The following is a 55,931-nucleotide window of genomic DNA, read 5'->3' as shown; positions in this document are numbered from 1 at the left end:
GCCGAGCCAGGCCCTGCGCGCCGGCCGGCGCAATTCCTCCATGTGGAAGGCGATCGAGGCTGTGCGCAATGGCGACGCCGATTGCGCGATCTCGTCGGGCAATACCGGCGCGCTCATGGCGATGTCCAAGATCTGCCTGCGGACCATGGCGCAGATCGACCGTCCCGCGCTCGCGGCGCTGTGGCCGACGCTGCGCGGCCGCTCGATCGTACTCGACGTCGGCGCGACCATCGGCGCGGACGCGCAGCATTACGTCGATCTCGCCATCATGGGCGCGGCCATGGCGCGCAGCCTGTTCGAGCTTGAACGCCCGACCGTCGGCCTGCTCAATGTCGGCGTCGAGGAGGTCAAGGGCATCGAGGAGGTCAAGGCGGCTTCTCGCTTGCTCCAGGCGATCGACTCGCCTCTGCTCGATTATCGCGGCTTCGTCGAAGGCGACGATATCGGGCGGGGCGCGGTGGACGTGGTGGTGACCGAGGGCTTCAGCGGCAACATTGCGCTCAAGACGGCCGAGGGCACGGTCAAGCAGATCCGCTCCTATCTCAAGCAATCGCTGAACCGGAGCTGGCTCACCCGGCTCGGCGCGCTGCTGGCGCGCGGCGCTTTTGAAGATCTCAAGGCCCGGCTGTCGCCGCGCGAAACCACCGGCGCCGTCTTCCTCGGCCTCGACGGCGTGGTTATCAAGGGACATGGCGGGCTCGACGCCGACGGCTTCTCAGGCGCCATCGAGCTGGGCAGCAACATGGTCCGCCACGGCCTGCTCGACAAGATCCGCGACATGATGGTGCTCGCCAACGAACATGCGGCGGCGCTCGAAGGCGCCCCGCCGATCCTTCAGGATGAAGATCGGCTCGAAGCTCCAAAGCCCGATCCGGCTTGATAATAACCACCGAAAACGCCAGGCGACGGGACAAGTGACGGGACACGTGACGGGACAAACGCAAGAAAACAAGCGCCTGCGCTCGGTAGTTAAAGGCGTGGGCTCCGCTTTGCCGCGCCGTTGCGTGACGAATCGCGAGCTGGAGAAGGAGGTCGAGACCTCCGACGAATGGATCGTCCAGCGCACCGGAATCACGCAGCGCTATATCGCGGGCGAGGGGGAAACCACCTCGACCCTCGGCGCGGCGGCGGCGCGCGCGGCTCTGGCCAAGGCGAACCTGGCGCCCGAGGATATCGACCTCATCATTTGCGCCACTTCGACGCCGGACTATACCTTTCCTTCCGTCGCGACCATGATCCAGGCCGAGCTTGGCGTCACCGGCGGCGTCGCCTTCGATCTGCAGGCGGTTTGCGCCGGCTTCGTCTTCGCGGTGGCGACCGCGGACAAGTTCCTGACCTCCGGCTCGCACAAGCGCGCGCTCGTGATCGGCGCCGAGACCTTTTCGCGCATCATGGACTGGAGCGACCGCACCACCTGCGTGCTGTTCGGCGACGGCGCCGGCGCCCTGGTGCTCGAGGCGCAGGAGGGAACGGGCGCCAACGCCGACCGCGGCGTCCTGACCAGCCATTTGCGGTCGGACGGCCGCCATCGCGCGAAGCTCTATGTCGACGGCGGACCCTCGACGACCGGAACGGCCGGCCATCTCCGCATGGAGGGCAAGGAAGTCTTCCGCTTCGCGGTGGGCCACGTGACCGACGTGATGACCGATTCTTTTGCGGCTACCGGGCTGACGGCGGACGATCTCGACTGGTTCGTGCCGCATCAGGCCAATCAGCGCATCATCGACGCCTCGGCGCAGAAGCTGCATATCGCGCCGCACAAGGTGGTCAAAACCGTGCAATCGCATGGCAACACCTCGGCGGCCTCGATTCCGCTGGCGCTCGCGGTCGCTTGCGAGGACGGACGAATCAAGCCCGGCGACCTCGTAATGATCGAGGCGATCGGCGGCGGCTTCGCCTGGGGGGCGGCCCTGATCCGCTGGTGAGGCTTTGCCCCTGCCTGATCTAGATCAAAAATAGGGTCGCTGGCGGCGTCTGCGCCCCGATCTCGGCGGCAAAGGCTTTGTTTTTACTCGGAATCCTCCATTTTTAGCGTATAGTGCCAGTTTGGGAGCCGGGCTTGAACCTGGCCCTGTGGGAATTTGCGAAGACGAATTCTTTTTGGGAGACCCATTCCATGACCACGGACACCTTGATCCCGAAAACGAACGAACCCGCAGTCGCGGCCGCGCATAGCGAGAGCGCGGAACATCGGCGGACGCTGACCCGCTCCGATCTCGCGGAGGCCGTCTTCCGGCGCATCGGATTGTCGCGGCTCGAATCGGCGCAGCTGGTTGAAACGGTGATCGACGAGATCAGCGACGCCATTCTGCGCGGCGAGAACGTGAAGCTGTCGAGCTTCGGCACATTCCTCCAGCGCTCCAAGCGGGAACGCATTGGCCGCAACCCGAAGACTGGCGTCGAAGCGACGATTTCCCCGCGCAAGGTGCTGGTCTTCAAGGCGTCGCACATCATGCGCGAGCGCATCAACAACGGCTGAATAGCGCCGGGCGATCATTTTTCTGGACAAGTCCCCGGTTTGGCCGAAAATCTCCATTGCGCCGTCGCGGGGATTCGCGGCGCGACGGAATGTCCCGCCGGAGCGCTTGATGGACAAGACCCAGGACGCATTTCGCACGATTGGAGAAGTCGCCGAGGCGCTGGATCTTCCCCAGCATGTCCTGCGATTCTGGGAAACAAAGTTCAGCCAGATCCGCCCGGTGAAGCGCGTCGGCGGACGGCGCTATTACCGCCCTGAGGACATCCAGCTTGTCGGCGCGATTCGCGTGCTGCTCTATAGCGAGGGCTATACGATTCGCGGCGTGCAGCGCATCCTGAAGGAACAGGGCGCGCGCGCGGTGGTCGCGGCGTCGCGCGCCAAGGGGGCGGCGCCGGCGGACGCCGAACGAGCGCTCGCCAAATTCGATCCGACGCAGGCGGGCCCGGGCGCCGAGTTCCTGACCGAACTGGACATGGATCGCGCCTCAGAGCCGGACGAATCGGTCCGCGCATCGGGCGATGGATCTCCAGGCGCCACGCGCCTTTCCGCCCAGGATCGTCATCGGATGGAAGCCATTCTGGCGGAACTCGCCGAAGGCGCGCGAATTCTCGAAGAAGCCCGGGGACGCTGACCCGGTTTTGCGACGTTTTTTTCGCTGCGGCGTTGCCAGCCTGACAAGCCTTGTCTATAAGGCGGGCAGTCGGAGTGTAGCGCAGTCCGGTTAGCGCACTAGTCTGGGGGACTAGGGGTCGTGGGTTCGAATCCCGCCACTCCGACCATTTAATCAAGGGCTTAGAGCCTTGCTGCTTCCGGTAGACCTAATTTCGGAAGCATATCGGAAGCGAGGGCGCCCGAATCGCCTTCGCCGCTCCGCCAGCACCCTGCCGACCTGACACGCTTCCACCTTAAAACCCGAGCAACGTCTCACCCACGCCCGATCAAGTGCGGCAGGGCGTCACAGTGCAATGGTCGCGGGCTTGCCTCGGTTGCGCTCCCCGCACCTTGGACAGCGCCGACGCCGACGCCAAGGGCTTTCGCTCTGGCCTGCCAGACGGTGCGCGCGTGCGATGGTGTGAGTGTGGTTCGGTTGGTGAGGCGCGCAGCGCAGACCCTTCACGGTTCCAGTTGCCGTGGTGCGATGGCATGGCAAGGGCGACTGAGCTGCTGCCGGTTTCGTGGACATCGAGATAAGGTGTTCGACGAAGCCGAGAGCAGATCAGGTCCTCGACTGGTTCGACGAGCGGTTTGCATTGGCCGATGGCCTTGCGAAGTTGATTGCGTCGACCGCATTGCCCGCGCTGAAAAGTTGCGAGCGGACGCCCACGCGGCCTTCCGCTTGCCGCCGGAAGTGACCCAGCAAGGCGCCCTCGGAAGGCGCCGCAGCGGAGCGCATCGTTGCGCAGGCGACCGATGTGGAGCTATACGTGACGGATGTCCCGCGATTTTCGCCTTGATCGCGCTCCCATTGACGTTCTCAACTATGAGATCGCTCAGGAGAAGGCTTTTGCGCTCGGGCGGATGGGACGAGCGCTGGAAGAGGCGCTCGCCAAGCTGCGAGAGTTCGACGCCGCTCACCCGCGCTCGGGCGCGCCGGCGTCAAAACAGGCGCGGCGCATCCTGGTGACGGAGGCCGGCCAAGCCCTCTGGATGTTCGTGGTGCAACGAGAGGCGTGTGGCCTGCGCGACAGCCGTGCAATCATGTGCGACTATGACGTGCCGGGCGAGGTGCAGCAGTGCATGGGAGCGGTCCCCGCCCCATCGATGCGGGACACAACATGACGTACTGAGTTTCACGACCCTTCGAGGTTCGAGTTGGCTCAAAAGCCAGGCAAGCTCCGACGTTTGCTATTTGTGATAGAACTTGGCTTTAGCGCGCCCGCGTCTGACAGCGCCCGCGCGATGACCTGGGCGAGCGTTTGGGCATCCGCTTTCAACGGGCGATTGAGGCGCGGCGTGGCCTCACGCGGCTGAGCTTTGCGCAAACAGGCGATCGATCTTTGCCGCCATGATGAAGTCGTTCTCATGCAGGCCCTTGATCTTCTTGGTCTGGAGAAACACAGTCGCGTAGCCCCAGCCAAAGTGGATGTCCGGATGATGGCCTTCGGCTTCGGCGAGTGCGCCGATGGCGTCAACGAAAGCAAGCGCTGTCCGGAAATTGGTGAAATGAAAGCTGCGTTCGATCCGGCGCGCGTCCTGGTCCAGCCGCCAGTCACGCGCCTCCGCGTGGAAATGTTCGGCTTCCTCCCGCGTCAGCGGCGGCGCGCCTCCGCGGCAGGGCGTGCATGATTTTTCTTGAAGGGATTCGTTCATCTGCCCTGTTCCCCGAATGATCGGGCGGGTCGTGTGCGCCGCCGCTCGCATTTCGGAAACGCTCGGACGCGGCGTCGCGTTCCAGAAATCAGCTGGAAGAACGGAGAAACCGGATCTGCGCCCTTATCGAAGGTCGGATAAGGCTGTTAACCCTCTGGTTATTCTTTTCGTCTGAACTATATCCTTTGCTGGCTCACGGCGACCTGGGGAGGGAACCATGGAGTTATGGCGTAAGATTTTGCGCGCGGTCCTGTATGACGACGGCGCGCCAGGCCTTTATTCCGGGCTGCTGCCGAATGCGTCGGGCGAGAATTTTTCCGGCCGGCGCGTTGAATACGGCGCCGATGCGGGGAAAACAAATGCGGCTGCGTCACGATCGGGCAAAGTCCGTTCGTAATGGCCGGGCGGTGACTTCGCCGCGCGCATGAAAAATGCGCCGCCCGGAGGGCGGCGCATACACGGTCAGCCGACCAAAAATCAGCCGAGGATATGTTTTTCGATCTCCCAGACGGGGATCTTGGTGAAATCCTTGTCGATCTCGGCGATCACCTTGCTCTTGACGTCAGCGTGGAGAGTGCGCCGCAAGTCGGCGAGCGTCCTGGCGGGCGCTGCGATCACCAGAACCCGGGTTCCGCGTTCGCGCACGAGAACTTCGAGCGCTTCGGCGGCGCGCTGGGCGAAACGATGCTCTTCAATTTCATGCCAGTCGGTCATTTCGACAGAACTGCGCGCGCCCAATCCAGCGCTTGTATAAGCGCGACCGGGGCGGTCGCTGCCTTGCTCGTGCGTCGGCGGATTTTCCTCTCCGTTCAACACGCGCTCCGTGACCAGATTGGCGAATTTCTCATCCCCCTCATTGCGCAGGAATAGCGCCTTGCGACCGTCGCCGACGAAGACGAATGCGTCATGTGGAAGGGCGATTTTGCTCACGATACTGCTCCCGACTTTCGGGTGGACCGCCGCTTTTGGCGCGGCTTGCCGGAGGCGGGGCGGTTGTTGCACCCCGGGGCCAGCGCTCGGGCCGGCGCCTTTGGTTTCCTCCGCCATGTTTGAACATAGGCGACGCCGGGCCTCGCCGCCATGATGCGCGTCAATTTAAATGCGGTTTCGCGGGGTTTCAGGCGGCGGCGGGCCGGCGCGCGGGCGCGGCAAGGCGGGTGGCGATGAAAATGCCGGCAAGCGCCAGGAAATAGACAAGCGCCTGCGCGCCCGAGGGCTGATCCACATAGCCGAACAGAACATGGGCGATGCGGCCGGCGATGGAATCGTCGGGCAGGATCGCCGACGTGTCCCATAGCGTGCCAGAGAGAGCGGTGACGAGGCCCGCCTGCTGGAGGAACACCACGCATTGCGACGCCATGCCGGCGGCGAGGAAGGTGATGAGCGCGGTGGTCACGGTGAAAAGATAGCGGGCCGGTATTGCGACGAGGCCATAGAACATCAACAGGGACAGCGCGCCGCCGAGCGCGAGCCCGATCAGGCCGCCGAGCAGCAACTGGCCGAATCCGGCCGTTCCCGAAGCCGCGATCCCGTAGAGAAACAGCACGACCTCCGAGCCTTCGCGCAGGACCGCGACGGCGACGACCACGGCCAAAGCCGTCATGCTCTGCGAGCCTTCCGCGACCGCGACGCCGACACTGCGCAGGTTGGCGGCCATTTCGCGGCCGTGGCTCGCCATCCAGATGTTGTGCCAAGCGAGCATGACGACCGCGAGGGCGAGGATGCCGGCGTTGAACAATTCCTGCCCCGCGCCCGAAAAGGCGTCGGCGAGCGCGCCGGCGAAAACCGCGACCATCGCGGCGCCGAGCAGGCCAGCGGCCAATCCGCCGCCGACATAGGCGCCGCGGCCCGGCACGCCGCGCGTGACCGCAAGCACGATGCCGACGATCAGGCCGGCCTCGATGACTTCACGAAAGACAATGATCAGCGCGCCCAGCATTTCCTGATTCCTATTCGACGACGAGTTCGCCTTCGGTCGTGGCCTGATGGAAATCGTCGAAGAAGCGATAGCGGCCGGCGTTGAGCGGACGGATCTGCATCGAGACTTCGCCGCCGGGCGCGATGATCTTTTCGACGCGCAAGCTCTTGCTCTCGAATTCGGCGGCGGTCGAGTCCAGGTTTTTCACAACGATGGTGAAGGCCTGGTTGGCCGGGGCGCGCGCTTCGGCAGGCGAGAACTTATGGTCCTTGATCGTCAGGCGCACGCTTGCCTGCTGCGCCAGTGCGGGCGCGGCGAACAGCAGCGCGAGGGCGATAAGGGCGGAATTGCGTGCAGCTTTCATTTTCTTCTCCCAGTGATAGGCGGGCCAAAGGGTCAGAATTCGAAGCCGACCTTCAAATTCGCGTATTGGCGTTCGAAATTGGTCAGGTCGAGACTTCCGGTCTCGCCCTGCGCGCGGCCCGCGACCTGGAACGACCAGGCGGCGGCGAGGAATATCTTCGGACTGAACTGGATGTGCAAGGTCGGTCCCAGATACAAGGCGCCGCCACTGTAAGTATTGAAGCCGAAGCCGTCATAGGCGCGGTAATATTCCACTTCGCCGCCGAGCGTGGCCTGGGGCGTCACACGATAGGCCATGGCGGCGGTGGCTCCGAAGCCAGAGGACCGGCTCCAGCTCGGATCGCCGGGCGCGCGCTCGACCTCCGGGGCGTAGATCAGGTTCGCCGCTGCATAAAGCATATTCGGAATCAGCTCGGTATCGGCGGCGAGGCGCGTCTCCATGGCGAAACTATTGGCGTGGACGCCATTGGGTCCGACGCTGCGGCCCCATTCCGGCTGAACCGAGAGCGACAGGCCAATGGGATTGCCGGGGCCGCGCCCGATGATCAGCCATTTGGGCTTCCACGAGAGACCGGCGAAATCCGCCCGGTTGAAATCGTCCAGGCCCGCTACGCCATTGATCTGCTGCGACAGGCCGTGGATCGACAATTCATAGCCCCAATATTGCGAGGGGACGTGTTCGAATTCCAGTTCCTGCTCGATCGCGCGATAGCTCCCGCCTCTCTTGCCGAAGGCGCCGGTGGTTTCCGACTCGAATTCCTTCTCGCCTTCCGCGCCGATATCCGTGCCCTGGGTAAAGCCGAACAGATATTTTGTCTCAAGCTCGTAATAGCGGCCAGAGAAAGCTTCCTGCGCGTGCGCGGCGCCGACCAGCGCGCAGAACGCCGCCGAACAAAAGGCGATGCGGGACAGGGACTTGATCATGAAAGCGTTCCGGCGCTGCTTGTGAATGAGCTTGCCCATCCTTTCTTGCTGCGTCGCAAAAAAGACGCAAACGAAATATTGCTCATTAGAATAATTCAAAACTGGGATATGCCGCGCCAGCTCAATTCGAGGGGCAGCCCTTCAGCCTGTCGATCAGCCAGCGCCCCGCCGGTCCGGGCGGCGCCGAGGCGCGATAGACCGCCGACATGGGCACGATCCGTCCGGTGATCGGGCTTTCCGGCGTCGCGAGCCGCGTCAGCCGCCCTTCTGCCAGGTCGCGCTCCACGGCGTGCAGCGGCATCGAGCCCCAGCCGAGGCCGCCGAGCAGGAAGGAATGTTTGGCATAGAGATCAGCCAGCCGCCAGGTCGTCGGCGACATCACGCCATATTCCAGCCCAGCGGAACGGTTGGAGCGTTCGGTCAGCACGAGCTGCACATGTCTGGCCAGTTCGCTTTGTGGGATGACGCCCTCGTAAGCTGCGAGCGGGTGGTCGGGCGCAGCGACCATGACGATGTCGACGCCGTTGAGCGGTTCGCTGCTTAAGCCCTCGGGAAGGGGCGCGGGGCCGCCGACGACGGCGAGGCTGGCGCGGCCATCCAGCACCGGCTCCGTGGCGCCGCCCAACACCTCGACATAGAGGCGCAGCGGCGTGGCGGGGAACTCCTGGCGAAAATGTTTCGCCGCCTCGGTGATCGCATGGAACGGAAAATAGACGTCGATGACGGCGCAGAGCTCCGGCTCGAGCCCCTGCGACAGGCCTTTGGCGCGGAAATTCAGGAAGTCGACCGCGCCGCCGATGACGCGGGCGTCCTTCAGCAGCAGGCGCCCCGCCGCCGTGAGGGTCGGCGAGCGGCTGGCGCGGTCGAACAGGGCGACGCCAAGCTGTTCTTCCATCCGGCGGACAAGGTCGCTCACCGCCGATTGCGCGCGCCCGAGCTTGCGCGCGGCGGCGGAGAAGCTGCCTTCTTCGGCGGCGGCGATGAAGGTGCGGATCTGATCGAGCGAAAGGCGGTCGTGCATGACGCATTCTATCTGAAAATCAGATGGAATATATCGTAAACCAACGGCTAGACGGGGAGGGGAGCCCGGCGGCAATCTAGGCGCAAGTCAGGCGGATTTTTCCGCCAATGTCGCTTGGCTCCATGAACTGCTTCCACGAAAAGGAAAACTCCCATGAATCGCATTCTCGCCGCCGGCGCTATCGGCGCTCTTCTGCTCGCCGGGGCCGGCTCCGCCGTTCTTGCCGAGGCTGCTGGCAAGGACGTCAAGGCCGGCGTTTACAAGGTCGAGCCCTATCACACCCAGATCAATTTCACGGTTTCGCATTTCGGCCTGTCGAATTTCTCCGGCGTCCTGTCCGGCGCCTCCGGATCGCTGAAGCTTGACCCCGCCAAGCCGGAAAACTCGAAACTTGAAGTTTCCGTCGACGCCGCCACCATTCTGACCACGGTGCAGAAGCTTACCGACGAGCTGAAGGACCCGGAATGGCTGGACGCCGCGAAATATCCCAAGGCGACGTTTGTTTCGACCAAGGTGACGCCGACCGGCGCCAATGAGGCGACCATCGCCGGCGAACTGACCCTTCATGGCGTGACCAAGCCCTTGACGCTCAAGGCGCATTTCGTCGGCGCCGGTGTCAATCCGATCGACAAGGCCTATACGGTCGGCTTTGAGGGAACAGGCGTGATCAAGCGCACGGACTTTGGCGTCTCGAAATATGCGCCGATGATCGGCGACGAGGTCCATGTGACCATCAACGCCGCTTTCGAACTTCAACAGTAATATGAGCAAGCCGCCGATCCAGCGCTATGACGTGGTCGCCGTCGTCCTGCATTGGACGATGGCGCTCGGAATCATCGTCTTGATCGGCGTCGGACTGGCGATGAAACACGCGGATCTGCCCAAGATGCGCGTGTTTCAGCTCTTTCAGCTGCATAAATCCATTGGCGTCGTCATTCTGCTTCTGGCCGTCGTGCGGCTGGCGTGGCGGTTGACGCATCGTGCGCCGCCGCTGCCGGAGACGATGCCGGCGCTGGAGCGGACGGCCGCCCATGCCGGGCATGTCCTGCTCTATCTCTTCATGTTCGCGCTGCCGCTGAGCGGTTGGGCCTTCGTTTCTGCCTCGCCGCTGAACATTCCGACCGTGCTGTTCGGGCTTCTGTCCTGGCCGCATATTCCCTTCCTGGCCGAACTGACCGACAAGGCGCCTGTTGCAGCAGCGTTCAAGCTTGCACATGATTACGGCGCCTTCGCCCTTATCGCCGTTCTCGCGATCCATATCGGCGCGGCCTTGCGCCATGCATTCAAGGGCGATGCGCCTCTGTCCCGCATGTCGCTGTCTGGCGGCCGCAAGGAGAACGCCAAATGAAATTCGCCGCCGCTTTCGCCGCACTCGTTCTGGCGACGTCCGCCTCCCATGCGGCGGACTGGAAACTCGCGCCCGGAGAAAGGGCTCTGACCTTCTCCGGGACGCAGACCGGAGACAAATTCGTGGGCAAGTTCAGCCGCTTCGACGCCCAGGTCTCGCTCGACCCGGACAGGCTCGACGACGCCAAGATCGTCGTGACGGTAGATATCGCCAGCGCCGCCACCGGAGACAAGCAGCGCGACACGGCGATGCCGTCGAAGGAATGGTTCGACGCGGCGCGCTTTCCGCAGGCGCGGTTCGAGTCCCGCAAGGTGAGCCGCGCGGCCAATGGCTATGAAGCGCTGGGCGACTTGACCTTGCGCGGCGTGACAAAGGAGATTCGCCTGCCTTTCACGCTGGCGATCGACGGGCGCAAGGCCCAGGCGAAAGGCCATGTCGATCTGAAACGCGACGTCTTCGGCGTGGGGCAGGGGGAATGGGCGACCGGGGAATGGGTCGCCCTCGAGGTCGGCGTCGATTTTGACCTGAAAGGGGAACGGGCGGAGTAAATCCGCCCGGCCCTTACGACGACAATTCGCCGATGTGCTTCTGAGCGTAAAGCTGCACGCCAACCTGGCTGATCAGTTCGAGCTGGGTTTCGAGGAAGTCGATATGCTCTTCCTCGTCATGGGCCAACTGCTCGAAAAGATTCTGCGTCACGCGGTCGTTGACGGATAGGCAATGGGCGGCCGCTTCGAGGTAAAGCGCGCGGGCTTCGAGCTCGGCGGCGAGATCGGCTTCGATGATCTCCTTGATATTCTCCCCGATCCGCAGGCCGTTCAGCTCCTGCATGTTGGGGAAGCCTTCAAGGAACAGGATGCGCGCCGTGACCTTGTCGGCATGCTCCATCTCTTCGATGGATTCCTTGCGCCACTTCTTGGCGAGTTCCTTGTAGCCCCAATTGTCGAGGATGCGAAAATGCAGCCAATATTGGTTGATGGCGGTGAGTTCGCTGCGCAGGGCTTTGTTGAGATATTCAATCACCTTTGCGTCGCCGCGCATGTTCTTTTCCTTTCGGCGTCAGGGAAGATCCCGATTGCCTATTTATAGCAGAGCGGTCGCCGAGCCATGCTCAAATTAATGTCATGCCTGGAAAATATCACCGGGAAAAAATCCCGCCCTCGGTCATTCCGCCGCCACGGCGAATTGCTGGACGTTCGACTGGGCCCGGAGACGTTTCTCGACCTTGGCGTCCGCCTCGCGGTCGCAAATGGCCTGGATGTTCTTGACGCAGCGGCCGCATTTCGGCAGGCAGCCCTTGCCGCGGAACACTTCGCGCGCCCGTTCGGCGGAGGCGCCGCAAGGCTTCACGCTGGCCTTAACATCCCGATCCGAGATCTGATTGCAGGAACAGAGGATCATTTCACGCCCGTCGCTGACTTCGACAAACCCAGTAAGCAATGGGATCGAGGATTAAGGAAGCATTTTGGCGTTTGTTAGATGGATTCTAAACTGCTGCGCGCCTGGGAATAAAAAGAGCCGGCCCGGAGGGGAAAATTTCCGGGCCGGCCAGAGGTTCAGTGAAAAATCGCCAGCGCCTTGGCGAAGGTCTGCTGCACGCCCCAGGCGAGTGGAACGCCGACGGCCAGCCAGGCCAGCACGGTGCGCCAGTCGAAAGCTCCTCCGCCGATGCCATAGGCGCCAACCGGACCAGACGGAATGGCGTGTGCGGATTCGAGCTTCTCGACTTCCTTTTCCGGCATCAGCCATTTGGGATCGACCGGCCGCACCATGGCGTTGCAGATCAGGCCGAGAACCAGAAAGCCCGCCAGCACATACATGGTCACGTCATAGAGCCGGTCCGCCGGAACGCCCGCGGCCTTGTTGAATTCGCGGATGTAATTGACAACGACCGGGCCGACGATGCCCGCCGTTGACCAGGCGGTCAGCAGGCGGCCGTGGATCGCGCCGACATATTGCGTGCCGAAAATATCCGCGAGATAGGCCGGGACGGTGGCGAAGCCCCCGCCATACATCGACAGGATCACGCAGAGCGCCCCGACGAACAGTGGTTTCGATCCTATATGGGCGAAGGTCGGCACGCTGGCGTAAAGCGCGATGCCGAGCGCGAAGAAGACGAAATAGGTCGCCTTGCGCCCGAGTTGGTCCGACATCGTGGCCCAGCCGATGCGGCCGGCGATGTTGAACAGCGACAGCAGGCCGGCGAAGCCCGCCGCGATCACCGCAATGGCCGATTTCTGACTGGCGTCCAGCGCGGCGAAGCCCAGTTCAGGCTTGCCGATGAGGGAGCCGCCAAAAATCTCCTGCAACATGGGCGAGGCCATGCCGATCACGCCAATGCCGGCCGAGACGTTCAGGCAGAGCACGGCCCAGATCAGCCAGAATTGCGGGGTTTTCAGCGCGTCATTGAGATGGACGTTGCCGGTCGAAACCATTTTCTTGCCGGTCGCGGGAGGCGCCCATCCCGCTGGCCGCCAGCCGTGCGGCGGCACGCGATAGCCGAACGCGCCCGCCATCATATAGACGAAATAGAGGCAGCCGAGCACGAGGAAGGTCTGCCAGACGCCCACCGATTGCGGGGTCTTGAAATAGTTCATCAGCATGGCCGCGAGCGGCGAGCCGATCATCGCGCCGCCGCCGAAGCCCATGATGGCCATGCCGGTCGCCATGCCGCGGCGGTCGGGGAACCATTTGATCAGGGTCGAGACGGGCGAGATATAGCCAAGGCCGAGGCCGACGCCGCCGATGATGCCCGGTCCGAGCCAGAGCAGCCAGAGCTGGTGCAGATAGACGCCCAGCGCGCCGATGAACAAGCCGCCGGCCCAGCACAGGGCCGCGACGACGCCGGCCTTGCGCGGGCCTGCCCGCTCCAGCCAGCCGCCCCAGATCGCGGCCGAGGAGCCGAGCAGGACGAAAAACAAGGTGAACATCCAGCCGAGGTCGGCAACCTTCCAGTCGCAACTCGTGGTGAACAGGGCCGTCATCAGGCCGGAATCGGCGGGACAGGCGACGGCCTTGCTGATGCCGATGGACTGGCTCAGCGGCAGCCAGAACACAGAGAAGCCGTAGGCCATGCCGATGCAGAGATGGATCGCCAAGGCCGCCGGCGGCACCAGCCAGCGGTTGAATCCGGGCTTGGCGATGGTGGCTTCACGGTCGAACAAGCCCGGCGCGGAGGGCGCGTCGAGCCTCAATGTATTTGTCATAGAGTCCTCCCCAGGACATTGTTTTATCTTTGATTTTTACTTGATCTTTTTTCTCTTGATTCCGCCGCGCGCGGCTTGCAGCAGCGGCGTCAAAGTCTGCCCTGGCGCGTCGGCGGCGGCGAGGAAATCCTCACGCATTTTCGGCGTCCAGAAATGGTTGATGTGGCTGGCGATCGACTCGACCGCCCTCTCTTGAGGATAGGCGTGGAAATAATCGGCGATTTCCTGCGCCATGTGGATCAGCTTGGCGCCGTTGTCCTCGTGGGCGAAAATATGCGTATCCTGATTCATGACGCGGCGGCCTCCGATCCTGCGCCGCCCTGTGCTTCAAGCGCGCCGGAAAAAATCATCATGCTGTCGGCGCGGGCGATGGCCGCGAGCGTCAGGCCCAAAGCCTGCGCCCGTTCGATCGCCAGCGAGGTCGGCGCCGAGATGGCGACGAGCGTGGACGCGCCGAAAATTGCGGCTTTCTCGACCATTTCGAACGAGGCGCGGCTGGTGACGAGAATGAAGCCCTCGCGCGGCGACACTCCTTCGCGGATCAAGGCGCCGATCAGCTTGTCGAGCGCGTTATGGCGCCCGACGTCCTCGCGCACGGCCCTTATCGCGCCGTCGCGCGAGCAGAAGGCGGCGGCGTGGACAGCGTGGGTTGCGGCGTTGAGCCGCTGGTTCCTGTCGAGATTGGCCAACGCGGAGAAGATCGCGCGCGCCGGGACGGGCGGGGACGGACTGAGCTTCTCGGCCTGGGGCAATTGCTCCACTGTTTCCACGCCGCACAAGCCGCACGACGTTCGCCCGATGATCGCGCGGCGGCGCGCAAGATGATCGCGGAAGCGCCCTGGGGCAAGCTCGATCTCGACCGAGAGGCCCTTGGCTTGCGGTCCGATCTTCACCGCGCGGATCTCGCCCGCCGCGCGGATAATTCCCTCGGTCAGGCTGAAGCCGTAGGCGAAATCCTCCGCATCGCCGGGGCTCGCCATCATCACCGCATAGGGCGCGTCGCCATAGACGAAGCTCACGGGGATTTCCTTGGCGATGGCCCGCTGCGTCGGGATCGCGAGGCCGCTCGTCGCGTCGATACGGAGCGCCGGCGTCAGATGCGACGCAGGCGGACGGTCATTCTGCGGCATCCGGGGTCGCCTCCAGGACTCTCCGCAGGCTCACATCCTCTTCGGCGTTGCGCTCCTGCCAGGTGGAGAGCGAATTGACGCGCCGCGCCTCGACCGCCGTGACCTTGTATTCCGGGCAATTGGTCGCCCAGTCGGAATTGTCGGTGGTCACGACATTGGCCCCGGAGCCCGGATGGTGGAAGGTGGTGTAGACCACGCCCGGCTGCATGCGGTCCGAGATCTTCGCCCGCAGCGCCGTGTCGCCGGAGCGACTAACGACGGACACCAGGTCGCCATCCACGATCCCGCGCTGTTCGGCGTCGAACGGGTGGATTTCCAGTACGTCCTCCTTGTGCCAAAAGCCGTTCTCGGTCCGGCGCGTCTGCGCCCCGACGTTATATTGCGACAGGATGCGCCCGGTGGTGAGGATGAGCGGGAAACGCGGTCCGCTGCGCTCGCGGGTCGGAACATATTCGGTCAGCATGAAATGGCCCTTGCCGCCGACGAAGCGGTCGACATGCATCAACGGCGTGCCATAAGGCGCCGCCTCGTTGCACGGCCATTGCACCGAGCCCATCTCGTCGAGCTTCGCATAGCTGACGCCGGCGAAGGTGGGGGTCAGCGCGGCGATCTCGTCCATGATCTCGGACGGATGGGAATAATCCATCTCATAGCCCATCGCGTGAGCAAGCTCGATGAAGACCCGCCATTCATCCTTGCCGCACAGGGGCGCCATGACCTTGCGGACGCGATTGATGCGCCGCTCGGCATTGGTGAAGGTGCCGTCCTTTTCCAGGAAGGAGCAGCCCGGCAGGAAGACATGGGCGTATTTGGCGGTCTCGTTCAGGAACAGGTCCTGAACGATCACGCATTCCATCGCCAGAAGGCCCGAGGTGATGTGCTGGGTGTTGGGGTCCGACTGGGCGATGTCCTCGCCCTGAACGAACAGGCCCTTGTAATTGCCAGCGACCGCCTCGTCGATCATGTTGGGGATTCGCAGTCCCGGCTCGTCGTCGATCTCCACGCCCCAAAGGGCCTGGAACGTCTCGCGGGTCGCATCGTCCGAAACATGGCGATAGCCCGGCAGTTCGTGCGGGAAGGAGCCCATGTCGCAGGAGCCCTGCACATTGTTCTGGCCGCGCAGCGGGTTCACGCCGGCGCCGACATGGCCGATATTGCCGGTGGCCATGGCCAGATTGGCCAGCGCCATGACGGTGGTCGAGCCCTGGCTGTGTTCGGTGACGCCCAGGCCGTAATAGATCGCGGCGTTCTTCACGCTGGCGTAAAGCCGCGCGGCGGCGCGCACGTCCTTGGCCGGGACGCCGGTATATTGCTCCATCTCCTCGGGCGAGTTTTGCGCCAGCGCGATGAAACGCGCCCAGGTTTCGAATTCGTCGAGATCGCAGCGCTCGCGCACAAAGGCTTCGTTCACGAGGCCTTCGGTGACGATTACATGGGCCAGCGAATTCACCAGCGCGACATTGGTCCCCGGCTTGAGCTGGAGATGGAAATCAGCCTGCACATGCGGCGTGCGGACGAGGTCGATCGAGCGCGGGTCCGCGACGATAAGCTTCGCCCCGGCGCGCAGGCGCTTCTTCATGCGCGAGCCGAACACCGGATGGCCGTCGGTCGGATTGGCGCCGATGACGAGCATGACGTCGGCGTAATCGACGGATGCGAAATCCTGCGTGCCGGCCGAGGTGCCGAGCGTCATTTTGAGGCCGTAGCCGGTCGGCGAATGGCAGACGCGGGCGCAGGTGTCGACATTGTTGTTGCCGAAGGCGGCGCGAACCAGCTTCTGCAGCACGAACACTTCTTCATTGGTGCAGCGCGAGGAGGTGATGGCTCCGATCGAATCCCGGCCATATTGCGCCTGAAGGCGCTTCAGCTCGCTGGCGGTATGGGAAATCGCCTCTTCCCAGCTCACTTCGCGCCACGGGTCGGTGATCCGGGCGCGGATCATCGGCTTCAGCATGCGGTCCTTGTGCGTGGCGTAGCCATAGGCGAAGCGGCCCTTCACGCAGGAATGGCCTTCATTGGCCTGACCGGCCTTGTAGGGAACCATGCGGACCAGCTCGTCGCCGCGCATTTCCGCCTTGAAGGAACAGCCGACGCCGCAATAGGCGCAGGTTGTGACCAGCGAATGTTCCGGTTGGCCGCGCTCGATGACGCTCTTCTCGATCAGGGTCGCTGTCGGGCAGGCCTGCACGCAGGCGCCGCAGGAGACGCATTCCGACTCGATGAAATTGGTCGGTCCGGGCTTTACACGCGAGTCAAAGCCGCGGCCCTCGATGGTCAGGGCGAAGGTGCCTTGCACTTCCTCGCAGGCGCGCACGCAGCGGCTGCAAACGATGCATTTCGACGGGTCATAGGAGAAATAGGGATTGGACTCGTCCTTGACGTCGTCGAGATGGTTCTCGCCCTTGTAGCCGTAGCGCACCTCGCGCAGGCCGACTTCGCCGGCGGCGTCCTGCAACTCGCAATTGCCATTGGCCGAGCAGGTCAGGCAGTCGAGCGGATGGTCGGAGATGTAAAGCTCCATCACGCCGCGCCGCAGCTTGGCGAGGCGCTCGTTCTGGGTATGCACGACCATGCCGTTTTCAGCCGGCGTCGTGCAGGAGGCGGGCGTTCCGCGCCGCCCCTCGATCTCGACGAGGCAAAGGCGGCAGGAGCCGAACGGCTCCAGATTGTCGCTGGCGCAGAGTTTGGGGATCTTGACGCCGCGCGACATGGCGGCCGCCATGACCGAGGTTCCTTCCGGAACGCTCACCTGCTCGCCGTCGATGGTGAGGGTGACGGTCCGCTCAGCGATGCGGATCGGCGTGCCGAAATCGATTTCCTGAATGAGGCTCATAAGGCGCTCCTATTCGGCTGCGGTCTTGCGCTCGGCCGGGATGAAATCCTCGGGAAAGCGGTCGATGGCCGACAAAACGGGCATGGGGGTGAGGCCGCCGTGGGCGCAGAGCGAGCCGGCGGTCATGACGTCGCAGAGGTCGCGCACGATGGCGATATTGGCCTCGACATTGGTCCCGGCGATGATCTTGTCGACGGTTTCCTCGCCGCGGGTCGCCCCGATGCGGCAGGGCGTGCATTTGCCGCAGCTTTCCTTGGCGCAGAAATGGAAGGCGAAACGCGCCATTTTGGCCATGTCGACGGTGTCGTCGAACACCACGATCCCACCATGGCCGAGCATGGCGCGGTTCGCGGCCAGGGTCTCGTAGTCCATCGGCATGTCGAGTTCTTTTTCGGCGAGATAGGCGCCGAGCGGACCTCCCACCTGAACGGCGCGGATCGGGCGCCCGCTGGCTGTTCCGCCGCCGAAGCCCTCGATGATCTCGCGAAGCGAAATGCCGAAGGCCAGCTCGATCAATCCGCCGTGCAAGACATTGCCGCCGAGCTGGACGGGCAGGGTGCCGCGCGAGCGGCCCATGCCGAAATCGGCATAGCTTTTTGCGCCTTCCGCCAGAATATAGGGGACGGCGGCGAGGGTCAGCACATTGTTGATGAGAGTCGGCTTGCCGAACAGGCCGGACAGCGCCGGCAGCGGCGGCTTGGCGCGAACAAGGCCGCGCTTGCCTTCGAGGCTCTCAAGCAGCGACGTCTCTTCGCCGCAGATATAGGCGCCGGCGCCGATCCGCAGTTCGAGATCGAAGTTCCTGCCCTTGCCGAAGGCGTCGCGCCCGATCCAGCCGGCTTTTTCCGCGCTGCGGATCGCGCTTTCCATGGCGGTCGCCGCGTGCGGATATTCCGAGCGGAGATAGATGAAGCCCTTCGCCGCGCCGACGGCGTATGCCGCGATCGCCATGCCCTCGATGAGCATGAAGGGGTCGCCTTCGAAAATCATGCGGTCGGCGAAAGTGCCGCTGTCGCCCTCGTCGGCGTTGCAGACGACATATTTGCGGTCGGCGGCTGCGTCGTGGACGGTCTTCCATTTGATGCCGGCGGGGAAGCCGGCGCCGCCGCGCCCGCGCAGGCCGGAGAGGCGGACCTGCTCGACCACGTCGGCGGGCGCCATGGTCAGCGCGGCCTTGAGGCCCTTGAGGCCGCCATGGGCGCAATAATCTGAGAGAGAAAGCGGATCGATGACGCCAATGCGCTCAAAGGTGAGGCGCTGCTGGCGCTTCATCCAGTCGAGCTGGTCCGTCGGGCCGAGGCGCAACGCATGGTCGCCGCCCTGGAGCGCGCCGGATTCGAGCAGGGAGGCGACGTCGCGCGCCGAGACCGGGCCATAGGCGATGCGGCCTTGGGCGGTCTCGACTTCAACCAGCGGCTCCAGCCACAACATGCCGCGCGACCCGTTGCGGATGATTTCGACCGTTTGCCCGCGCGCCGCGGCCTCGCGCCGAAAGGCTTCGGCCACGGCTTCCGCGCCCACCGAAAGGGCGGCGGCGTCGCGGGGAATATAGACCCGAATGCTCATTGCCGGGCTCCCGCCTTGCGCGAGGCGGCGGCGAAAAGCTCGCGCAGACTTTGCGGATCGAGCTTCCCGAAGAGTTCGCCGTCAAAAAGGGCGTTGGGGCCGAGCGCGCAATTGCCGAGGCAAAAGGCGGTCTCGACTCGCACGCCATTGTGATAGCCGCCGTCGATTTGCACGCCCTCGGACTTTTCGAGATGGGCGGCCAGTTCCTCGGCGCCGCGCGCCTGGCAGGCTTCGGCGCGGCAGAGCTTGATCGTGCGGCCGAGCGGCGGCTGGCGCTTGAAGTCGTGATAGAAGGAAATCGTGCCGAAAACCTCGGCGCGCGAGACATTCAGCGTATTGGCGACGATCGCGACCGCGCGCGAATCGACATAGCCGAATTTTTCCTGCAACGCGTGCAGGATAGGCAGCATCGCGCCTTCGAGCCCGGATCGTTCGTTGATCAGCTCATTGGCCAGATTTTCGTCCCAGGCGACCGGAACAGTCATGCGCATCCTCCAGATCCTGCTTTTTATAAGTGCAGGTAGGGATAATTTGTGCGTTACGCCCCTGATGGGCGCAAATTATTTTTTCTGAAGAATTGATAGATAAAATCTATCTGGCCAAAGGCCATGCCAAGGCGTTTCGCGGTGCAAAACATTCCGTGCGGCGATGGCGCATAGCGCCAATTCTTTGAGATGGGGAGGTTATTCGCGCAAACAAGAGGCCCGGTCAGCCGTTTTGCGCGGCCTCGGCGTCCGGCGCTGCGCGAGGGCCGAAGAGGTTCCGGCGCCTGGCCTCCAACCAAAGACTGAAACGGTCGAGATAGAGATAGACGACCGGCGTCGTGTAGAGCGTAAGGATCTGGCTGACGATCAGGCCGCCGATAATTGAAACGCCGAGCGGACGGCGCATTTCGCCGCCTTCGCCAAAGGAAATCGCCAGCGGCAGGGCGCCGAGCAAGGCCGCGAATGTGGTCATCAGAATCGGCCGCAGGCGCAGCAGGCAGGCCTCGTAGATCGCGTCATAGGAACTGGCATTGTGGTCCCTTTTCGCGGTGATGGCGAAATCGACCATCATGATCGCGTTCTTCTTCACCAGACCAATGAGCAGAATTACGCCGATTGCCGCGATGATGTCGAACTGGATTCCGAACAGCCACAGGCTGAGCAGGGCGCCGACGCCAGCCGAAGGCAGAGTCGAGAGAATGGTGATCGGATGGATCGTGCTCTCGTAGAGGATGCCCAGCACGATATAGATCGCCAGAATGGCCGCCGCGAACAGCAGGGGGAGGGTGTTGAACGAGCCGACGAAGACGAGGGCTGAGCCGGACGCCGCGCCATGCACGGTGATCGGCATGTGGATTTCCGCTTCGGCGGCGTGGATCTCGGCAATGCCGTCGCTGAGCGAATCCTTCGGGTCAAGGTTGAAGGAAATAGTGGTGGTGACGAATGGACCTTCGTGATTGACCGCCAGCGGCGCGTTGCCGCGCTCGTAGTGGCTGATCGCGGAGAGCGGAATCATCGTCTCCTTGGTCGTGCTCACGGCGGCGCCGGCGGAGGCCGAGCTTTTGCCGGAGGCCGCCAGCGCATTGATAGCAGCGTTGCGGGCGGAATCGAGGCTGGCCGCGCCAGCCTGCGCCGTCGCGCTGGCGCCGGCTTCCGTTTTCTTTGTCACCGCGCCGCCGGGCAGGCTGGTGGAGGCGACCGCGTTGGCCGCGCCGCCGGCGGTGGAGATGTAGATGTCATCGAGCATGGAGGGACGCTGCGTGTAGCGCGGGTCGATCTCCATGATGACGTGGTATTGGTTGATGGCTGAAAATATGGTTGAGACCTGGCGCTGGCCGAAGGCGTCATAGAGCGTGTTGTCGATCATCGCCGCCGTCAGCCCCAGGCGCGAGGCGGCGTCGCGGTCGATGACAAGATCGGTTTCGAGCGCGTTGATCTTCTGGTCCGAGGTCACGTCCTTCAGCTTTCCGCGGCGGATCAGCGCGTCGGTCAGCTTTTCCGACCATTCGTAAAGCTCGGAAGTTTTGTCGGCGTAGACCGTGTATTGATATTGCGATGACGATTGGCGCCCGCCCGGTTTGAAGTCCTGAAACGCCTGAAAGAAAAGCCGTCCGCCCGGCACATGGCTAAGCTTGCCCCGCAAACGGCCGATTACGTCCTCAATGCCGATTTTGCGCTCGGAGAGCGGTTTCAGCGCAGCGAAAACCCGCGCGGAATTGGTGCCGCCGCTCGGTCCTCCGCCGGAGCCGGTGAAGCCGACGACATTGTCCACCGCCGGGTCGGCTTTCACGATTGCGATCATTTCCGCGAGCTTGTCCTTGATGCTCTCGAAGGAAATGCTCTGATCCGCCTCCAGCACGCCCATCATACGGCCGGTGTCCTGTTGCGGAAACAGGCCCTTGGGGATGCCGCTGTAAAGCCGGGGGAATGCTCCGAAAAGAATGAAATTCAGGCCGATGGTCGCGATCAGCGCGAGCATGACCAGGCGCGGATGACGCAAGGCCGTGGTGAGGCTGCGGCCATAAGCGGCCTGAACGCGGTTGAAAGCGCCTTCGAGCAGATGCTGGCGCTTCACGCCATGGCTGCGGCGCATGAACAAGGCGCAGAGCATCGGCGTCGTGGTCAGCGAAATGACCAGCGAGATGATGATCGCGATCGACAGGGTCATCGAGAATTCGCGGAAAAAACGTCCGATGATGCCGCCCATGAACAGGATTGGCGTGAAGACCGCGAGCAGCGAAAGAGTAATGGACAAGACGGTGAAGCCGACTTCCCTGGCGCCGAGGATTGCGGCGTCGACCGCGTCCATGCCCGATTCGATATGGCGTTCGATATTTTCGACCACGACAATGGCGTCGTCGACGACGAAACCGGTGGCGATGGTCAGCGCCATGAGCGACAGCATGTTGAGGCTGTAGCCGAGCAGATACATTGCGCCGAAGGTTCCGACGATTGAGACGAGCACGGCGATGCTCGGCGCAAGCGTGGCGCGGGCGTTGCCGAGAAAGAGGAAAACCACCAAAGTCACCAGCGCCACAGCGATGAGCAAGGTGATTTCGGTGTCGTGAAGCGAGGCCCGGATTGTCGTCGAACGGTCGATGACCGTTTGCAGGGCGATGTCGCCTTGCAGGGCGGCCTGGAGATAGGGCAGCTCCGCCTTCACCGCATCGACAGTCTCGATGATATTGGCGCCGGGCTCGGCGGTCAGGATCGCCAGCACTGACGGAACGCCATTGGCGAAGCCGGCGTTGCGCAAATCCTCGACCGAATCCACCACGGTCGCGACGTCGGACAGGCGCACCGCCGCGCCATTGCGATAGGCGATGACCAGCGGTTTGTAATCCTCGGCGTGCGAGGCCTGGTCATTGGTGTAAATCTGGTAATGGCGCTCGTCCTGCTCGATCGCGCCCTTGGGCGCATTGGCGTTGGCGGAGGCGAGCGCGGCGCGCACGTCTTCGAGGCCAATGCCATATTTGAACAGGGCCTGCGGGTTCAGCTCGACGCGCACGGCAGGCAGGGTCGAGCCGCCGACGATGACCTGTCCGATTCCCGGAAGCTGTGAAATGCGCTGCTGGAGCACGTTGCTGGCGGCGTCGTAAAGTTGGCCGCGCGTGAGCGTCTTGGAAGTCAGGCTGAGGATCAGGATCGGCGCGTCGGACGGGTTGACCTTGCGGTAGGTCGGGTTCTGGCGCAAGGCGGTCGGCAGATCGGCGCGGGCGGCGTTGATCGCCGCCTGAACATCGCGCGACGCGCCGTCGATGTCGCGGCTGAGGCCGAACTGCATGACGATCTGCGTCTGGCCGAGGCTCGATTTCGAGGTCATTTCCGTGACGTCGGCGATCTGGCCGAGATGCCGTTCGAGCGGCTGCGCCACGCTGTTGGCCACGGTCTCGGGGCTCGCGCCGGGCAAACTGGCGCTGACCGTGACATAGGGCACCTGCACCTGTGGCAGCGGCGAGACCGGCAGCATGAAAAAGGCGAGGGCGCCCGACAGAGCGATGGCCGCGGTCAGCAGGATGGTCGCGACCGGCCGTCGGATGAAGGGCGCGGAAATATTCATTCGGCCGGCTCCCCGTCCGCCGCCGGCTTGAGCGGCGCGTTGGCGCGGCGCCCGCCCAGACGCACCGCCAGCCGGTCGAAATAGAGATAGATGACCGGAGTGGTGAAGAGCGTCAGGACCTGGCTGACGACGAGGCCGCCGACGATGGCGAAGCCGAGCGGCCGGCGCAGCTCCGAGCCGACGCCGGTTCCCAGCATCAGCGGCAGGGCGCCGAGAATGGCGGCCATGGTGGTCATCAGGATCGGCCGGAAGCGCAGCAGGCAGGCCTGACGGATCGACTCGACCGGGCCGAGACCCTCGACGCGCTCGGCCTCCAGCGCGAAGTCGATCATCATGATCGCGTTCTTCTTGACGATGCCGATCAGCAGGATGATGCCGATAATGGCGATGACGTCCAGCTCATAGCCGAACACCAGCAGCGTCAGCAGCGCGCCGACGCTGGCCGAGGGCAGGGTGGAGAGAATGGTGACCGGATGGACGAAGCTCTCATAGAGCACGCCCAGCACGATATACATCGTCACCACCGCCGCCGCGATCAGGAGCAGCTGATTGGTCAGCGAGGACTGGAACGCCGCCGCCGCGCCCTGCCAGGCGACGACGAAGGATGCGGGCAAGCCGATCTCCGCCCGGGCGCGGTCTATCGCCGCCACCGCCTCGCCCAGCGAGACTCCCTTGGCGATATTGAAGGAAATGGTGGTCGCCGGGAACTGGCCGAAATGCGTCACGACCAGAGGTCCGGCGCGCTTTTTCACATGGACGATGGCCGAGAGCGGGACCTGGCCGCCGCTGGTCGAGGCGTTGGACGGCAGATAGATCGAATCCAGGCCTTTCAACGAGCCCTGCACCGAGGGCGAGCCCTCCAGGATCACGCGATATTGGTTCGACTGGGTGTAGATGGTCGAAATGATGCGCTGGCCGAACAGATCGTAGAGGACATTGTCCACCGTCGCCGGCGTAATGCCGAAACGCGCGGCGGTTTCGCGGTCGATGGTGATGTCCAGCGCGGCGCCCTGCTGCTGCAAGTCGCTGCCGACGTCGGTCAGTTCCGGCAGCTGGCGCAGGCGTTCGGTCAGTTTGGGCGCCCATTCCGCGAACAGGCCCGGATTGGCGTTCTCCAGCACGAATTTATACTGCGCGCGGGTGACGCTGGCGTCGATCGTCAGATCCTGCGCGGGCTGCATATAGAGCTTGACGCTCTCGACCTCGCCCGACTCGCGGCTCAGGCGGCGGATGACCTCGGCGACATTATCCGTGCGCTGGTCCTGCGCCTTCAGATTGATCAGGAATCGGCCGGAATTGAGCGTGAGATTGGAGCCGTCCACGCCGACGAAGGAAGTGATGGAGGCGACGTCCTTGTCCTTGAGCAGGACCTCGGCAAGGGCGCCCTGCAGCCGGACCATTTCCTTGAACGACACGTCCTGCGGCCCTTCGGACATGGCCTGGATCACGCCCGTGTCCTGCGACGGGAAGAAGCCCTTGGGGATCGCCATGTAAAGCATGGCCGTGAGCGCCAGCGTGCCGATGGCGACCAGCAGGGTCAGGAACTGGTGGCGCAGCACGACATCGAGCGCGCGGGCGTAACCTGCGATGATACGGTCGAATACCCGCTCGGCGGCGAGATCGAAACGCCCGCGCTCATTGTCCGGACGGTGGCGGATCAGCCGCGCGCACATCATCGGCACCAGGGTCAGCGAGACGAAGGCGGAAATGACGATGGTGACGGCCAGCGTGACCGCAAATTCATGGAACAGCCGCCCCACCACCTCGCCCATGAACAGCAGCGGAATCAACACCGCGATCAGCGAGACAGTCAGCGAAATAATGGTGAAGCCAATCTCGCGCGAGCCCCTGAGCGCGGCGTCGAAAGGCTTCATGCCGTTCTCGACGTGGCGCGCGATGTTCTCGATCATCACAATGGCGTCGTCCACGACGAAGCCGGTCGAGATGGTCAACGCCATCAGCGAGAGATTGTCGAGGCTGTAGCCCAGCAGATACATCACGCCGAAGGCGCCAATCAGCGACAGCGGCGCCGACAGGCTGGGGATGAGCGTCGCGGGCAGCGTGCGCAGGAACAGGAAGATCACCAGCACGACCAGCACGATGGCAAGCACCAGCTCGAACTGCACGTCCGCAACCGACGCCCGGATCGTCACGGTGCGGTCGGTCAGCACCTCGACGTCCACCGCCGCAGGCAGGTCGGCCAGCAGTTTCGGCAGCAGCTTGCGCACCGAATCCACCGTCGCGATGACATTGGCGCCCGGCTGGCGCTGCACGTTGAGAATGATCGCCGGCGTGCGGTTGGCCCAGGCCGCGAGCTTGCTGTTCTCCGGGCCGCCAATGACCGTGGCGACGTCGCTGAGCCGGACTGGCGCGCCATTGCGAAAGGCCAGGATCACCTTGGCGAAGCCCTCGGCATTGGTGACCTGGTCGTTGGCGGCGATGGTCGAGCTTTGCGTCGGGCCGTCGAAACTGCCCTTGGGAATATTGACGTTGGCGTTGCCGAGAATGGTCCGCACGTCGTCGATGTTCATGCCATAGGCCGCCAGCGCCGTCGGATTGAGCTGGACGCGGATCGCGGGCCGCTGCCCGCCCGCCACGCTGACGAGGCCGACGCCGGGCTGCTGCGAAATCTTCTGCGCCAGCCGGGTCTCGCTGAGATCCTCCAGCTCGGTCAGCGGCATGGTCCTGGAGGTCACCGCGAGGGTCAGGATCGGCGCGTCGGCGGGATTGACCTTGAAATAGATCGGCGGCGCGGGAAGATCGGCGGGCAGCAGGTTGTTGGCGGCGTTGATCGCGGCCTGCACCTCCTGCTCGGCGACGTCGAGCGAAAGGGAAAGTCCGAATTGCAAAGTGATGATCGAGGCGCCGGCTGAACTCGCCGAGGTCATCTCGTTGAGGCCCGGCATCTGGCCGAACTGCCGCTCCAGCGGCGCCGTGACGGAGGAGGTCATCACCTCTGGGCTGGCGCCGGGATAGAAGGTCTGGACCTGGATGGTCGGGTAATCCACCGACGGCAGGGTCGCCAGCGGCAGCAGGCGATAGGCCATTAGGCCGGACAGCAGGATGGCGATCATCAGCAGCGTCGTCGCGACGGGCCGCCGGATGAAGGGCTCGGAAATATTCATCGGCGCGCGCCTCCCGGATGGGGAGGCGCTCCCGACTCAGGGACGCTGGCCATTGGCGTCCTTTCCTCCGTCCGCGACGACGCGGACTTCGGCGCCCTCGCGAAGGCGGTCGGCGCCGTCAATCACGACCTGGTCGCCCGGGGCGAGGCCCGAGAGGATCTGGATCTGATCGCCGTCGGTCTGCCCGAGCTTCAGCACGCGCACTGTGGCCTTGCCGTCCACGACGACATAGGCGTAATCGCCCGGGGCGCCATGCTGCACGGCGGCGACCGGAGCGGCGAGGGCGTCCTTCAACACTGACACCATCAAGTGGATATTGACGAACTGATTGGGGAAGAGCGCCTCGTCCTCATTGGTGAAATTGGCGCGCAACTTCACCATGCCCGTGGTGGTGTCGACCTGGTTGTCGAGCACGCTGACCTCGCCGGTCGCGAGCTTTTTGACATTGGCGCGGTCGTAGGCGACGGCTTCGAGTTTCGCGCCCTCGCGGATCTTCGGCAGGATCTTGTCCAGCGCGTCTTCCGGCACCGAGAATAGCACCGAGATCGGCTGCATCTGGGTGATGACCGCAATGCCGGTGGTCGACCCGGCCTGGACATAATTGCCAGCGTCCACCAGCCGCAGTCCGATGCGCCCGTCCACCGGGGAGACGATGCGGGCATAGGTCAGATTGAGGCTCTGGGCGTCGATCTGGGCCTGATCGGAGCGCACCGTGCCCTCATATTGCTGGACGACATATTTCTGGTTCTGCGCCGTCTGCGCCGCGATCGAATTCTGCTTCATCAGGGTCTGGTAGCGCGCGTCGTCCGCCTTGGCCTGGGCGAGCAGGCCCTGATCATGCGCGAGCTGGCCTTCATATTGGGCTTTCAGCGCCTCATAGGGGCGGGGGTCGATCTGGGCGAGGAAGTCGCCCTTTTTGACATGCTGGCCTTCCTTGAAGCCGACGTCCTGCAAATAGCCCGAGATCTGGCTCACCACCGTCACCGTCGCCAGCGGCGTCACGGTGCCGAGCGCGTTGAGGGTTACGCGGAGATCGCGGGGCGAGACGGTGGCGACGCCGACCGGCGCCTTGCCCCCGGCTTCGCCGCGTTTGCCGCCCTTGGAAGTCGCGCTTGCAGCCTGATCCGCGGCCGTCGTCGCCTGATCCGGCTGCCGATAATGTCTCCAGCCCCAGAACGCCAGAGCGGCGATCAGGATCAGGACAAGCCAGCGCCCCCAGGGCCGCGGCGCGCCGGGACCGTTGGCGGCCTTTTCGCGGGCCGGGGTTCCGGTCGATCGGGCGCCGCCGTTGTCGGCCTGACGCTGCGTGAGGGTCATTTCGCTCTCTTCCATCGAGTCGATGCTTTCCGGAACTTACGGCTTGCGGGTCTTCGCGGATCGCGGCCCCGGCCGGCTAGTCGCCTTCCGTCGATTTAGGCGACGGAAGGGCGGATTTTAAGGCGTCGGCGGAATTGGCGCCGAACGCGCCACCGCCTCGATCAGCGGCGGCGCCGTCTCGGCGGCCAGACTCGCGGCGTCATAGCCGCCGCCCAGCGCCTCGATCAGCGTGACATTGGCCACGAACATCGCCTGCCGCGTCGCCAGCACCGCTTCCTCGTCGGCGAGCAGCGTGGCCTCGGCGACGACGACCGTGGTGAAGGCGACGGTGCCGGCGCTATATTGGTTGAGATAGACCTTCACCGCCTCGGCGGCCTCGTCGCGCGCCTTTTCCTGCACCTTGAGCTGTTTGGCGTGAACGCGCAGAGCGACCAGCTGGTCCTCGACCTGCTGGAAGGCGGACAGCACGGTCTGGCGGTAATTGGCGACGGACTGGCGATGGCTCGCCTTGGCGGAATCCACCTGGGCGAGGCGCTGGCCGCCGTCGAATAGGGGATCGGCGGCGGCGGCTCCAATTGACCAGATCTGGTAAGCCGCGAGGAAGGGGAAGGCGTTGGGTCCCGAGAAGCCGCCGGCGGCGGAGAGCGTTATGCTCGGGTAATAGGCGGCGACCGCGACGCCGATCAAGGCGTTCTGCTCCGCGACCACGCGCTCGGCCGCGGCGACGTCCGGCCGGCGCTCCAGCAGGGATGAGGGCAATCCGACCGGGACAGCGGGCGGAGACTGGGGCAGGGAGCCCCGGCGAATGCCGAGATCCGCGGGCGGCCGGCCGATCAGGACCGCGATGGCGTGTTCATATTGCTGGCGCGGAATCTCGGTCGCGATGGACTGCGCCTGCGTGTTCAGCACCTGCGTCTGGGCGGTGATGAGATCCGCCTTGGAGACGGTGCCGCTGTTGTACTGGTTCTGCGTGATCTTCTCGGTTTCCTGATAGACCTTGACCGTGCGGTCGAGCAGGTCCTTCAGCGAATCCTCATAGCGCAGGTTGAAAAAGGCGATGGCGAGCTGCGCCTGGGCGGAAAGCGTGGCGTTGGAGAGCAGGGCGGAATCCGCCTGCGCGCCCGCGACATTGCTTTCGATCTGGCGGCGGATCTTGCCCCAGACGTCAATGGTCCAGCTCGCAGTCCCCTGCGGGTAAAAGACTGTTTTGGCGAAGGCCCGGCTGACCGCCGACGACACGGCGGAGCCGGTGCTTACGCCAGCATTGGCGCCCGCGCCGGAGCGGGTGACGGGATAGGTGGCGGCGACGCCCGGCAGCAGGCTCGCCTGCGACGCGCGGATCAGGGCCTGCGCCTGCTCGTAGGCGGCGAGCGCGGCCGCGACGTTCTGGTTGTTGACCTCGACCTGCGGCAGCAGGCGGTTCAGCTCGGGGTCGCGATAGACCGACCACCAGGCGCCGCGGTCCACGCCGTCACGCGGGCGCGCCTGGCGCCAGCCCTTCAGCTCTTTGAAATTGACGGGCGTTGTCACCTCGGGCGGCGCATAGTTCGGCCCGACTGTACAGGCGGCCAGAAGGAGCGAAACGCCGCCGGCGGCGGAAAGCTTGCGAAATGAAGATCGAGCCATCAGCGCAGCCTCGACAGCGGCGCCGAGGCCTTCGCCGTTAGCCGCCTGAAAACGCGCCGCCAATTGGCCCGCATGAGAACTCCATTCCTTTGCCCGCGCGCCGATTGGCCCTTGAAGCGATTCCCGACGTCTTGTGTGGGTTTCGGCGCATGAACCATTCATTAATGATTCGCGCCACCTTGCGTAAGGCCCCCGACGTCCCGGCCGGCAATATTGTCGATCTGTGGCGGAATTGCGCAGGCGAAGCCAGAGGCCTCGCGTCTTGACGGCGGGGCGGGCCTTGGCTAGAGCGGCGCACGTCAAGGTTTAGACTCGATCCTTTTGGCGCCAGCGTCGGGGAAATCATTGTTTTGCGGGCAGATCGGGCCTGAAGGCCCATATGGGCTCCCCAGTCGGCGACTCCCGGCTTTTGCGCCCCCGCAAACGAGCGCTGGCGAAATTGCGCCGGCCCCCCCGTAGCGGGGGGCGCATGAGGATCGAATCTGGATGCTGGCGCTCAATCCGGCTCGCGCTTCGGGCGCGAGCGATCATCAAGCTTCGGCGACGCGCGCGGGTCTGACCGCGCACGGCTCCGGGGCCTTTGTCGTCGAATATGCAAGGTTTTGACTCGATGGGTCCCAAAGAGCCCAGTTTTCGCTACTGGATCGAATATCTCGGCTTTCGGCTGCTTGGGGTGATCTTCACGATCATGCCGGTCGAATGGGCGTCGAACATCGCGGGCGCGCTGATGGCGAAGCTTGGCCCGCATTCCAAGAAGCGCCATCCCCGGCTGATGCGCAATCTGGCCGCCGCCTTTCCCGAGATGAGCCAGGAAGAGCGCGACAAGCTGGCCTTGCAGGTCTGGTATAATATCGGCTGCGTCGTCGGCGAGTTTTTCCATATCGACGAGATTGTCCGCGACCGCGTGGAGGTCGCCAATCCGGAACTGCTCGAGGCGGTGGCGAAAAGCGGCAAGGGCGCCGTGCTCTGCGGGGCGCATCAGGCCAATTGGGAAGGGGCGAGCGCCGTCGTCAACAAGTTCGGCCTCAGCCCGATGGCCGTCTATCGGCCGATGAGCAATCCCTTCGTGGACGCCGACATGCTGCGCCGCCGCGGCAAATATTACGCGGCCGGGCTGATGGCCAAGCACGCCATCGAAACGCCGGTCGCGCTGATCCGCCACGCCCGGGCCGGCGGGGTGGTCGGCGTTCTGGTCGACCAGCAGGCCTTCATGGGGCTGCCGACGCCGTTCTTCGGCCGTCCGGCGCAGACCACGCCCTTCCCGGCCATGCTGGCGCGGCAGTGCAATATTCCGCTGCTGCTCATCCATGGCTATCGCATGCCGGGCGTGCGCTTCAAGATGTTCATCACCCCGATCGACGTGCCGCGCACCGAAGACCGCAACGCCGATATCTATGCCGCGACGGCGGCGATGCAGGCGGAGCTGGAAAAATCCATTCGCCAGAATCCTGATCAATGGATGTGGACCCACGACCGCTGGAGGTAATGGGGGATTTTTTGTCAGGGCCTTTTGGCGAAGGCGTGCCAGAGGCGCACCTGGGCGCGGTAAAAGGGCCGTCCGATTTCGCGGGCGAGCTTGTGGGCGAGCGGCTTGCTCCTGGCCTGAATGGTCGAGCCGCCCAGCGCGGCCGACGCGTCGCGAACGCCCGAAGGCGTCAGGGCGAGCAGTTCGACCCCGGTGACCCATGACATTTGCAGGAAAGTGTCGATCGGCCGGTCGAAAGGCTCGGTGACGGCGAGCAGTTTGCGCGCGGCCTCGGCGGTCACGAATTGCGCGATGGCGCGTAAAGGCGGATTTTCCGGGCGGATCAAGGCGAGGCCCTCGCCTTGCGCCAGAACCTCGCCGCGAATGCGGGTCTTGTCCGACGGCGCGAGGGCGTAGGTCCAGAGTTTTTGCGTCTCGCGGGCGAGGGCGCAGGTCCGCGCGAAAGCCGCCGCGTCGATTTCGGCGTCATCCTCGAAAACGAGAGCGTAATCCAGCCCCTCGGCCAATATCCGCCGCCACGCCGCGCGATGGCTCAGGAAAACGCCAATTTCCGCGCGGTTCAGGCCGAAGGGATAGCGCGGGCGCCGCGCATGGCGGACATAGGCGCGTTCCAGTTCTCCGGCCGTGAGGCGGGCGCCGTCGGTCGCGTCCAGGATCTCGCTCGGGCAGGGCAGCGCGGCGCGCAGGCGTTCGACCTGCGGGCGCCGCTGGGTCGACCGTGCGAGATGGATGATGAATGCCTTCAATTCGGACATGGTTTCGCCGCGGCCGGTCCCCTCGCGCTTTTAGCTGTCCGCGCGCCGCCTGTCAGCGGCGCCCTTTTGACAAAAGGCGGGAAAAGGTCTTTTTCGACGCAAATTCTTTCAGGACCGCCACCCGTGACGAAACTGCCGATTTCCGCCACCGTCATCTGCAAGAACGAGGAGGCCTGCATTCCCGCCTGTCTCGCCAGCCTCGATTCCTGCGCCGAGATTATCGTGGTCGATTCCGGCTCGACGGATTCCACGCTGGCGATCATCCGCGATTTCATCGCGCGGGGCTGGCCGATCCGGCTGATCGAGCGCGACTGGCCCGGCTACGCCAGGCAGAAGCAGTTCGCGCTGGAGCAGGCGACACAGGATTGGGTGCTGAGCATCGACGCCGACGAATGGCTGGACGATGATCTGCGCCGCGACCTGCCGCGCCTGTTGCAGTCGCCGCCGGAGGTCGCGGGCTGGCGGCTGCAGCGCGCCCTGACCCTGTTCGGCCGCACGGCGCCGGCGCCGCGCGCCACAAGGCCGGAACGCATCCTGCGGCTGGCGCGGCGCGAAAAAGTTCGTTTCGACGAGGCCTTGCTGGTCCATGAGGGGCTGCTGGCCGAGGGCGAGGTGCGCGACGCCCGAACGGGCTTGCTGCGGCATGAACGCGCCCTGCGTTTCGACGCCCAGCTTGCCAAGGAAATCACCTACGCCCGGCTCAAGGCCCAGCAGCGCATCGCCAACGGCAAGAAGCCAAGCCTTCTGAAACTGGTAGTCAATCCGCCGCTTTATTTCCTTCGGGTCTATGTCTCGCGGCGGATGTTCCTTTGTGGAATCCCCGGCTTCATCCACGCCTGGACCGGCGCGATCTATTCGTTGATCTGCGAGGCGCTGCATTACCAGATGTGGTTCGAGAAGAACCGCCAAGGTTAGGGCGATCGGCCCTAATCCAGCCGGTTCATCCGCTCTCCCTTGACGAAAGAAGCCAGCACGGCGCCGAGTTGGTCCGCGAGGGTCTGCTGGGATTCGAGGCTGGCCCAGGCGACATGGGGCGTCACCAGCACATTGGGCCGGCGCGCCAGCCGCATGATGGCGCTGTCGGCGGGCGGAGGCTCGGGGCGCGTCACGTCGATTCCCGCGCCGGCGACGAGCCCGGCGTCAAGCGCGCGCTCCAGCGCCTCTTCGTCCACCAGCCCGCCGCGCGCCGTATTGATGAGCAGAGGCTTGCGGCGCAGCGCGGAAAACTCGGCCCATCCGATCATGTTTTCCGTCGTGGCGTTCAGCGGACAATGCAGCGAGATGACGTTGGACGTCGCCAGAACCTCGTCGAAATCCAGCGTCCCGGGCCGCGCCTTCTCGCCCTTGCGGCCGGCAAAGACCGTCTCCATGCCGAAGGCGGCGGCGAGCGCAGCGACTTTTTGCCCGAGAGCGCCGGAGCCGAACAGGCCCAGTCTCTTGCCGTGAAGGTCGTGGATCTTGTGGGTATGGAAGGCAAACTGGCCGGAAGCCTGCCACTGGCCCGCGCGCACGTCCGCGACATAGGGCAGGATCTGGCGCTGCAAGGCGAGGATCAGCGCAAACGTGTGCTCCGGCACGGAATCCACGGAGTAGGCGCGGATATTGGTCACAGCGATTCCCCGCGCCCGGGCGGCGTCGACGTCAATATTGTCATAGCCTGTCGCGGCGGCGGCGATCAGCCGCAATCCGGGCAGGGCGGCGATCTGCTCCGCGCCGATGCGGACCTTGTTGGTGACGACGATGTCCGCCTCCGCCGCGCGCGCGACAATCTGATCCGGCGCAGTGGCGGAATGATTGGTCCATTGATGCGGAAAGTCGGGCCGCGGCAGCTGGACTCCCTCAGCCAGAGTCGCCGCGTCGAGAAAAACGATCTTGTGCATGGAAGCTCCCTTCCTGGCGGCGGAGCCTAGCATCGCCGTTCCAACGATGGCAAAGCCGGTCGATTGCTTCGGCGCAAGGCTTCGTGCGAAATTTGCGCGCGACGCGACAGGGGGGACGCAAGGCCGATGAGCGAGAGAATGATCATTGTCGGCGCCGGCCAGGCTGGCCTGCAAGTCGCGGAAAGCCTGCGCGCCGAAGGTTTTGGCGGCGAGGTCGTCCTGCTCGGCCATGAGAAGGTTCCGCCCTATCAGCGTCCGCCCTTGTCCAAGGCCTGGCTCGCCGGTGAAACGGCGGACGACCGCCTCACCTTTCGCGGCCCCGAATTCCTCGCCTCCAAGGGCGTCGACCTGCGTCTCGGCGTCGATGTCGCGGCGATCGAGCCGGCGGAGCGGCGAATTACGCTTTCTGATGGTTCGGCGCTCCCGTGGAGCGGGCTGGCGCTGGCGACGGGCGCCCGCGCGCGCCGCCCCGACCTGCCGGGCGCCCATCTTCCCGGCGTCTGCGTGTTGCGCGATCTCGACGACGCGCGCGAAATTTCCCGCCGCCTCGATTCCGCGAAGAACGTCGTGGTGATCGGAGGCGGGTTCATCGGGCTGGAGGTTGCGGCGGCGGCGCGCAAGCGCGGCTGCGACGTGACCTTGATCGAGGCGATGGACCGGCTGATGGCCCGCGCCGTGACCCCGAAAATCTCCGCCTTTTTCGCCGATCTGCATCGCACGCATGGCGTGGAGCTGCTGTTTGGCGAGCAGGTCGCGGCGATCGTGGGGCAGGGTGGCGCGGTCGCGGGCGTCACGACAGCCTCGGGGCGGATCTTCCCCGCCGATCTCGTGGTGCTGGGCGTCGGCGCCATCCCCAATGACGAACTGGCGGCGGCGGCGGGAGTTGAGACCTCGCGCGGGGTCGTCGTGGACTCCTGCGGCCGAACGTCGCATGAAAACATCGTCGCAGCAGGCGATTGCACGGTGTTGCGGCGCCCCGACGGCCGGATGCTGCGGTTCGAGAGCGTGCAATATGCGGTGGAAAGCGCCAAGGCTGCCGCCGCCGCGCTGATGGGCCGGGACAAGCCCTTCGCCGCCGCGCCCTGGTTCTGGTCGGATCAATATGACGTCAAGCTGCAGATGGCGGGTCTAAGCGAGGGGTTTGACCTCTGCGTCGAAAGGCCGTCTGGCGCGAACGCCTTTTCCCTGTTCTATTATGGCTCAGGCAGGCTGATTGCGGTCGATTCGGTCAATCGCCCCGGCGAACATCTTCTGGCGCGCAGGCTGCTCGACGCCGGGCTCTCGCCTGATCCGGCCCTTGTCGCCGATCCCGCGTCCGACCTTCGGCTAGTGCTTCGCTGAAGCCGTCAAATCCTCGCAATTTTGTCGCAATTGCGCAACAGCGTTGCATTATTGCCACGCGTATCGCCTTCCTGTAGTTTCCCCTTCCGATTCCCAGCACCTCGCGGTCGATGACACAAGACAAGCAAAACCGACCCGACTCCCGCAAATCGCGCCGCCGCGAGCGCAGCTTTCTGTCGCGCATCGGTCCCTTCGTGGTGGCGATCGCGATTCTCTGCGCCATCGGCAGCTTCCTGATTTTCGCGGGCCTGACTCCGCTCACGCCGACGGACCAGAACGTCCAGTATCTCTTCATCGTGGACGCCGCGATCGCCGCGCTGCTCGCGGCTCTTGTGGCTTTCGAGGCGTTCGGGCTGGTCCGCGCCTGGCGCTCCAAGACAGCCGCCGCCGGGCTGCATATTCGCATTGTGGCCCTGTTCGCGGTCATCGCCGCCGTGCCGGCGATCAGCATGGCCATCGTCGGCTCGGTCACGCTCGATAAATTGTTCAACCCGGCCTTCATGCGCGATGTGCGCGGCTTCATCGGCGGCGCGACCGAGGCGGCAAATCTGTTCCGCGAAAATCAGTGCCTCTGGCTGCTGCAGGAATCGCAGCTCACGGCCTCCGATCTCGATCGCGGCAAGCCGATGTTCGATTCCGATCCGAAGCTGTTCAAGGAATTCTTCACGTCGCGCGCGCATTTCCTCGGCTTTTCCGCCGCCGCCATGATCAAGCGCGACGGGGCGATCCTGGCGCAGGTCGAAACCGGGTCGATGATCCGCGACCCGGTCGTCAAGCCGCAGGACGTCGATTTTGCGGATTCGCTGAAGAACGAGCCGCTTTGCCTCATCCTCAATGAGGGCCGGACCTTCGTCGCCTTGCGCCCGATGCCGTCCTTCGGCGACGTGTTCCTCTACACCAGCCGCCCGGTCGATCCCTTCACGCTGGAGTTCCCCAAGCAGGCGGCGGCCCTGAACCATTTGTTCGACTCGTTCGAGCAACACCGCCATCAGTTCCAGATCACGCTCGCGGTCATGTTCGGCCTTCTGGCCACGATCATGCTGCTCTCGGCGGTCTGGATCGGCCTCGCCTTCACCAATGGCCTCGTCGCGCCGATCCGCCGCCTCATTGCGGCGACAGACCAGGTTTCGGCGGGCAATTTCTATGTCCAGGTCCCGGTGCGGCAGGCGGAGGGCGATCTCGCGCATCTCGGCTCGACCTTCAACAAGATGACCTCGGAGCTGCGCCAGCAGCAGAACCGTCTGATGGCCGCCAATCAGGTGATGGACGAACGCCGCGTCTTTACCGAAGCCGTGCTGTTCGGCGTGCCGGCGGCGGTGATCGGCATCGGCGCGCGCGGCGACGTCACCGTGCTCAACCCTTCCGCGCGGCTGCTGGTTGGCGCCGAGAGCGAAGAGGCGGCGGACAAGGCGATCGGCCGGCCCCTGGCCGAGGTGTTGCCGGAGCTAAGCGCCATGCTGCAGGAGGCGCGCGGCGGTTATTCGCGCATGTCGCAGCGCCAGATCGTGCTCAGCCGGGGCGGCCGCGAACGCACCTATAACGTCCGCATCACGCCCGGACCGCTCAATCGCGGCGAGCGCACCTTCGTCGCCACGCTCGACGACATGACCGATCTCGTCACCGCGCAGCGCACGGCGGCCTGGGCCGACGTCGCCCGCCGCATCGCGCATGAGATCAAGAATCCGCTCACGCCGATCCAGCTTTCGGCGGAGCGCCTCAAGCGCAAATATGGCCGGGTCATCACCGTCGACAAGGATGTGTTCGACCAGTGCACGGACACGATCATCCGCCAGGTCGACGATATCAAGCGCATGGTGGACGAGTTCTCATCCTTCTCGCGCATGCCCAAGGCGCAGCTCACGCGGGACGAGCTCACCGCCTGCGTCGAGCAGGTGCTGTTCCTGATGCGGGTCGGACATCCCGAGATCGCGATTACCGGCTCCTGCCCGCCCGAGCCGGTCGTGGCGCGCTTCGACCGCCGACTTCTGGCGCAGGCTTTGACCAATATCGTCAAAAACGCGACGGAAGGCATAGCCGCGACGGACATGGAAGGGCGCGCGCCGAAGATCGACGTGAGCCTGCGCATCGAGGACGGCGACGTGATCATCGACGTCGAGGACAATGGCAAAGGCTTTCCGCGCGAAAATCGCGCCCGCTTGCTGGAGCCCTACATGACGACGCGCTCCGAGGGCACGGGTCTCGGCCTGCCCATCGTGGCGAAAATTCTAGAAGACCACGGCGGCGGCATCGAGCTTCTCGACGCCGCCTCCGGCCAGGGCGCGCTGGTGCGCCTGCATTTCCCGCTCGTCGCGCCGGTCACGGCGGGCGAGGGCGCTGACCGCGCCGACAAAGCTTGAGCGAAGGTTGATCATGGCGCACGACATTCTCATCGTCGACGACGAAGCCGACATTCGCGAACTGGTCTCCGGCATTCTGGAGGACGAAGGTTTTGCGACCCGAACCGCGCGCAATTCCGACGAGGCGCTGGCCGCGATCGAGGCGCGCCGCCCGCATTTGATTTTTCTCGATATCTGGATGCAGGGATCGAAGCTCGACGGCCTCCAGCTGCTCGAATCCATCAAGCGCCACCACGAGAGCCTTCCCGTGGTGATGATTTCCGGCCACGGCACCATCGAAACGGCGGTGACGGCGATCCGCCAGGGCGCCTATGACTTCATCGAGAAGCCGTTCAAGGCGGATCGTCTGGTGCTGGTGGCGGAGCGGGCGCTCGAAACGTCGCGCCTGCGCCGCGAGGTTTCTGAACTTAAGGCGCGTTCGGCGGGCTCCAACACGCTTGTCGGCCATTCGCAGGCGCTCCAGCAGTTGAAGCAGCTGATCGAGCGCGTGGCGCCGGCCAATTCGCGCATTCTCATCACCGGGGCGCCGGGCGTCGGCAAGGAACTGGCGGCGCGCGCCATTCACGAAGCCTCCGCCCGCGCCGGCGGCCCATTCATCGTCATCAACGCCGCCGCCATCGCCGCCGAGACCATGGAAATGGAATTGTTCGGCGTCGAGGCGCGCGACGGGCGCCCGCGCAAGACCGGCGCGCTCGAAGAGGCCCATGGCGGCACGCTCTATATCGATGAAGTCGCCGACATGCCACGCGACACGCAGGCGAAGATTCTCCGCGTGCTGGTGGACCAGAATTTTACGCGCGTCGAAGGCACCACGCGGGTTCATGTCGACGTGCGGGTGATCTCGTCCTCGGCGCGCGACCTGCCGCGCTGCATCGCGGAGGGGACCTTCCGCGAGGACCTGTTCCATCGTCTTTCCGTGGTGCCGGTGCGGGTGCCTTCGCTCGCCGAGCGGCGCGAGGACATCCCTGAGCTGATCTCGTTTTTCATGGACCAGCTCGCCGCCAATTCCGGCCTGCCGCGGCGGAAGATCGGCGACGACGCCATGGCGGTGCTGCAATCGCATGACTGGCCGGGCAATATCCGTCAGCTGCGCAATAATATCGAGCGCCTGATGATCCTGACTGGCGGCGACCCCGAAGCCGAGATCACCGCCGAAATGCTGCCGCGCGAGATCGGCGCGCTGGTGCCCTCGACTCCGACCGGCTCCGGCGGCGAAAAGCTGATGAGCCTGCCGCTCCGCGACGCGCGCGAGGTGTTCGAGCGCGAATATCTGGTGGCCCAGATCAACCGCTTCGGCGGCAATATCTCGCGTACGGCGGAATTCATCGGCATGGAGCGCTCGGCGCTGCACCGCAAGCTCAAGTCCCTCGCGATCGATTGAGCCCGTCGTGACGCGGCGCGAACTGTTCCTCGGCTTCTTCAAGCTCGGCGCGCTGGCGTTCGGCGGCACGGGGCCGATTTCGCGGGCGATCATTGTCGACGATCGGCGCTGGCTCGACGATGCCGAATTCGCCTCCCTGCTCGGCCTGTGCCAGGCCCTTCCGGGCGCCAATACCTGCAACCTCGCGGTCATGCTTGGCGACCGATTTTGCGGGGCGGCCGGCGCGGCGGCCGCGCTGGCGGGGCTGCTCGCGGCGCCTCTGGCGTTTCTCGTCGCCGTCGCCAGCCTTTTCACGACCTTTTCCACGCTTCCCGACGTGCGCGCGGCGCTTTACGGCGCGACCGCCGCCGCGGCCGGCCTCGCCATCGGCACGGCCTTGAAAATGACAGCCAGGATCCCGTTCGAACCATTGGTGGTCCTGCTCGCCGTCGCCGCTTTCGTCGGCTCCGCACTGTTGCGCCTGCCTCTGCCGCTGATTCTCGCTGTTCTGGTCCCGACGAGCTTCGTCTTCGCGCGGGCGCGGCGATGAAGGACGATCTCCTCCTGCAGATTTTCCTGCGTTTCGCAGGCATTTCCCTGCTGGCGGTCGGCGGCGCCACGGCGGCGTTGCCCGAGGCGCAGCGCCAGATGGTCGGCGAATTGCACTGGTTGACGGGCGCGGAATTCGCGGAGACCTTCGCCATCGCGCAGACCTCGCCCGGGCCGAATGTCATCGTCTTCAGCCTGTTCGGCTGGCGGTTGGCGGGGCTCGCCGGGCTTCTGGCCGCGACGCTCGGCATTATGGGGCCGTCCTCGCTGCTGGCCTTCGCCGCCGCGCGGACCATGCGCCGGGCGGGCGAAGCGCCCTGGCTGGCGCGGCTGAAAAAGGCGCTGATTCCGCTCGCCATCGGCCTGATGGCGGCAAATGGCTATGTTCTGGCGCGCGGGGCCGATTCCGGCCTCATCGCGACGTTCATCACCTTGGCCGCAGCGGCTTTCGTCGCGCTGTCGCCGCGCAGCCCGCTTTGGGCCATGGCCGCCGCCGCTGCGCTGGCGGTCGTCGCCAGCAGATTAGGGCTGTTATGAAACCGCCGTTTCGCGCGGGCCACTGGACCGAGCGGGGCGGCCAGGAGCGAATGCGACCAATAGCCCGTTGGAAGACGGGCGTCCGTTGGCGCCCTGCGGCTCGTGCGAGGAGCGCCGTCCGAAGGACGGAAATAAAGAGGAAAAAAAATGAGCCGCATCGCCTACGTCAACGGCCGTTATATCCGCCACGCCGACGCCGGCGTCTCGATCGACGACCGCGCCTTTCTCTTCGCCGACGGGATTTACGAGGTGATCGAGGTCTTCGGCGGCGAATTGATCGACGAGACGGGGCATCTGGCGCGGCTGGAGCGCTCGGCGCGGGAGTTGCGGCTCAATCTTCCGGCGGGCGAGGGCGCGCTCAGACTGATCCTGCGCGAGCTCGTCGCGCGCAATCGCGTCACGGACGGCCATGTCTATCTGCAGGTGACGCGCGGCGCGGCGCGCCGCGACCATGTCTTCCCCAGGGCGGGGACGCCCGCGACGCTGGTCGCTTTCGCCCATCGCGGCGACCGGGCGGCGGCGGAGGCCAAGGCGCAAGCCGGGATCAAGGTCATTTCGATGCCGGACATTCGCTGGAAGCGGCCGGATATCAAGACCACGAGCCTGCTGCCAAATGTTCTCGCCAAGCAACAGGCCCGGGAAGCCGGCGCCTATGAAGCCTGGCTGATCGATTCGAAGGGCTATGTCACCGAAGGCGCGTCCAGCAACGCCTGGATCGTCGACGAGGAGGGGGCTCTCGTCACCCATCCCGCCGATTCGGCGATTCTGAGTGGAATAACAAGGGCCCGCCTGCTGCAAATCGCCGCCGCGAAGGGTTTGCGCGTGATTGAGCGGGCCTTCACGCTGGATGAGGCTTTCGCCGCGCGGGAAGCCTTCATCAGCGGCGCGACGACGCTGGTCATGCCCGTTGTCGCCCTGGATGGACGGAAGATCGGCTCGGGCGCGCCGGGATCTGTCGCATTGGGCCTGCGCGCGGTTTTTCATGATTTTGCTCCCGCCAGCCCTTGAGGCCCTTGCGCATTTCCAAACGGGGCCGTTCAAAAGAACTTCTTGCTTAGTTCCTGCGCTTGAGACTCTAATAGGCGAAAGTGCGCCCAACGCGCCTGTTTTGGCATGAGCTCAGGATTGGAGCCTCGCCAGCGTCTTGGGGCCGACGCAAGGAAAAAAAGAGAATAGGAATAAACATGGCGGTCGAACGCACACCCAATCTTCAGGATACTTTCCTCAACTACGTGCGAAAGAACAAAATCCCACTCACGATTTTTCTCGTCAATGGCGTCAAGCTGCAAGGCGTCGTGAGCTGGTTCGATAATTTTTGTGTGCTTTTGCGCCGCGATGGCCACTCGCAATTGGTGTACAAGCACGCCATATCCACCATCATGCCCGGCCATCCGATCCAGATGTTCGATCCGACGGAAGAGGGCGCGGAAAAATAACATTCCAAGATGGTGGTGAGACGAGCTTGAACGAAAAAACGGCGTCCCTCGAAGGCGCGTCCCCATTGGGGCGGAAAACAAAGACCCGCGTCCTGGTGATAGGCCCCTATCTGACCGACCGCGCCGCATCCCATGCGGCAGGCGAGACGTCGATGCGCTCGCGTGAGGCCCGGATGGCCGAGGCTGTCGGGCTCGCCCTTGCCATTGACGTCGAGATCGTGGGGCAGGAGGTCGTTCCGCTCTCGCAGATCCGTCCGGCGACGTTCCTCGGCAAGGGCAAGGTCGAGGAGCTGGCCGAGAAAGTCAAGGAGCTCGAAGCCGAACTGGTGGCGGTCGATTGCGCCTTGTCGCCGGTGCAGCAGCGCAATCTCGAAAAGGCCTTCGGCGCCAAGGTGATCGACCGCACCGGCCTGATCCTGGAAATCTTCGGCGAGCGCGCCCGCACCGCCGAGGGCGCGCTTCAGGTCGAACTCGCCCATCTGACCTATCAGAAATCGCGGCTCGTGCGGTCCTGGACCCATCTTGAGCGCCAGCGCGGCGGCTTCGGCTTCCTCGGCGGCCCCGGCGAAACCCAGATCGAAACGGACCGCCGCCTGATCCAGGAGCGGATGACCCGGATCGAGCGCGATCTCGAAACTGTCAAGAAAACGCGCGGCCTGCATCGCAAGAGCCGGCGCGACGTGCCTTTCCCCATCGTGGCTCTGGTCGGCTACACCAATGCCGGGAAATCGACACTGTTCAATCGGCTGACGAATGCGGAAGTCTTCGCCAAGGACCTGCTGTTCGCCACGCTGGACCCGACCTTGCGCGGCATGAAGCTGCCGCATGGCGGCAGGGTCATCCTCTCCGACACGGTGGGTTTCATCTCCGACCTGCCGCACATGCTGGTTTCGGCCTTCCGCGCCACGCTGGAAGAGGTGCAGGAGGCCGACATCATCCTGCACGTGCGCGATATCGCCCATGAGGACGCGGAAGCGCAGAGCGCGGATGTCGAGAAAATTCTGGCCGAGCTGGAGATCGATGTTCACGACCGCGACCGTCTGATCGAGGTCTGGAACAAGACCGACCTGCTGCCGCCTGAAGAACGCGAGCGGGTCAGGAACAAGGCGGCGTTGCGCCCGGAAGACGAGAGGCCCTGCGCGGTCTCATCGACGACCGGCGAGGGCTTGGACATTCTGCTGGAAGCCATCGAGACGCGGCTGGCGCGCGGGCGCCCGGTGCTGAGCCTGCGGCTCGAAGCAGGCGACGGCGAAGGCCAAGCCTGGCTTTATTCCCACACCGAAGTCTTGTCGCGCGAGAACGACGACGAAGGCCACGCCTTTTTCGCTGTCCGCGTCGCGCCAGAACAGCAGGACAGGGTGCTTCGGCGCTTTCCGGGGATGGCCGCCAGCGTGCAATAGATTCAGGCCGAGGCGGTCACGGTTCGCGGTAACTCGAGCTTGGCCACGAACACGCCGATCATCCAGCCCATCAAGCCGCCGGCGAGTACGTCGCTGAGCCAGTGATAATCAGCGCCGAGCAGGCCCACGGCCATGGCGAGGGCCGCGACGACGCAAAGCGGGCGCAGGCGCGGGGTCAGCACCCAGAGGCAGCCGGCGACGGCGCAGACCAGGGTTTCGTGTCCCGAGGGGAACGACGACCATCCCGCTCCGCCGTGGAAGGGCGAAAAGCCATAGGCGCCGTCGCGGATAAACGACGGGTTGCCGCCGGTCCAGGTTTCCGGCCAGGTTCGCCCGAAGGCCAGCTTCGCCAGCTCCTTGGCGCCCATGGCCAGGAACAGGGCGAGGGTTGTCCGCAAGGCGATCAGGCCCTTTCCGCCGAAGGGTTTTCCGCGCGCGACCATCCAGCTAGCCCAGACGAGGGAGGCCACGGCGGCAGCCTCCATCCAGTCGAGGAAATGGGTGATGGCGACGAAGGGGCCGCGCGATTCGTGGAAGTTGCCGAAGGCGAACAAGGCCAGCGGGCGGTCCAGAAAGACATAGGCCGTGACGATCGCGCCGAGCAGGGCGAAGGCGAGGACCGCGCCGGTCGGAAAAGGCTTTTGGGTCGGCATGGTCGGCTCCAAGGAAACAGCCCTGCTTAAAACGGACAGGCGACGTCTTTCTGACGTCAGCCGCCCGTCAGGGCCTCCAGCTCGGAGGAAAGCTCCAGCCATTCCTCTTCCGCCGCATCGAGCGCCCGCTGCAGCTCCGCCCGCTGCTGCGACAGCCGGGTCGCCTCGGCCGGGCTGCGCTCGAAGGCGCGCGGGTCGGCCAGCATGAGATCGACGCGGGCGATGAGGTCGCTGAATCTCGTCATCTTTTCCTCGGCCGCCTTGACCTTGCGGGCGAGCGGCGCGGCGTCCTTGCGGGCCTTGGCCGCGTCGCGCCGGGCGTCGGGCGCGGCGGCCGGGTTGGCGTCGCGCTTCTTTTCCGCGCCGTCCTTCTGGCTTTTCCGCGCGGAATCGAGCACGAATTTGCGGTAATCCGCCATGTCGCCATCAAAGTTCTGCACGCGGCCGTCCGCGACGAGCCACAGCCGGTCGGCGCAGGCTTCCAGCAGATATTGGTCGTGTGAAACGAGGATCACAGCGCCCTCGTAATCATTGATCGCTTCGATCAGGGCGGCGCGGCTGTCGATGTCGAGATGGTTGGTCGGCTCGTCGAGAATGAGCAGATGCGGGCCGGAGAAGGTCGCGAGGCCCATCAGCAGGCGCGCCTTCTCGCCGCCGGAAAGATTGGCGACCTTGGTGTCGGCCTTCACATTGGGAAAGCCGATCTGCGCCGCGCGGGCGCGGACTCTTGCCTCGGGCGCGTCGGTCATCAGCCGCTGCACGGCCAGATAAGGCGTGTCTTCGAGATTGAGGTCGTCGACCTGATGCTGGGCGAAGAAGCCGGCTTCGAGCTTCGAGGACTTGCGAAGCTGGCCCGCCAGCGGCTCCAGGCGCCCGCCGAGCAATTTGGCGAACGTGGATTTGCCGTTGCCGTTCGAGCCGAGCAACCCGATGCGGTCGTCATTGGAAAGAGTCAGGCTGAGTTTCGACAGGACGACCCGCTCGCCATAGCCGGCGGAGACATTCTCCATGGCGATGATCGGCGGCGAGAGCGGCTTTTCCGGCGAGGGGAAGACGAAAGGCAGGACTTCGTCATCCACCACCGCCGCGACGCTCTCCATCTTCTCCAGCATTTTCAGGCGGGACTGCGCCTGGCGGGCCTTGGTCGCCTTGGCGCGGAAGCGATCGACGAAGTCCTGCAGATGGGCGCGTTTCTCTTCCTGCTTTTTCAGGAACTTCGCCTGCAGCATCCGCGCCTCGGCGCGCTGGCGGGCGAAGGAATCATAATTGCCGCGATAGAGCTGCAACTTGCCGCGATCGAGATGGACGATATGGTCGCAGACGTCGTTCAGCATGTCGCGGTCATGGCTGATGACAACGATGGTCGCGGGATATTTCGCGAGATAGTCGATCAGCCAGAGCGACCCTTCGAGATCGAGATAATTGGTCGGCTCGTCGAGCAGCAGCAGGTCCGGCTTGGAGAACAGCACGGCGGCGAGAGCGACGCGCATGCGCCAGCCGCCGGAAAATTCTTTGAGGGCGCGATTTTGCGCTTCTTCATTGAAACCGAGGCCGGAGAGGATTTCCGCGGCGCGGGCGGGCGCGGCATGGGCCTCGATATCGGCGAGGCGGACATGGATTTCCGCGATTCGATGCGGGTCATGGGCCGTTTCGGCTTCTTCCAGCAAGGCGGCGCGCTCGACATCCGCCGCGAGCACGAAATCGATCAGCTTGCCGTCGCCGCCCGGCGCCTCTTGCTCGACGCGGCCGATGCGCGCGCCGCGCGGAAGGTAGATCGAGCCGCCCTCGGCGGAGATTTCGCCGCAAATCAGGCGGAAGAGGGTGGTTTTGCCGGCGCCGTTGCGGCCGACGAAGCCGACCTTGGCGCGCTCAGGCAGCGCCGCGCTGGCTGACTCGAACAGCAGGCGCGGCCCGAGCCGATAGGTGAGGTCGGTGACAGTAAGCATGCCGCCTTATAGCGCGACGCGGCGCCTCAGCAAGCGGTCTTGCCGCATTTGGCCATTGAATTGACGCGCTTCTTGAGCTGCTCGACGCCGACGGCGCCGACCACCGCCTCGTCGCCCACCACATAGGACGGGGTGCCGGTGAGGTTGAGGGAGTCGGCGACCTTCATCGTCTCTTCGATGCCGGCGTGGATCGAGGGATCCTTGAGATCCTTCTGCAGCTTGTCCATGTCGAGGCCCATGTCCTTGGCGACGGCGAGCGCCTGTTCGCGCCCGACATGGCCGCGGCTGCCCAGCAGCTTCTGATGGTATTCGAAGAATTTCTCGCCGGAGGTCTGCTTGCGCACGGCGGATGCGACTTGCGCCGCCTCGACCGAATCCGGGCCGAGCACCGGGAAATCCTTGAGCACGACGCGCAGATCGGGCTCGGACTTCATCAGGGTCACGACATCGCCGAGTGCTCTTTTGCAATAGCCGCAATTATAGTCGAAAAACTCGACCAAAGTGATCTTGCCCTTCGGATTGCCGATCACGGCGTCAAAGGAAGAATTGAACAAGGCGTCCTTGTTCTTCGTGATGGCGCGGCTGTGCAGCTCCGCTTCTTCCACCTGCTGCTTTTTCTCCAGCGCGATCGCGGCCTCGCGCAGCACTTCCGGATGATCGACGAGGTAAGAGTGGATGATCGACTCGATCTCTGTCTTCTGCGCGGCGCTGAACTCGGCGGCCGAAGCGGGCAAAGCGAAGGCGGTCAGGCTCAGGAAGGCGGCTAAAATCGCCTTGCGGCTCTGGACGAACATGGACAACTCCGACGGAAAAATCTAACCCTGCTTAGCACTAATTTGGCCCTGGGGTCGAATTGCGGCGCGCCCTTACAAGAAAATATGATGACAGACACCGCCCAGACCCTGAACCTGACCCTGACCCCCGCCAGACGCGCGGCCATCGCCCCCTTCATCGCCATGGATGTGAAGCGCGAGGCGGGCCTGATGGAGCAGGCGGGCGCGCAAATCGTCCATATGGAGGTCGGCGAGCCTTGCGCGCCGCCGCCGCGCCGGGTGCGCGAGGCGGCGATCGCCGCGCTCGGCGGCCAGCCGGTGGGCTATACCGACGCGCTGGGCCTCGCCTCGCTGCGCGCGCGCATCGCGCGTCATTATCGCGAGACCTATGGCGTCGCGCTCGATCCGCAGCGTGTGGCGGTGACGACCGGCTCGTCCGGCGGCTTCATCATGGCCTTTCTGGCGCTGTTCGACGCGGGCGCCCGCGTCGCGATCCAGAACCCCGGCTATCCGGCCTATCGCAACATCTTTGGCGCGCTGGGCATCGAGGCCGTGGACCTGCCGGTCAACGCCTCCAACGGCTTCGCTGTCACGGCGGCGGCGGTTGAACAAGCCGACAAGGCGCAAAAGCTCGACGGCCTGCTGCTGATGAGCCCGGCCAATCCGACCGGCGTGTTGCAGAGCGCCGAATCCCTTCGGGAAATCGCCGAAGCCTGTGCGCGGCGGGGGATCAAGTTCATCTCCGACGAGATTTACCACGGCCTGACCTATGACAAGCCGGCGCAGACGGCGCTGGCTTTTTCCGATCGGGCGGTGATCGTCAATTCCTTCTCCAAATATTATTGCATGACTGGCTGGCGCGTCGGCTGGCTGGTCGTGCCGCCAGAACTGGTTCGAACTGTCGAGCGGTTGCAGCAATCGCTGGCGATTTCTCCGCCCACCTTGTCGCAGATTGCCGCCGAGGCCGCCTTCGACGCCACCGACGAACTGGAGATCGTGAAGGCGGGCTACCGGCGCAATCGCGAGATCCTGCTGGACGGACTGCCGGGGTTGGGCTGGGACGAACTCGCGCCTGCCGACGGCGCTTTCTACATCTATGCCGATGTGAGCCGGTTCGCCGATGATTCCGCGCGCTTCTGCCACGATCTGCTGCATCGCGCGGGCATTGCGGCGACGCCTGGCGTCGATTTCGACCCGGTTCGCGGTCATTTGGCGCTGCGCCTGTCCTATGCCGGCGCCGAGGCGGATATGATCGAGGCGGTCAAGCGGCTGAAGGATTTTCTGGCAGGGCGGTGACATGGGCGCCAAGTCGAACGCTCGGCAGCCTGCTGTTCGGCTGCCTAGGACCGTAATCGACCCGAAGCGGGCGCAAGATGGCCATTCACGAAAGGCCGCGGCAGAGCTGGCGGCGGACCTTACCCGAGCAACCTGAATTCGTGCGCGCGATCCGATGCTCTCCTTCGCGAGGTCTACACTTGGCAGTGAGCCGATTTCGACGTGAGTCGAGGCCCGTCGATTCACGCTTGCCGCCCACGTGCGGCAAGCCAGGTTCGTGTCTCACTCAGGATCTCGTCCGATAGATCTGAATCGTCACTCATACGCGCCAGGATCAAGGCGCCAACCATCGCAGCCCAGCTGCCGATCGCAGCGCGACGCCTTTCCGCCTCGTCAGCGCCAGGGGCGACCTTGCTGAGGCGCTCGATTTGACGGTTGAGTCCCGCTGTCATCTCTGCACGGGCGCCGCCGGGATGACGGATCGTCTCCGACGCCAGCGCCGCGACCGGACAGCCGGACGCGAAATTGTCTCGGTGCTCCGGAGCAAGATATTGCGCCGCAATATTCTCTAAACCGGCGGATAGCGGCTCGGTCGCCCCCAGCATTTGGGCCAATGTCTGGGCAATCAGATCATCCTTGGACTTGAAATAGCCATAGAATCCGCCGTGCGTGAGCCCGGCCGATTTCATGACATCCGTCACTGTGACGGCCTCGTAGCCGCGCGCGCGGAACAGCCGGCCCGCGGCTTCCAGAATGGTCCGCTTGTTCTCCTGGACCTGCTCCCGGGTCACTCTCATCGCTGTCTCCTCAGATTCCCGCTTGACATTATACATGATTCATATCATGAATGCATTACATGATACTCATCATGAATAAGCGTCTTAATCGACGCGGATGTTCGCAAAGCTGGCGATTTTGCTGGCGCCACATGGTGATACAATGAACATGCAATCGGGAAAAGTCGCGATCGTCACCGGCGCCTCCTCGGGCATCGGCAAAGCCACCGCCGAGGCGCTGGGGCGGGCGGGATTCACGGTCTACGGGACAAGCCGTCGCACAGTTGAAAACAGGCCTAAGAACGTCACTATGCTGGTGGCTGACGTGACCGATGACGCCTCGGTCAAACAACTCGTCTCCGAAGTGCTCATGCGGGCCGGCCGGATCGATCTGCTGGTGAATAACGCCGGCCTCGGTCTTTTTGGCGGAGCCGAGGAGTCCTCGATGGCGCAGGCGAAGTCCCTGTTCGAGGTCAATTTCTTTGGCCTCGTGCGCATGACCAACGCCGTCTTGCCGTATATGAGGAAGAATGGCGGCGGGCATATCATCAATATCAGCTCGGTCCTTGGCTTCATTCCCGCGCCTTTTTCTGCATATTACGGTGCGACCAAGCACGCGGTGGAAGGATATTCGGAATCGCTCGACCACGAGACGCGCGCGTTTGGCGTCCGCGTAACGCTGATCGAGCCGGCGTTCACCAAGACCTCCTTCGATCAGGCTGCGCTCAAGCCGGACGCCGTGTTGAACGAATATGATGAAGCGCGGGCCGGCGTGGACAAGCTCGTTCAGCAGGCGATGACCACTGGAGACGACCCGGAAGTGGTCGCTGAGACCGTGGTCGTCGCCGCCACCGCCTCGCGGCCGGGGCGCCGCTATCCTGCAGGCAAGGCCGCGAAGCAAATCGGCGTCCTGCGTCGTTTCGTGCCGGCCGGGATGTTCGACCGGAGCCTGCGCAAGCAGTTTGGTCTGCCGGCCTGATCAACGCCGCGTCCGGGCGCGCGAACGCGTCCGGATCGAGTGAACGCGGTTGCAAAATTGAACCCTGATTCAGCAAGCCGCGCGGGAACCAAAATTGCAAACCGCTTGGCGGCCAGCGAGCGCGGCCCAGCCGGCGAACAACATCCAAGAGCCAAATCGAGCGAGCATCCGCTTTTGGGCCGTCTCCAGCCATCCGGTCTGCGACTGCGTTTCGCCCTTTTTCGATATATGCGACCGCGCCGAGCGCATAATTTGGACCACTATCGAGTCCGTTCGATCAGCGCCAAAGCGGCGAGGGGATTGTGCGCCTTGTGGCCACTGATGACATAGAGAAATACATCGCGGGGTTCGACGGGCGGCGTCGCGCCGACATAGGCCAACCCCTCGGGTGTCCCTCCCGCCGACCAGATCTTCGCGCGCTCAGCCCATTTATCGAGATCGGCGTCCGAATAGCCCCGCTCTTCGCTTTCGCGGGAGCCCATGACGCGGGCATAGATGAAGGATGTGGTCGGATCGGCGATTTGCGGGTAGTTGCTGTCGCCGGCCATCACAATACCGGCTCTGAACTTTCTCGCTAACGCGAGGAATTCAGGCGTCCGGAAGCTGTCATGGCGCGGTTCGACAACGTGGCGCAACGCGACGCCGTCGATCGATTGAGGCAAAAGCGCGAGGAACGCCTCGAAATCCGTTGGATCGAATTTCTTGGTCGCCATGAATTGCCAATTGATCGGGCCGAGCTTGTGCCTAAGCTCCATGACGCCGCTGGCGAAAAAGCGGTCGATGCTCGCGCCTGCTTCGGCCAGCGCCCGGCGATTCGTCGCGAAGCGGGGCGCCTTGAGCGAAAACACGAAATCATCCGGCGTCTCGGCGCGCCATTTCGCGAAGGTCTCGGGCTTTTGCGAGCCGTAATAAGTGGCGTTGATCTCGATTGAGGTCAGGCGGCGGCTGGCGTAGTCCAGTTCCAGCTTTTGCGGCAGCTTGTCGGGATAAAACATCCCGCGCCAGGGCTCATAGCTCCAGCCGCCGATCCCGATCCTGATCTTTCCCCCTCCGCTCATTGCGTCTCGTCTACTCCACCTTCAGCAACACATGCTTTTTCTTGCCGACGGACAGCTTGGCGACGCCTTCCTGCTCGAAATCGGTCTGGCCGAGCACATAACGCTCGTCTGTGATCGTGACGTCGTTCAGCTTCAGCCCGCCGCCCTTGATCTGCCGCCGGGCCTCGCCGGTCGAGGGCGTCAGGCCGGCCTTGACGAATGCGGCGAGCACGCCGAGCCCGGAGGCGATCTCGCCCGCCGCCACGGTCACGCTCGGCAGGCTTTGCGCCAGTACGCCTTCCTCGAAGGTTTTCCGCGCGGTTTCGGCGGCGGCTTCGGCGGCCTCGCGGCCATGCAGCAGGGCCGTGGCCTCATTGGCCAGGATCTTCTTCGCCTCGTTGATCTCGGCGCCCTGCAGCGCGGCGAGCCTTGCGACCTCTTCCAGCGGCAAGGTGGTGAACAGCTTCAGGAAGCGTGCGACGTCGGCGTCCTCGGCGTTGCGCCAAAATTGCCAGTAGTCATAGACGGGCAGCATATCGGAATTGAGCCAGACGGCGCCCGCGGCGGTCTTGCCCATCTTGGCGCCGGAGGCGGTGGTCAGCAGCGGCGAGGTGAGGGCGTAGAGCTGCGGCGTTCCCATGCGGCGGCCGAGATCGAGGCCGGTGACGATATTGCCCCACTGGTCTGAGCCGCCCATCTGCAACAGGCAGCCATGCCTGCGGTTTAATTCCACAAAATCATAGGCTTGCAGGCACATATAGTTAAATTCGATGAAGGACAGCTCATGCTCGCGCTCCAGCCGCAGCTTGACCGAATCCATCGCCATCATGCGATTGACCGAAAAATGCTTTCCGACGTCGCGCAGGAAGTCGATGTAATTGAGCTTGCAGAGCCATTCCTCGTTGTCGGTCAGCAGGGCGTCGGTCTTGCCGGGGCCGAACGCAAGGAATTTCTCGAACACCTTCTTGATCGAATCCTTATTGGCTTCGATCTGCCCGACGGTGAGCATCTTCCGGCTTTCGTCCTTGCCGGACGGGTCGCCGACCCGGGTGGTGCCGCCGCCCATGAGGGTGATCGGCTTGCCGCCGCTCTTTTGCAGCCAATGCAGCATCATGATCGGCAGCAGCGAGCCGACATGGAGCGAGGCGGCCGTGCAGTCGAAGCCGATATAGGCGATGAGATCGCCCGCGAGGGCCTTCTGGTCGAGCCCCTCAACGTCGGAGCATTGATGGACGAAGCCCCGCGCGAAAAGAGTGTTCAGAAAATCGGATTTCGGCTTGTATTCGGTCATCTTTCCCTCGGCTTTCCGCGAGGTTTAGATTTTTGCGGGGCAGGGCGCAAGACGGTTCGGCCCTGCGCCGCCCGCCTTACTCCCCAATAATCTTGACCAGCACCCGCTTCCGGCGCCCGCCGTCGAACTCGCCATAGAAGATCTGCTCCCACGGACCGAAGTCGAGCTTGCCATTGGTGATCGCGACGACCACCTCGCGTCCCATGACCTGACGCTTCATATGGGCGTCGGCGTTGTCCTCGCCGGTGCGATTGTGCCAATAGCCCGAGACGGGCTCGTGCGGCGCGAGCTTTTCCAGCCACACTTCATAATCACGATGCAGTCCGCTCTCGTCGTCATTGATGAAGACGGAGGCCGTGATGTGCATGGCGTTGACCAGAACAAGGCCCTCGCGCACGCCGCTCTCCCTCAGGACCTCGTTGACCTGCGGCGTGATGTTGAGAAAGGCGCGGCGGCCCGGCGTGTCGAACCATAGTTCCTTGCGACAGGATTTCATCGCGCGCCCTCCCGTGGCGGCCCGACGACCAGACGCGCCGGGGAGCGAAGCTTCCAGGGAATCGCCGTTGCGCGCAAGGCGCCGTCTTGCCGCCTCTCGGGGCCTGCGAATCGGACTTGCGCGGGCTTCGAGGCTCCTTCACCATCCGCCCGCCGAATGCGGAGGGAGCATCAATGAATTCGACGAAGTTGTTTTATCAGACGGCGCGGCTGGTCATGCTGGGCGCGCTGTTTTCGATTCCGGCTGCAACCGTCGCGCAGGCGCAGGGCACGCAGCAGGAGCGGTCGGACTGCATGGGCGACGCCTTCAAGTTCTGCGCCTCGGACATTCCCAATGTCGAAGCGATCGAAGCCTGCCTGAAAGGCAATCTCAACGAGCTTTCGCCGTCATGCCGCACCGAGTTCGAGCCGGCGGGCCGCTCGCGCATGAAACGCGAGCATTTCAGCTGAGGCCATCTGGCGCGGCCGCGACCAAAGCGGCGAGCTGCTCCGTGCAGATGGGCCAGCCCTGGTGGAAGCCCATCGCCTCGTGCCTTTCGCGGTCAGCGACAGACCAGTGCAGCACGCGGGCGCGATAGAGCGCGCCGCCTGCCTGCGGAAGGAAATCCAGCACCAGAGTCATGAACGGCTGGCGGGAGGGCGTCCAGCCGTCCACATAGGCGTCGGTGACGACGAGTCGCCGGCCCGGATCGATTTCCAGATAAACGCCGGTATTGGGGAATTCGGCGCCGTCCGGGCTCCGCATGACGATTCGCGACGAACCGCCGATTCGTAGGTCGCAGCTGGCGTCCGCTACCGACCACGGCTTCGGCGCGAACCATTTCGTGAGTATCCTTGGCTCGGTCCAGGCTTCGAACAGACGTTCCGGCGCACAGGAAAAGGGCCGCTCAAGCCCCAGTTCCCGATCTTCAGTCCAGGTTCTGCATAGGTTGGCGGACATGGGTGGTCCCTTTTGACTGTTCTTGCGGTATTGTGAAGCCGCGCCGCGAAACGGGTCGCTTTCCAGCGGTTTTAATGCGAATTTAACGGTCGAAACCGCCGAAAAAACGGTTGACGGGCGCGAGTCCCGCATCTATGTTCCGCCGCACTCAGACAGGCCGTAGACGGGCATGTTTTCTGGCGCCTCGCCGGAAACCCACGCAGTCTAAACGCTGTCGATCAGCTTTGCGACTTAACAGTCATCCGATTCTGAACGGGACCTTCTCGGCGGAATCGTTCATCGACACGATTGGCGTGAAGGCGTTGATCCTCTGTCTGGCAAGCGCCGGAAGCCTCCTTGGGCTGAAGGCGCTCGTTTGCTTCGCAGTAAGCCATTCGGGCTTGCGGCGAGGTGGGCGCGGGGCGGAATCGTCCTGGCTGCAAATGTTTCACTATTTCGCTTCGGAAAGGCGAAGGATGCCGACAATTTCCCAGTTGATCCGCAAACCGCGGCAACCGAAAACCTACCGCGAAAAGGCCCGCCATCTGCAGGCCTCGCCGCAGAAGCGCGGCGTTTGCACCCGCGTCTATACGACGACGCCGAAGAAGCCGAACTCCGCGCTCCGCAAGGTCGCGAAGGTTCGTCTGACCAATGGCTTCGAAGTCATCGGCTACATTCCGGGCGAAGGTCACAACCTTCAGGAGCATTCCGTGGTCATGATCCGCGGCGGCCGCGTCAAGGATTTGCCCGGCGTGCGCTATCACATCCTGCGTGGCGTTCTCGACACCCAGGGCGTCAAGGATCGCAAGCAGCGCCGTTCGAAATACGGCGCCAAGCGTCCGAAGTAAGATAGATCTCAGGAGCGAACATGTCGCGTCGTCACAGCGCCGAAAAGCGCGAAGTCATCCCGGACGCCAAGTATGGCGACACCGTTCTTGCCAAGTTCATGAACTCCATCATGTACGACGGCAAGAAGTCGGCTGCCGAACAGATCGTTTACGGCGCCTTCGATATCGTCGAAGCCAAGGCCAAGGCCGATCCGCTCGGCGTCTTCAAGCAGGCGCTGGAAAACGTCGCGCCGGCGATCGAAGTCCGGTCGCGTCGCGTCGGCGGCGCCACCTATCAGGTGCCGGTCGAAGTGCGCACCGAGCGTCGCCAGGCGCTGGCCATCCGCTGGATCATCACCGCTGCTCGCGGCCGCAACGACAAGACCATGGTCGATCGTCTGTCGGCCGAGCTGCTCGACGCGTCGAACAATCGTGGCGCCGCCGTCAAGAAGCGTGAAGACACCCATCGCATGGCGGAAGCCAATCGCGCCTTCTCGCATTACCGCTGGTAAGCCCGTAGCCAGAGCCAAGGACTTTCTACCATGCCGCGCAGTCATCCGATCGAGGACTACCGTAATTTCGGCATCATGGCCCATATCGACGCGGGCAAGACGACGACCACGGAACGCATCCTGTATTATTCCGGCAAGTCGCACAAAATCGGCGAGGTGCACGAAGGCGCCGCGACGATGGACTGGATGGAGCAGGAGCAGGAGCGTGGCATCACGATCACGTCCGCGGCCACCACGACCTTCTGGAACGGCAAGCGCCTGAACATCATCGACACTCCCGGGCACGTCGACTTCACCATCGAAGTCGAGCGTTCGCTGCGCGTGCTCGATGGCGCCGTTTGCGTTCTCGATGGCAACCAGGGCGTCGAGCCCCAGACGGAAACCGTCTGGCGCCAGGCTGACAAATACGCCGTACCCCGCATCTGCTTCGTCAACAAGATGGACAAGATCGGCGCCGACTTCTTCAAATGCGTGTCGGACATCAAGACCCGCGTTGGCGGCCGTCCGGTCTGCATCCAGCTGCCGATCGGCTCTGAGAACAATTTCAAGGGCGTCATCGACCTCATCCGCATGAAGGCGGTTGTCTGGGACGACGAAGGCCTCGGCGCGAAATATCACGACGAGGAAATTCCCGCCGAGCTCCTGGAGCAGGCGAAGGAATATCGCGAGAAGATGATCGAAGCCGCCGTCGAAATGGACGACGACGTCATGGCTGCCTACCTGGACGGCGTCGAGCCGGACGAGGCGACCCTGAAGCGCATGATCCGCACCGCGGTTCGCAAGATCGCCTTCCATCCCGTGTTTTGCGGCTCGGCCTTCAAGAACAAGGGCGTCCAGCCCCTGCTCGACGCCGTCGTGGACTTCCTGCCGTGTCCGACCGATCGCGAGGCGATCAAGGGCGTAGACATGGACACCGGCGAGGAAATGGTTCGCAATCCGGTGGATAGCGATCCCTTCTCCATGCTTGCGTTCAAGATCATGGACGACCCCTTCGTCGGCACCATCACCTTCTGCCGCGTCTATTCCGGCAAGGTCGAATCCGGCACGACCGTGCTCAATTCGACCAAGGACAAGAAAGAGCGTGTCGGCCGCATGTTGCTCATGCACGCCAACAACCGCGAAGACATCAAGGAAGCCTATGCCGGCGACATCGTCGCGCTGGCCGGCCTCAAGGAAACCCGCACCGGCGACACGCTCTGCGATCAGCTGAAGCCGGTCATCCTCGAGCGCATGGAATTCCCCGATCCGGTCATCGAGATCGCGATCGAGCCGAAAACCAAGGCCGACCAGGAAAAGCTGGGCATCGCGCTGGCGAAGCTCGCGGCCGAGGATCCGTCCTTCCGCGTCTCGACCGATCAGGAGTCGGGCCAGACCATCCTGAAGGGCATGGGCGAACTCCATCTCGACATCAAGGTCGACATTCTGAAGCGCACCTACAAGGTCGACGCCAACATCGGCGCGCCGCAGGTCGCCTATCGCGAACGTCTGACCAAAAAGTGCGAAATCGACTATACGCACAAGAAGCAGACTGGCGGCACCGGCCAGTTCGCGCGTGTCAAGATCATCTTCGAGCCGAATGAAGCCGGCGCGGGCAATGTCTTCGAGTCGAAGATCGTCGGCGGCGCCGTGCCGAAGGAATATATCCCCGGCGTCGACAAGGGCATCCAGTCCGTGATGGGCGCGGGCATCCTCATCGGCTTCCCGGTGGTGGACGTCAAGGCGACCTTGATCGACGGCGCGTTCCACGACGTCGACTCCTCGGTTCTGGCCTTCGAAATCGCTTCGCGCGCCGCTATGCGCGAAGCTCTCCAGAAGGGCGGTTCGGTTCTGCTCGAGCCGATCATGAAGGTCGAGGTCGTGACCCCGGAAGAATATACCGGTTCGGTCATCGGCGATCTGAATTCGCGTCGCGGACAGATCCAGGGCCAGGACATGCGCGGCAATGCGGTCGTCATCAATGCGATGGTGCCGCTGGCCAACATGTTCGGCTACGTCAACCAGTTGCGCTCCTTCTCGCAGGGCCGCGCCAACTTCACCATGCAGTTCGACCACTATGAACAGGTGCCGGCCAACGAGGCCGCGAAGGTTCAGGCGAAATACGCCTGAAGCATCTGAAACACTTTGAGGAGTCCGGGCT

General features: G+C 64.1%; 52 protein-coding genes and 1 tRNA gene (1 of these 53 running past the window's edge). 25 read left to right on the top strand and 28 right to left on the bottom strand.

Features of this window, described 5'->3' with window-relative positions:
- From plsX to QM467_RS15120, 6 genes are all read left to right on the top strand, one after another.
- Positions 1-880: the 3' portion of a phosphate acyltransferase PlsX gene (gene plsX, locus QM467_RS15145; protein WP_283367177.1), read on the top strand. It extends 221 nt beyond the left edge of the window; the window shows 880 of its 1,101 coding nt (coding positions 222-1,101); the start codon falls outside the window, past its left edge; it ends in the stop codon at positions 878-880.
- Positions 881-914: 34 nt separating this feature from the next.
- A complete protein-coding gene (locus QM467_RS15140) occupies positions 915-1,925 on the top strand; it encodes a beta-ketoacyl-ACP synthase III (protein ID WP_283367176.1) in 1,011 nt (336 codons plus the stop codon).
- A gap of 191 nt (positions 1,926-2,116) precedes the next feature.
- A complete protein-coding gene (locus QM467_RS15135; RefSeq protein WP_283367175.1) occupies positions 2,117-2,479 on the top strand; it encodes an integration host factor subunit alpha in 363 nt (120 codons plus the stop codon).
- Positions 2,480-2,588: 109 nt separating this feature from the next.
- On the top strand, positions 2,589-3,110 hold the full coding sequence (locus QM467_RS15130) for a MerR family transcriptional regulator (protein ID WP_283367174.1): 522 nt from the start codon (positions 2,589-2,591) through the stop codon (positions 3,108-3,110).
- Positions 3,111-3,180: 70 nt separating this feature from the next.
- Positions 3,181-3,258, top strand: a tRNA-Pro gene (locus tag QM467_RS15125).
- A gap of 652 nt (positions 3,259-3,910) precedes the next feature.
- On the top strand, positions 3,911-4,258 hold the full coding sequence (locus tag QM467_RS15120; protein WP_283367173.1) for a DUF6665 family protein: 348 nt from the start codon (positions 3,911-3,913) through the stop codon (positions 4,256-4,258).
- 180 nt (positions 4,259-4,438) lie between these two features.
- Here QM467_RS15120 and QM467_RS15115 read toward each other — a convergent pair whose 3' ends face one another.
- From QM467_RS15115 to QM467_RS15090, 6 genes are all read right to left on the bottom strand, one after another.
- On the bottom strand, positions 4,439-4,789 hold the full coding sequence (locus tag QM467_RS15115) for a 4a-hydroxytetrahydrobiopterin dehydratase (protein ID WP_283367172.1): 351 nt from the start codon (positions 4,787-4,789) through the stop codon (positions 4,439-4,441).
- A gap of 477 nt (positions 4,790-5,266) precedes the next feature.
- Positions 5,267-5,719 (bottom strand): host attachment protein, encoded by a 453-nt coding sequence (locus QM467_RS15110; RefSeq protein WP_283367171.1) that lies wholly within the window; start codon positions 5,717-5,719, stop codon positions 5,267-5,269.
- A 187-nt stretch (positions 5,720-5,906) separates the two neighbouring features.
- Complete coding sequence (locus tag QM467_RS15105; protein ID WP_283367170.1) at positions 5,907-6,728, bottom strand: FTR1 family iron permease; 822 nt, start codon at positions 6,726-6,728, stop codon at positions 5,907-5,909.
- Between the two features lie 10 nt (positions 6,729-6,738).
- Positions 6,739-7,071 carry a cupredoxin domain-containing protein gene (locus QM467_RS15100; RefSeq protein ID WP_283367169.1) on the bottom strand — a complete coding sequence of 111 codons (333 nt, stop codon included), beginning with the start codon at positions 7,069-7,071 and terminating at the stop codon, positions 6,739-6,741.
- Between the two features lie 32 nt (positions 7,072-7,103).
- Positions 7,104-7,994: a transporter gene (locus tag QM467_RS15095; protein WP_283367168.1), complete on the bottom strand. Its 891-nt coding sequence runs from the start codon at positions 7,992-7,994 to the stop codon at positions 7,104-7,106.
- Positions 7,995-8,115: 121 nt separating this feature from the next.
- Entirely contained in the window at positions 8,116-9,015 is a 900-nt protein-coding gene (locus QM467_RS15090; protein ID WP_283367167.1) for a LysR family transcriptional regulator, read from the bottom strand.
- Positions 9,016-9,168: 153 nt separating this feature from the next.
- Between QM467_RS15090 and QM467_RS15085 the strand changes: the two genes are divergently transcribed.
- Genes QM467_RS15085 through QM467_RS15075 form a run of 3 tightly spaced genes read left to right on the top strand, consistent with a single transcriptional unit; the run spans position 9,169 to position 10,911 of the window.
- A complete protein-coding gene (locus QM467_RS15085; protein ID WP_283367166.1) occupies positions 9,169-9,777 on the top strand; it encodes a YceI family protein in 609 nt (202 codons plus the stop codon).
- A gap of 1 nt (position 9,778) precedes the next feature.
- Positions 9,779-10,363, top strand: a complete 585-nt coding sequence (locus QM467_RS15080) for a cytochrome b (protein WP_283367165.1) — start codon at positions 9,779-9,781, stop codon at positions 10,361-10,363.
- Complete coding sequence (locus QM467_RS15075; protein ID WP_283367164.1) at positions 10,360-10,911, top strand: YceI family protein; 552 nt, start codon at positions 10,360-10,362, stop codon at positions 10,909-10,911. The genes QM467_RS15080 and QM467_RS15075 overlap by 4 nt, the downstream gene beginning before the upstream one ends.
- A gap of 13 nt (positions 10,912-10,924) precedes the next feature.
- Here the strand turns inward: QM467_RS15075 and bfr are convergent, their stop codons facing one another.
- From bfr to QM467_RS15015, 12 genes are all read right to left on the bottom strand, one after another.
- On the bottom strand, positions 10,925-11,404 hold the full coding sequence (gene bfr, locus QM467_RS15070; RefSeq protein ID WP_283367163.1) for a bacterioferritin: 480 nt from the start codon (positions 11,402-11,404) through the stop codon (positions 10,925-10,927).
- Positions 11,405-11,527: 123 nt separating this feature from the next.
- Positions 11,528-11,764, bottom strand: a complete 237-nt coding sequence (locus QM467_RS15065; protein ID WP_283367162.1) for a (2Fe-2S)-binding protein — start codon at positions 11,762-11,764, stop codon at positions 11,528-11,530.
- A gap of 155 nt (positions 11,765-11,919) precedes the next feature.
- Complete coding sequence (locus tag QM467_RS15060; protein ID WP_283367161.1) at positions 11,920-13,569, bottom strand: OFA family MFS transporter; 1,650 nt, start codon at positions 13,567-13,569, stop codon at positions 11,920-11,922.
- Between the two features lie 36 nt (positions 13,570-13,605).
- Positions 13,606-13,860: a formate dehydrogenase subunit delta gene (locus QM467_RS15055; protein ID WP_283367160.1), complete on the bottom strand. Its 255-nt coding sequence runs from the start codon at positions 13,858-13,860 to the stop codon at positions 13,606-13,608.
- A complete protein-coding gene (gene fdhD / locus QM467_RS15050) occupies positions 13,857-14,699 on the bottom strand; it encodes a formate dehydrogenase accessory sulfurtransferase FdhD (RefSeq protein WP_283367159.1) in 843 nt (280 codons plus the stop codon). The genes QM467_RS15055 and fdhD overlap by 4 nt, the downstream gene beginning before the upstream one ends.
- Positions 14,686-17,532: a formate dehydrogenase subunit alpha gene (gene fdhF / locus QM467_RS15045; RefSeq protein WP_283367158.1), complete on the bottom strand. Its 2,847-nt coding sequence runs from the start codon at positions 17,530-17,532 to the stop codon at positions 14,686-14,688. Before fdhF ends, fdhD begins: the two co-directional genes overlap by 14 nt.
- Positions 17,533-17,541: 9 nt before the next feature.
- A complete protein-coding gene (locus tag QM467_RS15040; RefSeq protein WP_283367157.1) occupies positions 17,542-19,098 on the bottom strand; it encodes a formate dehydrogenase beta subunit in 1,557 nt (518 codons plus the stop codon).
- Entirely contained in the window at positions 19,095-19,583 is a 489-nt protein-coding gene (locus tag QM467_RS15035) for an NAD(P)H-dependent oxidoreductase subunit E (RefSeq protein ID WP_283367156.1), read from the bottom strand. The genes QM467_RS15040 and QM467_RS15035 overlap by 4 nt, the downstream gene beginning before the upstream one ends.
- A 223-nt stretch (positions 19,584-19,806) precedes the next feature.
- Positions 19,807-23,142 (bottom strand): efflux RND transporter permease subunit, encoded by a 3,336-nt coding sequence (locus QM467_RS15030; protein WP_283367155.1) that lies wholly within the window; start codon positions 23,140-23,142, stop codon positions 19,807-19,809.
- A complete protein-coding gene (locus QM467_RS15025; RefSeq protein WP_283367154.1) occupies positions 23,139-26,267 on the bottom strand; it encodes a multidrug efflux RND transporter permease subunit in 3,129 nt (1,042 codons plus the stop codon). The genes QM467_RS15030 and QM467_RS15025 overlap by 4 nt, the downstream gene beginning before the upstream one ends.
- Before the next feature lie 36 nt (positions 26,268-26,303).
- Positions 26,304-27,584: an efflux RND transporter periplasmic adaptor subunit gene (locus QM467_RS15020; RefSeq protein ID WP_283367153.1), complete on the bottom strand. Its 1,281-nt coding sequence runs from the start codon at positions 27,582-27,584 to the stop codon at positions 26,304-26,306.
- Between the two features lie 117 nt (positions 27,585-27,701).
- On the bottom strand, positions 27,702-29,210 hold the full coding sequence (locus tag QM467_RS15015) for an efflux transporter outer membrane subunit (RefSeq protein WP_283367152.1): 1,509 nt from the start codon (positions 29,208-29,210) through the stop codon (positions 27,702-27,704).
- Positions 29,211-29,820: 610 nt separating this feature from the next.
- Here QM467_RS15015 and QM467_RS15010 point away from each other — a divergent pair.
- The gene (locus QM467_RS15010; RefSeq protein WP_283367151.1) at positions 29,821-30,696 is read left to right on the top strand and encodes a lysophospholipid acyltransferase family protein; all 876 of its coding nucleotides are present in this window, start codon (positions 29,821-29,823) and stop codon (positions 30,694-30,696) included.
- A gap of 14 nt (positions 30,697-30,710) precedes the next feature.
- On the opposite strand, the gene QM467_RS15005 is transcribed toward QM467_RS15010, so the two are convergent.
- A complete protein-coding gene (locus QM467_RS15005; RefSeq protein ID WP_283367150.1) occupies positions 30,711-31,451 on the bottom strand; it encodes a glycosyltransferase family 25 protein in 741 nt (246 codons plus the stop codon).
- Between the two features lie 123 nt (positions 31,452-31,574).
- Here QM467_RS15005 and QM467_RS15000 point away from each other — a divergent pair, with 123 nt between their 5' ends.
- On the top strand, positions 31,575-32,366 hold the full coding sequence (locus QM467_RS15000; protein ID WP_283367149.1) for a glycosyltransferase family 2 protein: 792 nt from the start codon (positions 31,575-31,577) through the stop codon (positions 32,364-32,366).
- Positions 32,367-32,377: 11 nt separating this feature from the next.
- On the opposite strand, the gene QM467_RS14995 is transcribed toward QM467_RS15000, so the two are convergent.
- A complete protein-coding gene (locus tag QM467_RS14995) occupies positions 32,378-33,331 on the bottom strand; it encodes a D-2-hydroxyacid dehydrogenase (protein ID WP_283367148.1) in 954 nt (317 codons plus the stop codon).
- Between the two features lie 126 nt (positions 33,332-33,457).
- Between QM467_RS14995 and QM467_RS14990 the strand changes: the two genes are divergently transcribed.
- From QM467_RS14990 to hflX, 8 genes are all read left to right on the top strand, one after another.
- The gene (locus tag QM467_RS14990) at positions 33,458-34,672 is read left to right on the top strand and encodes an NAD(P)/FAD-dependent oxidoreductase (RefSeq protein WP_283367147.1); all 1,215 of its coding nucleotides are present in this window, start codon (positions 33,458-33,460) and stop codon (positions 34,670-34,672) included.
- Positions 34,673-34,782: 110 nt separating this feature from the next.
- On the top strand, positions 34,783-37,029 hold the full coding sequence (locus tag QM467_RS14985) for a sensor histidine kinase NtrY-like (protein ID WP_283367146.1): 2,247 nt from the start codon (positions 34,783-34,785) through the stop codon (positions 37,027-37,029).
- Between the two features lie 13 nt (positions 37,030-37,042).
- On the top strand, positions 37,043-38,410 hold the full coding sequence (ntrX, locus tag QM467_RS14980; protein WP_283367145.1) for a nitrogen assimilation response regulator NtrX: 1,368 nt from the start codon (positions 37,043-37,045) through the stop codon (positions 38,408-38,410).
- Between the two features lie 7 nt (positions 38,411-38,417).
- Positions 38,418-38,939 carry a chromate transporter gene (locus QM467_RS14975; RefSeq protein WP_283367144.1) on the top strand — a complete coding sequence of 174 codons (522 nt, stop codon included), beginning with the start codon at positions 38,418-38,420 and terminating at the stop codon, positions 38,937-38,939.
- On the top strand, positions 38,936-39,475 hold the full coding sequence (locus QM467_RS14970) for a chromate transporter (protein WP_283367143.1): 540 nt from the start codon (positions 38,936-38,938) through the stop codon (positions 39,473-39,475). The genes QM467_RS14975 and QM467_RS14970 overlap by 4 nt, the downstream gene beginning before the upstream one ends.
- A gap of 147 nt (positions 39,476-39,622) precedes the next feature.
- Positions 39,623-40,483 carry a D-amino-acid transaminase gene (locus QM467_RS14965; protein ID WP_283367142.1) on the top strand — a complete coding sequence of 287 codons (861 nt, stop codon included), beginning with the start codon at positions 39,623-39,625 and terminating at the stop codon, positions 40,481-40,483.
- A 176-nt stretch (positions 40,484-40,659) separates the two neighbouring features.
- On the top strand, positions 40,660-40,911 hold the full coding sequence (gene hfq, locus QM467_RS14960) for an RNA chaperone Hfq (protein ID WP_283367141.1): 252 nt from the start codon (positions 40,660-40,662) through the stop codon (positions 40,909-40,911).
- Between the two features lie 26 nt (positions 40,912-40,937).
- On the top strand, positions 40,938-42,311 hold the full coding sequence (gene hflX / locus QM467_RS14955) for a GTPase HflX (RefSeq protein WP_446737784.1): 1,374 nt from the start codon (positions 40,938-40,940) through the stop codon (positions 42,309-42,311).
- 2 nt (positions 42,312-42,313) lie between these two features.
- Here the strand turns inward: hflX and QM467_RS14950 are convergent, their stop codons facing one another.
- Genes QM467_RS14950 through QM467_RS14940 form a run of 3 tightly spaced genes read right to left on the bottom strand, consistent with a single transcriptional unit; the run spans position 42,314 to position 45,704 of the window.
- Positions 42,314-42,964, bottom strand: coding sequence for a phosphatase PAP2 family protein (locus QM467_RS14950; protein WP_283367139.1), 651 nt, complete (start codon positions 42,962-42,964; stop codon positions 42,314-42,316).
- Positions 42,965-43,020: 56 nt separating this feature from the next.
- Positions 43,021-44,910 carry an ABC-F family ATP-binding cassette domain-containing protein gene (locus tag QM467_RS14945; RefSeq protein WP_283367138.1) on the bottom strand — a complete coding sequence of 630 codons (1,890 nt, stop codon included), beginning with the start codon at positions 44,908-44,910 and terminating at the stop codon, positions 43,021-43,023.
- Between the two features lie 26 nt (positions 44,911-44,936).
- Complete coding sequence (locus QM467_RS14940) at positions 44,937-45,704, bottom strand: DsbA family protein (RefSeq protein WP_283367137.1); 768 nt, start codon at positions 45,702-45,704, stop codon at positions 44,937-44,939.
- An 87-nt stretch (positions 45,705-45,791) separates the two neighbouring features.
- On the opposite strand from QM467_RS14940, the gene QM467_RS14935 reads away from it, so the two are divergent.
- Positions 45,792-46,979 carry a pyridoxal phosphate-dependent aminotransferase gene (locus QM467_RS14935; protein ID WP_283367136.1) on the top strand — a complete coding sequence of 396 codons (1,188 nt, stop codon included), beginning with the start codon at positions 45,792-45,794 and terminating at the stop codon, positions 46,977-46,979.
- A gap of 221 nt (positions 46,980-47,200) precedes the next feature.
- Here QM467_RS14935 and QM467_RS14930 read toward each other — a convergent pair whose 3' ends face one another.
- Positions 47,201-47,755 (bottom strand): TetR/AcrR family transcriptional regulator, encoded by a 555-nt coding sequence (locus QM467_RS14930; RefSeq protein WP_283367135.1) that lies wholly within the window; start codon positions 47,753-47,755, stop codon positions 47,201-47,203.
- A gap of 142 nt (positions 47,756-47,897) precedes the next feature.
- On the opposite strand from QM467_RS14930, the gene QM467_RS14925 reads away from it, so the two are divergent.
- On the top strand, positions 47,898-48,713 hold the full coding sequence (locus QM467_RS14925) for an oxidoreductase (RefSeq protein WP_283367134.1): 816 nt from the start codon (positions 47,898-47,900) through the stop codon (positions 48,711-48,713).
- Between the two features lie 260 nt (positions 48,714-48,973).
- Here the strand turns inward: QM467_RS14925 and QM467_RS14920 are convergent, their stop codons facing one another.
- The 3 genes from QM467_RS14920 to QM467_RS14910 form a co-directional block, all read right to left on the bottom strand.
- On the bottom strand, positions 48,974-49,771 hold the full coding sequence (locus tag QM467_RS14920) for a DUF72 domain-containing protein (RefSeq protein WP_283367133.1): 798 nt from the start codon (positions 49,769-49,771) through the stop codon (positions 48,974-48,976).
- A gap of 10 nt (positions 49,772-49,781) precedes the next feature.
- Complete coding sequence (gene tyrS, locus QM467_RS14915; protein ID WP_283367132.1) at positions 49,782-51,041, bottom strand: tyrosine--tRNA ligase; 1,260 nt, start codon at positions 51,039-51,041, stop codon at positions 49,782-49,784.
- 76 nt (positions 51,042-51,117) lie between these two features.
- Positions 51,118-51,537, bottom strand: coding sequence for a secondary thiamine-phosphate synthase enzyme YjbQ (locus QM467_RS14910; protein ID WP_283367131.1), 420 nt, complete (start codon positions 51,535-51,537; stop codon positions 51,118-51,120).
- Between the two features lie 173 nt (positions 51,538-51,710).
- On the opposite strand from QM467_RS14910, the gene QM467_RS14905 reads away from it, so the two are divergent.
- On the top strand, positions 51,711-51,986 hold the full coding sequence (locus QM467_RS14905; protein WP_283367130.1) for a hypothetical protein: 276 nt from the start codon (positions 51,711-51,713) through the stop codon (positions 51,984-51,986).
- Here QM467_RS14905 and QM467_RS14900 read toward each other — a convergent pair.
- On the bottom strand, positions 51,979-52,476 hold the full coding sequence (locus tag QM467_RS14900) for an SRPBCC family protein (RefSeq protein ID WP_283367129.1): 498 nt from the start codon (positions 52,474-52,476) through the stop codon (positions 51,979-51,981). The two genes, QM467_RS14905 and QM467_RS14900, sit on opposite strands and share 8 nt — an antisense overlap.
- 455 nt (positions 52,477-52,931) lie before the next feature.
- Here QM467_RS14900 and rpsL point away from each other — a divergent pair, with 455 nt between their 5' ends.
- The 3 genes from rpsL to fusA are packed head-to-tail and all read left to right on the top strand — an operon-like array spanning position 52,932 to position 55,900.
- Complete coding sequence (gene rpsL / locus QM467_RS14895) at positions 52,932-53,303, top strand: 30S ribosomal protein S12 (RefSeq protein WP_088520448.1); 372 nt, start codon at positions 52,932-52,934, stop codon at positions 53,301-53,303.
- A gap of 20 nt (positions 53,304-53,323) precedes the next feature.
- The gene (gene rpsG / locus QM467_RS14890; RefSeq protein WP_283367128.1) at positions 53,324-53,794 is read left to right on the top strand and encodes a 30S ribosomal protein S7; all 471 of its coding nucleotides are present in this window, start codon (positions 53,324-53,326) and stop codon (positions 53,792-53,794) included.
- A gap of 30 nt (positions 53,795-53,824) precedes the next feature.
- Positions 53,825-55,900: an elongation factor G gene (gene fusA / locus QM467_RS14885; RefSeq protein ID WP_283367127.1), complete on the top strand. Its 2,076-nt coding sequence runs from the start codon at positions 53,825-53,827 to the stop codon at positions 55,898-55,900.
- The last annotated feature ends 31 nt before the right edge of the window (positions 55,901-55,931 follow it).

Origin of the sequence: Rhodoblastus sp. 17X3, assembly GCF_030056575.1 — a bacterium.
In the GTDB taxonomy this organism is placed as follows: domain Bacteria; phylum Pseudomonadota; class Alphaproteobacteria; order Rhizobiales; family Beijerinckiaceae; genus Rhodoblastus.
This window is presented reverse-complemented; position numbering and strand designations above follow the sequence as displayed.

What these genes read in the sequence shown, in the direction of transcription:
- hfq (WP_283367141.1), top strand. Translation starts at nt 40,660, where the DNA reads ATGGCGGTCGAACGCACACCCAATCTTCAGGATACTTTCCTCAACTAC.
- rpsG (WP_283367128.1), top strand. Translation starts at nt 53,324, where the DNA reads ATGTCGCGTCGTCACAGCGCCGAAAAGCGCGAAGTCATCCCGGACGCC.
- fdhD (WP_283367159.1), bottom strand. Translation starts at nt 14,699, where the DNA reads ATGCCGCAGAATGACCGTCCGCCTGCGTCGCATCTGACGCCGGCGCTC.
- QM467_RS15015 (WP_283367152.1), bottom strand. Translation starts at nt 29,210, where the DNA reads ATGGCTCGATCTTCATTTCGCAAGCTTTCCGCCGCCGGCGGCGTTTCG.
- QM467_RS15035 (WP_283367156.1), bottom strand. Translation starts at nt 19,583, where the DNA reads ATGACTGTTCCGGTCGCCTGGGACGAAAATCTGGCCAATGAGCTGATC.
- QM467_RS14945 (WP_283367138.1), bottom strand. Translation starts at nt 44,910, where the DNA reads ATGCTTACTGTCACCGACCTCACCTATCGGCTCGGGCCGCGCCTGCTG.
- rpsL (WP_088520448.1), top strand. Translation starts at nt 52,932, where the DNA reads ATGCCGACAATTTCCCAGTTGATCCGCAAACCGCGGCAACCGAAAACC.
- QM467_RS14930 (WP_283367135.1), bottom strand. Translation starts at nt 47,755, where the DNA reads ATGAGAGTGACCCGGGAGCAGGTCCAGGAGAACAAGCGGACCATTCTG.
- QM467_RS15010 (WP_283367151.1), top strand. Translation starts at nt 29,821, where the DNA reads ATGGGTCCCAAAGAGCCCAGTTTTCGCTACTGGATCGAATATCTCGGC.
- QM467_RS15075 (WP_283367164.1), top strand. Translation starts at nt 10,360, where the DNA reads ATGAAATTCGCCGCCGCTTTCGCCGCACTCGTTCTGGCGACGTCCGCC.
- QM467_RS15120 (WP_283367173.1), top strand. Translation starts at nt 3,911, where the DNA reads ATGTCCCGCGATTTTCGCCTTGATCGCGCTCCCATTGACGTTCTCAAC.
- QM467_RS15055 (WP_283367160.1), bottom strand. Translation starts at nt 13,860, where the DNA reads ATGAATCAGGATACGCATATTTTCGCCCACGAGGACAACGGCGCCAAG.
- QM467_RS15030 (WP_283367155.1), bottom strand. Translation starts at nt 23,142, where the DNA reads ATGAATATTTCCGCGCCCTTCATCCGACGGCCGGTCGCGACCATCCTG.
- fdhF (WP_283367158.1), bottom strand. Translation starts at nt 17,532, where the DNA reads ATGAGCCTCATTCAGGAAATCGATTTCGGCACGCCGATCCGCATCGCT.
- QM467_RS15025 (WP_283367154.1), bottom strand. Translation starts at nt 26,267, where the DNA reads ATGAATATTTCCGAGCCCTTCATCCGGCGGCCCGTCGCGACGACGCTG.
- QM467_RS14920 (WP_283367133.1), bottom strand. Translation starts at nt 49,771, where the DNA reads ATGAGCGGAGGGGGAAAGATCAGGATCGGGATCGGCGGCTGGAGCTAT.
- QM467_RS14925 (WP_283367134.1), top strand. Translation starts at nt 47,898, where the DNA reads ATGAACATGCAATCGGGAAAAGTCGCGATCGTCACCGGCGCCTCCTCG.
- QM467_RS14970 (WP_283367143.1), top strand. Translation starts at nt 38,936, where the DNA reads ATGAAGGACGATCTCCTCCTGCAGATTTTCCTGCGTTTCGCAGGCATT.
- QM467_RS14900 (WP_283367129.1), bottom strand. Translation starts at nt 52,476, where the DNA reads ATGTCCGCCAACCTATGCAGAACCTGGACTGAAGATCGGGAACTGGGG.
- QM467_RS15040 (WP_283367157.1), bottom strand. Translation starts at nt 19,098, where the DNA reads ATGAGCATTCGGGTCTATATTCCCCGCGACGCCGCCGCCCTTTCGGTG.
- fusA (WP_283367127.1), top strand. Translation starts at nt 53,825, where the DNA reads ATGCCGCGCAGTCATCCGATCGAGGACTACCGTAATTTCGGCATCATG.
- QM467_RS15135 (WP_283367175.1), top strand. Translation starts at nt 2,117, where the DNA reads ATGACCACGGACACCTTGATCCCGAAAACGAACGAACCCGCAGTCGCG.
- QM467_RS15085 (WP_283367166.1), top strand. Translation starts at nt 9,169, where the DNA reads ATGAATCGCATTCTCGCCGCCGGCGCTATCGGCGCTCTTCTGCTCGCC.
- QM467_RS14950 (WP_283367139.1), bottom strand. Translation starts at nt 42,964, where the DNA reads ATGCCGACCCAAAAGCCTTTTCCGACCGGCGCGGTCCTCGCCTTCGCC.
- QM467_RS15020 (WP_283367153.1), bottom strand. Translation starts at nt 27,584, where the DNA reads ATGACCCTCACGCAGCGTCAGGCCGACAACGGCGGCGCCCGATCGACC.
- QM467_RS15100 (WP_283367169.1), bottom strand. Translation starts at nt 7,071, where the DNA reads ATGAAAGCTGCACGCAATTCCGCCCTTATCGCCCTCGCGCTGCTGTTC.
- QM467_RS14985 (WP_283367146.1), top strand. Translation starts at nt 34,783, where the DNA reads ATGACACAAGACAAGCAAAACCGACCCGACTCCCGCAAATCGCGCCGC.
- QM467_RS14995 (WP_283367148.1), bottom strand. Translation starts at nt 33,331, where the DNA reads ATGCACAAGATCGTTTTTCTCGACGCGGCGACTCTGGCTGAGGGAGTC.
- QM467_RS14935 (WP_283367136.1), top strand. Translation starts at nt 45,792, where the DNA reads ATGACAGACACCGCCCAGACCCTGAACCTGACCCTGACCCCCGCCAGA.
- QM467_RS15005 (WP_283367150.1), bottom strand. Translation starts at nt 31,451, where the DNA reads ATGTCCGAATTGAAGGCATTCATCATCCATCTCGCACGGTCGACCCAG.
- QM467_RS14965 (WP_283367142.1), top strand. Translation starts at nt 39,623, where the DNA reads ATGAGCCGCATCGCCTACGTCAACGGCCGTTATATCCGCCACGCCGAC.
- QM467_RS14990 (WP_283367147.1), top strand. Translation starts at nt 33,458, where the DNA reads ATGAGCGAGAGAATGATCATTGTCGGCGCCGGCCAGGCTGGCCTGCAA.
- QM467_RS14910 (WP_283367131.1), bottom strand. Translation starts at nt 51,537, where the DNA reads ATGAAATCCTGTCGCAAGGAACTATGGTTCGACACGCCGGGCCGCCGC.
- QM467_RS15080 (WP_283367165.1), top strand. Translation starts at nt 9,779, where the DNA reads ATGAGCAAGCCGCCGATCCAGCGCTATGACGTGGTCGCCGTCGTCCTG.
- QM467_RS15105 (WP_283367170.1), bottom strand. Translation starts at nt 6,728, where the DNA reads ATGCTGGGCGCGCTGATCATTGTCTTTCGTGAAGTCATCGAGGCCGGC.
- bfr (WP_283367163.1), bottom strand. Translation starts at nt 11,404, where the DNA reads ATGCGCGGCGACGCAAAGGTGATTGAATATCTCAACAAAGCCCTGCGC.
- QM467_RS14905 (WP_283367130.1), top strand. Translation starts at nt 51,711, where the DNA reads ATGAATTCGACGAAGTTGTTTTATCAGACGGCGCGGCTGGTCATGCTG.
- QM467_RS15115 (WP_283367172.1), bottom strand. Translation starts at nt 4,789, where the DNA reads ATGAACGAATCCCTTCAAGAAAAATCATGCACGCCCTGCCGCGGAGGC.
- QM467_RS15060 (WP_283367161.1), bottom strand. Translation starts at nt 13,569, where the DNA reads ATGACAAATACATTGAGGCTCGACGCGCCCTCCGCGCCGGGCTTGTTC.
- QM467_RS15090 (WP_283367167.1), bottom strand. Translation starts at nt 9,015, where the DNA reads ATGCACGACCGCCTTTCGCTCGATCAGATCCGCACCTTCATCGCCGCC.
- QM467_RS15065 (WP_283367162.1), bottom strand. Translation starts at nt 11,764, where the DNA reads ATGATCCTCTGTTCCTGCAATCAGATCTCGGATCGGGATGTTAAGGCC.
- ntrX (WP_283367145.1), top strand. Translation starts at nt 37,043, where the DNA reads ATGGCGCACGACATTCTCATCGTCGACGACGAAGCCGACATTCGCGAA.
- QM467_RS14940 (WP_283367137.1), bottom strand. Translation starts at nt 45,704, where the DNA reads ATGTTCGTCCAGAGCCGCAAGGCGATTTTAGCCGCCTTCCTGAGCCTG.
- tyrS (WP_283367132.1), bottom strand. Translation starts at nt 51,041, where the DNA reads ATGACCGAATACAAGCCGAAATCCGATTTTCTGAACACTCTTTTCGCG.
- QM467_RS15095 (WP_283367168.1), bottom strand. Translation starts at nt 7,994, where the DNA reads ATGATCAAGTCCCTGTCCCGCATCGCCTTTTGTTCGGCGGCGTTCTGC.
- QM467_RS15130 (WP_283367174.1), top strand. Translation starts at nt 2,589, where the DNA reads ATGGACAAGACCCAGGACGCATTTCGCACGATTGGAGAAGTCGCCGAG.